Origin of the sequence: Bradyrhizobium sp. CCBAU 51627, from assembly GCF_028128765.1 — a bacterium.
Lineage (GTDB): Bacteria > Pseudomonadota > Alphaproteobacteria > Rhizobiales > Xanthobacteraceae > Bradyrhizobium.
Map to the genome: position 1 here is coordinate 55,475 of NZ_LBJG01000088.1, position 56,293 is coordinate 111,767.

Genomic DNA, 56,293 nt, shown 5'->3' on the forward strand with positions numbered 1-56,293 from the left:
CGGCTCGTTCATGGTCCGCAAGAAGGGCCAGCGCATCGGCCGTAACCCGAAGACCGGTACCGAAGTGCCGATCTCGCCGCGCCGGGTCATGGTGTTCAAGCCGTCGGCGATCCTGAAGCAGCGGATCAACGCCCAGCACCGCACCAATGGCGACGCCAGCAAGGCGCAACCCGAGGCGTAACCGCCCTCCGGAAAGGATTGGCATTTGGACAAGGCGCCGGATGCGTTCCGAACCATCAGCGAAGTAGCGCAGGAGCTCGACATTCCGCAGCACGTGCTGCGGTTCTGGGAGACCCGGTTCGCGCAGATCAAGCCGATGAAGCGCAGCGGCGGCCGCCGCTATTACCGCCCTGATGACGTCGACCTGCTGAAGGGCATCCGCCGGCTGCTCTACGGGGAGGGCTACACCATCCGCGGGGTGCAGCGGATCCTGAAGGAGCACGGCGTCAAATCGGTGCAGGGCCTTGCCGACAGTGCGGCTGCGGTCTCGTTCGGGGCGATCGAGGACGCCATCGGCGCGAGCCTGATGGAGCCCGAGGACGAAGCCCCCATCAAGGGCATCGCTGATACCGACGATGACGACTACCAGGGCGACGAAGAGGAAGGCATCGACTTCCGCTTCACGGAGGTCGATGACGAAGAGATCCTCACCACCTTCCGCAAGGGCGGCGCTGCCGCCGCGCCGGCCGGTCCCAGCGCGTTGGACCGGGAACGGCTGGAACGCGTGCTCGGCGACCTCGTCGCCTGCAAGGAGATGCTGGATCAGGCCCTGAAGGAGGGTTGAGGGGTCTTTTCGCCGCCTTTGCGGTCCGTTCCCCAAGGTTAGGCCGGGGACAGCAAAATGGTGCGGCTCGCCTTGCGCATCGCCCCGATCCTAGCTAATGGAACGACGTTCGGAGCGTGGCGCAGCCCGGTTAGCGCACTAGTCTGGGAGACTAGGGGTCGGAGGTTCAAATCCTCTCGCTCCGACCAAAATAAGCCCTTGGAAACAAGGGCTTTTTTGTTTTTTGGATAGCGAACAATCCGCGAACATAGAAGCCGCTGGAAGCCACCGGAGTGGTCCCGAGTGCTAAATCGCGTAAGGCATTGAACCTATATATGTTTTCGCCTTTTCCTTGACGAAAAAGGCCAAGGAACAACCACCGGAGTGACAAAAACCACCCGAGTGACCACCCGAGTTGTTCTTGCCTTGTTCAAACCACCGGAAAAACACCCGGAGAAACACCCGGATAAGCGCGGCGTGAGCGTTAGCGCACTAGTCCAGTACACTAGGGTGCTAAGGCTTGAATTTCGGGGAACTGGAAATCGGGCAGTGTAGATCAGACTGAAGCGGGTTTCCCCTTCTGCGGGCGGTCCTTTCGAGGAGGACTGCGGCGTCGGGGTGCGGACCTGTTTCCGAACGGTTCGTGATCGGTCAAGTAGCCGTGCGCCACGAGGTAGTCGCCGATAATTTGGCGAAGCAAGAATTGGATGCTCATCTCCGTCTCTGAGGAGAGCTTGCTCAACGCGGCTCGCATCGCATCAGGCATAGCCAATTCAAAGCGTTCAGCTTTGCCTCGATCAGTCCTGCGCATGGGACAAACACACGATAGTCAACAAAGCCGGTTCAGGATCGCTTTGTTCAGTATATCGAGGTGCAATATATCGAACAAGGCATTCCATTTCCCGGATGGACTTACGGGAAATCTTTGCGACCAACTTGCGTCGATTGCGCAACGCGAAAGGGATGTCCCAAGATGATCTGGCCTACACTGCCGATATTAGCCGCAGTTACCTCTCGCAGCTTGAGAAGGGCTCGTTTCACGTAAGCATCAAAGTGATTGGGAAGCTGGCTGAAACATTAGGTGCCGAGCCGGAGGAATTTTTAAAGCGCCCCGCAAAACGTCCTGCCCGAAAGTAACCGGGTCACGAGCGAGCTGTGGCGAGCGAGCGCAGGGCTCAGTCACGCGGCCACACCTTGTAACGCGTGGGAAATAGATTGAACTCCTGTAGCACCTTCGCATAGGCGTCGGCGAACCCGCCTTTCCTGCTGCCATACCCGTGCGACACCGTGTAGAGATAGATGTCAGCGAGCTGGATCATGCGGGAATGGTGCGACCTCGCGAAATGCACCGAATCCACGATGCTGTTGATTTTTATGCCCCAGTCCCACGGCGTGCCCTTGGTGCGATACCGGGCAAAATCCGAGATCATGTTTTTGAACTCTTGATTATCCAGATCACCAATTAGGATCGTTCGCTCGTTCTCGTCCATGGCCATTTCAACGCGTTCGCAAAAGTGAGCGAACGCGATCTCTGCAATCTTGTGTCTGGCCTTCAATAAATTGTGGTCGATTGCGACATAGACCCTCTTAACGGGAGCTTCGGCAAGGATTTCAGTTAGCCGCTTCAGCACTACGAGACGCGCTGGAAAATCCATCTTCCCGAATGGTCCTTTCTTGAAGTGGATCAAGCGGGCATGGAAGCAGGTCTCGGGCGTCAGGTCTGAGGTGCCAAACAGATCAGCGGCGAGCTTATTGAGATGGCTTTCGATCTCCATGATTTTATTCATGGGGACACAAATGCCGCCGACGAAATAGTAATTTTGCCCCTGTGTCGGCTGGCTCTTAACCTCATCGAAGTACGTGACGTACACGGTCAGCGCTCTCGCTTCTGTGTGCGAGCCAAACTTACGCAGCTCATTGGATTTAATGGACCTGTTGTTACTGCCAAAACGTCCTAAGCTATTGCGACTTCACGCACTGGTTCTACCCTTTGCGTGAAGGGAGAAGTTGTGGCTGTTGCATACTTGTAACGTTGTTCACCGCCTCATTTGGGGGTCTCTCTCATTGGCAGGTACATTCTGAACTGAACTGGATGGCGACCGTAGTGCTCGGCAACTCGATCCCGCAACTCTCTCATGTCTTTACAGGTCTTCGCCATCCCGATGACTTCGTAACATCGCGAAACCAATTGGCGAGCTCCCACATTCTCCGTTAATTGGCGATGCCAATGAACACCAATTGGAGGCTTGTGGGTTTTGATGTATTCGGCCACATCAGGATCGAGCGTGTCGTAGATCAACTCGATCACTAGCTTGCCCCACCATTTCGGTCTGCTGTGAAGGGTGCCTTTCCAACCCGTGAGGCGGCCAAACTCCATCCATAGTTCATCCGGGAAGGTCTTTTCCCAAGCACGAAGTTCTTCCGCGATAAAAGCGCGCAGTTTTACCTGGAGGGCATCTTCGGCTCTTTCATATTGATAGCCGGTCGCTTCATCGATGAGCGCCTCTAGTCCGACCTTAGCGCAGGCTGAGACAAACATGCCCGCCTTGATCGCCATCTGTTGTTGGCGCGGCGTCATTCGGGGAAATGTCGATTTAGGATCGTATGTGGCTTCCAACGCCCGCATGAAGCCTTGGCAAATCTCAATGAATAGATCGGCCGGTAAACCCTTTACCGCAGTTTTCAACCCTTCGACTTCTTGAAGCCTAAACGGCACAAATCGTTCGAGAACAGCGTCCTTGTCGATGAACGGCTCTAGGGACTTTGCCCCCAAATATATTTCGAGGGCGCCCCCACCCTTAATGCCAGACAAAACTTCCGTTGCTGAAGTGCGCCCAATTACACGAGAGCCGTTGTCCAGCACGTAGCAGGGCACTTCCATGCCGACGATGTTCAGCATGCCGCGCCACCGCGCAATCGGCATCGTCGGATCGGCCTCGATCTCTTCAGTTGGCGGCAAATCGATTTGTTCGATCTCTTCAACGGCCTCCGTCAGCTCTTCCGATCCCTTTGACCAGCGGGCCTGAGCGGCTTTCCTCGCAATTTCACTTCGCGCCTCGGGCGGCAGAGCTTCGCTCCGAGCGTAGCCGCCCTTAGCTCGCCCGGTTGCCTCGTCGTCATCTGTCATGGAAAGTTCCTTGATGCTTGCTTCGGAGATTGCAAGCATATGCTTGCACGTTCCAAATGCAAGCATAATGCTTGCGTTGACTGAAAGTCGTCCCCAACAAAAAAGCCGCCATCCTTTCGGTAGCGGCAAAACCTAAAGGCACTAAAATCACCCGAGTGAACCACCCGAGTTGTGTTGCGGCTGTGGATTTATCTAGTTAAAACAATTACTTAATGCGAAGGAGCAGTTGTCTGGGAGACTAGGGGTCGGAGGTTCAAATCCTCTCGCTCCGACCATTTTCTTCAGAGAAGGCCTGATGCTTGCGCGATCGCTGGTCGGCGAGCGATCTCCTGTGTTCCCCGCAATTCGTTGTCAATGACGGACGGTCAGCACCGGCTGCGCGGACACTGGGGCTCGGCGGCAGCCCTGCCGCGGGGCCCACGTCGGAACGGTGAAGGCAAGTTGATGTTGCTCCAGCGTATCCACGAAAGAGGCTTGTGCGCGCTCCAGGCGCTTGGTCATCCCACCGAAATTCAGGTCCACGACCGCGTCGATGGCCAAAAGAGACATCGACACGCATGCGATCGTCGCTGCGACCGCGATGGCCTTCCATTCTGGTGATTCAGTCATCTGATTATCTCAGGCATTTCACCTGGATAGGTAGGGCTCCCGCGCGGGATTCAACGCCTCGCACGGCTCGCGCACGCATTCTTGAAGTGCAACAATTCCGCGACGAGGTGGCGAGTGTCGCTCTGGTCGTCCCGAATTGATCGTGGGTTTGATGATCTTCAGGGCCGAGGCTTGGTCTAACAGCGACCGTTAGGCGGATGGCTTCAGGAACCCCACCACCATCCGTGTCGTCTCGTCCACCAGCGTCCGCACCGTCTTCTCCCGCAACACCTCGGCCTGGTTCAGCACCGTGTTGTGCGCGATGGCTTCGATCGTGCTGACGCAAATGAACGTTGCGATATCGAGTTCGATCTTGCGCATTTCCTTCCGGTGGTTCTCGAAATAGGCGCGCACCAGGGTGTGGACTTCGCGGATGAAGGCTTCAGTGTCGAGCTTTCCGGCGCGGGGGATCTGCTCGGCGAGGACGCGGTGCAGTTTTGGATTGATGCGGTGGGTTTCGATCGCGACCGTGACGAGGCGGCGCACGGCTTTCTCGATCGGCATGTCCGCGATTTCGCAAAGCGTGGTGCGGACGATGGCCATGACCTCCTCCTGGTGGCGGTCGATCACGGCGGCAACGAGCGCCTCCTTGCTGGGGAAATATTGATAGAGCGAGCCGACGCTGACGCCGGCGACCTCCGCGATCCGGTTGGTGCTGGTCTTCTCAAAACCCTCCCGGACCAGAATGCGAGCAGTTGCCTCGATCAGCGCGTCGACCGTGGCGCGGGACCGCTCCTGCGAGGCATTTTTCCGAGGTGTTGTGCGGGGTTTTCTGGCCACGGCCTTGTGATCTGAATGCGAGTTGGAAAAGCGAGTGAATGCTCGCATTATATCTGTAACCGCCGACCGGTCGGCAAGCCTCTTTGTCGCCGTGTCGAAAGAGCCAGATGGGGATGTGGCCATGAGCGTTGCAAGACTTGTGTCGGCCTTGCAGTTTTGTCCGGTCGGTTGCGTGTTCAGTCCGCCGGCCCGGCGCGATCCCGCGCCGAGCTTGCAGAGCCGCGTCTTCAACCTGCTGCTCGGGCTGCTTCCATACAAAGAACAGCTTGCCTCGGCCGAGGCCATGCAGGCGCAAGTGCAGAAGCTCGCATTGCAGCCGGCCTCGTTCGAGCCGGTGGGGCTCGGCCGCGGCGTCGATGCGATACTGACGAAGATGGGCGGCTGGCCGGTCTATTACACCGCGCCGTCGTCGGGCCATGAGGGCTGCAACCACGTCATGTTCCTGCATGGCGGCGGCTACATCAACGAGATCGCGCCGGCCCATTGGCGCTTTGTCGGTCAGATGACGCGCAAGGCCGGCGTCGTCTGCGTCGTGCCGGTCTATCCGCTGGCGCCGCGCGCGACTGCGAAGGACGTCGTGCCGGCGACGGCCGAGCTGCTGCGGATGCTGCTGGAGGACGCAGGGTCTGCAAAGGTCACCGTGGTCGGCAACTCGGCCGGCGCGGGCCTTGCGCTTGCCGCGTGTCAATGGCTGCGCGATCGCGGCCATCGACAACCAAATCTGATGGTGCTGATCTCGCCCGCGGCCGACGCCTCCGTGGGCCGCCCTGAGCAGGCGGAGATCGCAACGCGCGATCCGACCCAGGACATTCCGGGGATTGTCGAAGCGGGACGGCTCTATGCCGGCGAGCTCGATGTCGGCCATCCCTTCATCAGCCCGCTCAACGGCGCTTTCCGTTCGCTTGCACCGATGACGATCTTCTCCGGCACGCGCGATCTGCTCTACCCCGACAGCGTCGATCTCGCCGCGCGGGCGAGGGCGGCAGGCGTTTCGGTCGAGCTGCATCTGTGGCGGGACCAGCCGCACAATTACGCGATGATGCCAACGCCGGAGGGCCGGCGCGCGCGTGCGATGATATTGCGGGCGGTGGCTTAAAGAGAGAACGTGACTGAGATCACAATGCGCGGTCTCATGCGAGACTTTGGTGCCAGCACACCTGGCGCTGATCGTGCCGCGTGGAGGGACAAGAGCGGCCCCCGGGCGTCTCCTCGGTATCAGTAGTTTTGCGGGCCTTAGGCGCGGCCCTTGATTTCGTAATGACCTGGCACGCATTTGTACCGCTCGAGGCGCCAGTTCGCGTGATAGATCGGATGCTCGTCCATCCATTTCGCAAGCGGGGCCTGGGCGCCGACCGCGCACGCCATCATGGACATGTCGGGCGTCATATTGCTGTCGGTCACGATTTCCTCGACACAGCCGCCCGAGGCAGCAGCGCCAAGCCGGCAGAGCACGGCAACGACGGTTATGAACATGAAAGTCACCTCATTGGTAGTTTCGACCACGAGGAGGATGCAAGCGGAGTGCCACAGCCTGTGTCCAAAACGACACGCCGGCTGGGCCCGTCCGTCCAGCGTTCCCCATTTGACGATTCGGATTGTAAAAAAATTGCCCATAAACCGAAGCCGGGGAACTACGGGGAACCCACAGAGAAAAAAGCAGAGATGAGCGATTGTGGGGGCAGTGCCGCGTCGGCGGCCCCTTCACAGCAGCGGCCGAGCCGATAGGCTTTGAGGCGTGCGAAATACCCGTCAAAGAGCGGGACCGCGCCAGGATCACAGGAAACGCGAGAGCAGACCATGAAGGCACGACCGACAGGCGTGATTCCGCCGATGACGACCCCGTTCCGCAAAGACGGCGAGATCGACTACAGGCTCATAGCGCCGCAAGTCGATTGGATGATCGGCGCCGGCGCGCATGGCGTCGCCGCCGGTGGCTCGACCGGCGAAGGCCACACGCTCGACCATGAGGAATATCGCGACCTGATGGCGGCGACGGTGGAGGCAGTGAAGGGGCGCATTCCCGTCATCGCCGGCATCATCGTCGATTCCACGCGCGATGCGATTCGCCGCGGCAAGCTCGTGCGCGACATGGATGTCGCAGCCCTCCAGGTCACCCCGGTGCACTATCTGTTCAAGCCTGATGACGAGGCGATGGTCGCGCATTTCCGCGCCATGGCTGACGAGACCGGGATGCCCATCATCATCTACAACGTCGTGCCGTGGTCGTATTTGTCGCCGGCACTGCTGAGGCGGATCATGACGGAAGTGCCGCTGGTCATCGGCGTCAAGCAGAGCGCAGGTGATCTCAAGCTGTTCGCTGATCTCATGATGATGGCGCCGGACAAGCTGATCTTCAGCGCGGTCGATGCCCTGATGTATCCCTCCTACACGCTGGGGGCCCATGGATCGATCGCCGCGATCCTGACCGCCGCGCCGCATGCCTCCGTGGCGCTTTGGGATGCAGTGAAGGCGGGCAATCATCCGGCCGCGCTCGATCTGCACAAGAAGCTGCTGACGCTGTGGAACGCGATCATCGCCGACAATCTGCCGGCCTGTACGCGTTATGCGCAGACGCTCCAGGGCCTGCCCATGACCTATCCGCGCGCGCCGATGCCGGAGGCATCGAATGCGCAGCAGGCCGCGACCCGCAAGGCGCTGGAGGCGCTCGGCGTGCTGAAGGGCGCGCGGGTCGAAGCGGCCGAATAGTCCGCACGCCGAAATAAACAATGTCGAGACGCAGTGCCGATCCGCTTTTACCTGCGGATGCGGCGCTGCTAGATTTTGCACGTGTCGCGCGCGCGGCGCGCCAACGATGAAGAAACAGACCGATAAGAGGAAGGGCCGAAAGTCCCATGAAGGATTTTGCTGGAAAGATCGCCGTCATCACCGGTGGTGGCACGGGTATGGGGCGGGAGCTCGCCCGCCAGCTCGTTGCCGAGGGCTGCAACGTCGCGATGTGCGACGTCTCGGAAGCCGCCATGGCCGAGACCAAGCGGCTGTGCGAGGTCGAGAAGCTGCCGCAAGGCCTGCGCGTCACGACGCATGTCGCCGACGTCTCGATCGAGGATCATCTCAAGCGTTTTCGCGACGAGCTCGCCGAGCAGCAGAAGACGGACAAGATCCATCTGCTGTTCAACAACGCCGGCATCGGCGGTGGCGGCAGCCTGTTCACCAACACGCGCGAACAGTGGGAGCGCACGTTCAACATCTGCTGGGGCGGCGTCTATCTCGGCGTCCGCACCTTCCTGCCGATGCTGGTCAGGGCAGACGAAGCCCACATCATCAATACCGCCAGCGTCAACGGCTTCTGGGCTTCGATCGGCATGAACCAGGCGCACACTGCCTACAGCTCGGCGAAGTTCGCCGTGAAGGGCTTTACCGAAGCCCTGATCAACGACCTCCGTCTGCATGCGCCGCATGTCAAATGCTCGGTGGTGATGCCCGGCCATATCGGTACCTCGATCGTCTCCAATTCCCGCAAAGTGCAGAGCGCCGACGGATCAGAACGTCTCAACGCCGACGAGGTCGTGCTGACGCGCAAGCGGATGGTCGCGGCCGGTGTGCCAGATGCTGACAAAATGTCGGACGAGGACATTCAGGCGGCCTTTGCCGAGCGTGCCCGCAGCTTCCTGGAGGATGCACCGACGACCGCAGCGCAGGCCGCCAACATCATTCTCGATGGGGTGAAAGCGGAGCGCTGGCGTATCCTGGTCGGCGAGGATGCCAGGCGCCTCGATGAGCGCGTAAGGGCCAAGCCCGAACAGGCCTACGACCGCGCCTTCTACGAAAGCTTTGCCCAGGAGGTTGGCTGGAAACTTGGCTGAGCCGTCAACGATCGCGCGCCTAAATGGGTATGATGATCGTCATTGCAAGGGGTGCGCGCGCAGTTTTGCTCATGTTGTCTGCTTATCTGCGCGCCGCCTCTTGCGTATCGTTACCTTCTTGTGACGAAACGGAATGTCATGCATGCGGCGGTATTCCCGCGTTCAAGCGATGGTGATCTCAAACATGCCTCATTTGAAGCAAGCCAGCTTGGTTGGAGAACTGAAATAGTTTAGTCAACAAGGGGTAACGCCAAGATCGAGCGTAGCTCCGATGATACCCGCATGCCTCTCCGACGATTTCATCCTTTGCTCGGAGAGAGAGGACATCTCCGCTGAATTCACGCGGTTGCTCACCGCGGCTCAGGAGGGCGGCGCCACCATCGCGGAATGTCTGATGATCGCGCGGCAACTGAAGCGCGGCGACGAGCAGTCCTGGCATCGCGAGTGGAAGAAGCTGGCGCAGGCCAACCGGCATCGTGCCGAGGCGGCATTCGCGGAAGGGCACCTGGTGACCGCGCGGCGCAACTGGCTGCGCGCGATGAACTACTACGGTGCTGCCGCGATGCCGCTCGATCCGTCCGACGAGCGCCGCTGGGTTGCGGTGCTTGCGATGCAGGAATGCGCCCGCCGTTACCTCTCGGCGCGCACGCCGGCCGGCGAGGTCGTGACCATCCCCTGGCTCGAAGGACATGCGTTACAGGGCTATTTCCTGCCTGCGCCATCGGCGAACGGACGGTCGCCGACCGTGATCTGCATCGGCGAGCCAGGACATCGCAAAGAGGAGTTCTTGGTCAAGCTCGCGCCGCATGCGCGTGAGCGCGGCTTTGCCATGCTGGCGCTCGATCTGCTCGGCGAAAAGCGCGACGACTACGCCGACATGCTGTTGCGGCGTCGCGATCTCGAGAGCTCGATCGGTAGCGCGATGGACTATCTGGAGCTGCGCAGCGACGTCGATTTCGATCGCGTGGCGATCGTGGCGGACGGGTGGGGCTCTTCGTTCGTGGCGCGTGCCGTGTTGCAGGAGCCGCGCCTGGCCGCGGCAGTATGCGACGGCGGCCTGTGGGACCTGCACGAGCGGTCGTTCTTTGCCAGCCGTTTTGCGATGAGCGATCTCAGCATCGTCCCGGTGCCGCATGCGCCGCTGATGGCCTCCAGTGCCGAATGTCCGGTGCTGATCACCATCGGCGAGGATGGCTGGCTCAAGGCCGACCACGCGCAGCAGATCGTGCAGACGTCCCGGCTCGGCAGCTCGGACATTGTGTTGAAGGTGTTCACTGCCGAGGAGACCGGCGCGGCACAGGCCCACGCCGACAATCCGAGCCTTGCCAACGAGTACATTTTCGACTGGCTCGAATCGCGACTCGGCGCCGCCGGCCGGCGGACCTGAGCGCGGTCTCCCGGCCGGGAGACGGATTCGCGTCTCAGAAGTCGAGGGAGATGCGGACGCAGGCCTTTTCGAGTCGGTTCTTCAGCGTCGCGAGCTTGGCAGTGAACTCCGTCAGCTCGTTCTCGTCGAACTCCTGGAAGACGAATTCGCGAATCGTCTTGTACTGCTCGTTGAGGCTTGCGATGTGCTTTTGCGTCTTCTCGACCAGCGACAGCCGCACCACGCGCGCGTCGGTCGGCGAGGGGCGGCGGCGCAGCAAGCCCTTCTTCTCGAGCAGCTTGGACTGGGTGGTGACGAACGATGGATCGACGTGGAGGAGCTTCGAGACGACGTTGACGGGCACGCCGTCGTCCTTGTCGAGATCGGAGATCGCCATCAGGATCAGCCATTGCGGTCCACTGATGCCGAGGGTTCTGGCCCAGAACTGACGCAGCTCCTCCAGATACATGTTGATCGACGATATCTCCCAGGTGAAACGCCTGATGATATCGAGATTGCCGACGGAGCGGAGGCGCGCCCCTTCTTTCCTCGTCGCTGACACAGCGTCACTCCCGCAAGCTGATTTCTTTGGGCCGGTGTTCGCGGCGGCCATAGTCCACGCAAGTCTGCCCTGACGCAAGTGCAGAGCAGGATTATTTTGTCACGAGAATTACAAACATGAGCGGATCAGGATTCGCGCGAGTGCGGGGTGTTGCGCCGCAGACACAGGGTTAGCGAAACCACAAAGCTGATCTAATAAACTATTTTGATTAATGGAACGACGCAGTCATAGTGATCGTGACGGTGGGGGTTCTCGATCGTCCCGTTGCAGGTTGGTTCGCTCACGTCCCTCGCCTCGAATGCGGGTGTGTCCGGAGGCGCGAAGCGGCCGAGCGGATTTGATTAGACGGGGATCTGGGGGGCCTCACGGTCCGGTCTCCGCAAATGAGCAACTTGGAGGTATTAAATGAAAGTAGTGAAGAGCCTTTTGCTCGGCACTGCGGCGGGTCTGATCGTCGTCGGCGGAGCTCAGGCGGCTGATCTTCCGGTCAAGGCCAAGGCGGTCGAATACGTGAAGGTCTGCTCGCTCTACGGCGCCGGCTACTACTACATTCCGGGCAGCGACACCTGCATCAAGCTGGGCGGCTATCTGCGTGCGGAAGTCGCGCTCAATGCAGGCGGCAACTACAGTGGCCAGTACAACGGCGTGTCCGCGGCGAACAACCGCTTGACCAACTACTATTCAATGCGTGCTCGTGAAGATCTCAACATCGACACGCGAACCGCGACCGAATACGGCGTGGTCCGCACCTATTTCGATGCGGTCTTCACCTGGACGACGGGTAACTACAGCAGCACCGGCGCCGGCGCAACCGGCTATGACGTGATCGGCGGCGGCAGCACGGCGAGCGCTCCGGGCAACGCCAGCGGCGGCAACATCTCCGGCGGCGCCCTCGGCGTCTACTACGCCTTCATCCAGTTCGCCGGCTTCACCCTCGGTAAGGCGGTGTCGCAGTTCGACGCGCCCTGGATCAACTATCCCGGCAACAACTTCGACCAGCTGGTCGGCGGTAGCGGTACCACGAACGGCGCTCCGCAGGTGACCTACACCGCCGATTTCGGCCAGGGCGTGTCGGGGACGATCTCGGTCCAGGACCAGACGCAGAACTTCCAGACCAACCTCTGGAACACGGCCGGCATGTCCACTACAGGCGTGCTCGGCGGCGCCTATGGCTCCAGTGATTTCGGCGGTACGCGCGCGCCCGACATCGTCGGCAACATCCGCGTCGATCAGGCCTGGGGTATGTTCCAGGCGTCGGTCGCGGCGCATGACAACCATGTCGCCTATTACGGCGCGACCGAAGCAACGGGGCACCCCGAAGACAAGTGGGGTTGGGCGGTCCAGCTCGCTCTGTCGATCAAGAACATCCCGACCGGTGCCGGCGACGTGATCAACGTGTCGGGCGTCTATACCGATGGTGCGAGCCGCTACAACTTCCAGGAGCTGGCCGCGACCAGCTACTCGATGTTCGGCAGCTCGAACGCGGCCTATCAGAGCATCGGCTTCGCCGGCGTGTCTGACGCGGTGTTCGCGCCGGGCGGCAGCCTCGAGCTGACCAAGACCTACGGCTTCCGTGGTGCCTACACCCACAACTGGAACCCGTACTGGAACTCGGCGCTCTACGGTGCGTGGGCGGCTGTGAACTATGGCGGCACGGCCAAGGGCCTGATCTGCGGCAGCGCTGCATTCGCCACCCTGACCGGCACCTGCAACCCGGACTTCAACATCGGACAGGTCGGCGTTATCACCCGCTGGACGCCGGTCAAGAACCTGACCTTCTCGGCTGACTTCACCTACAGCCATCTCGACCAGAAGTACTCGGGCACGATCACGACGCCGGCGCTGGCGTCGGTTGCCAAGCCCGCGGCCACCTACGAGCTGAAGGACCAGGACACCTACAGCATGCTGCTGCGCGCCCAGCGCAACTGGTAAGCTCGGGTTTTCCGACGATGGGACCAAGCCCCGGCGGGACACCGCCGGGGCTTTTGTCTTGACGAGACGCTGATGTCGGAAACCAGAAAATCGCCTGCGCGAGTGACGAAGACGAGCCATGCGATTCAATCGCGGGCAAACTTATTTACTTACCTGAGTTGATCAACTATATGGCTGTCAGCCGGTTTCGAAAGTCACGGCTCTTAGCTTCACGCTAAGCCTCCAAGAACCTCCGGTAGTGCCCTGCCGGAGGTTTTTCGTTGCGGGTGTCAGGTGAGGTTCAGGCGCGCGCGCGAGTTCGGCCGGTAGGCGAGGCGGCTGTGGCCGGTGCAATAGGGCTGGCCATCATGCGCGGCGTTGCCGCAGAAGCAGAAATCCTCGGCCCCCGGCGTCGAAATCGGCCAGCGACAGCTGTATTCGCCGAGCTCCATCAGGGAGCAGCGATTGGCCTCGTCGATCGGCCCGGTGGCTGCAGGTGCGTCGGCTTCGCGATAGATCGTGGCGAGCATTTCGAATTGCAGCCGGGGCACGGCTTTCGGAGCGCGCGCGGTGCTCGTCCGGGCCGGAGTCCTGTCCTGGAGCCTGCGCTCGTCGACCGTCCGGCCGCGCGTCAGGTTCAATCGCGACAGCTTGCCGATCACGGCATTGCGGCTGACGCCGATGTCCGCGGCGATCTCGCGGCAGGATAGGCCGGCCTCGAAATGCCGCTTCAACAGTTCGATTCGTTCAACGGTCCAGGTTGGTGAGAGAACAGGCATTGTAACGGTCCCAGGTTGCGACATCTGGCCATCAGTCGGCCGAGATCCGTCCGCTTCGCGCCCGACGCGCGCTCACGTCCTGCCATTGTCGCGGATCGACAAGAGCCCGTCCTTGATGGCGAGACGGATGCCTTCCTCGATCAATGTCCGTGCGACGCCGGGAACGCTGGTGCCGTGGGTGCCCTGTCTCACCAATTTCTCCAGATAGGTGATGGTCGAGAGCGCCAGGGTTACGGGAATGCGGTCAGTCTCGGCTTTTTCGGTGGCCATGGCCGAACGCTAGCCTCTTACTCGGGTACATAAAAGTAACGATTAAGACTCTATTTAGGTTCAGGGGGACAAGTCAAATCCGGGCTGAGGTGGTGGTGCAGCGCCTTGGAATCGCTGAGGAAAAGTACGCGCTTGGGCGCGCCGCACGGAATCCCGGGCGGCGGTGTGCCGTCAGCAGGTCAGAAAATGTGGGCCGGGCTCAGCCGTGCACGATCGCTTTTTCGATCATGCAATGGATGCCCTTGGAGCCGTTGACGGTCTGGGTCACCCGCAGATCGGCCGCGAGACTGCACAGCGTGTAGGCGTCCTCCCGCGACAGGCCTCTGATCTCGCCGAGCAGCGCGATCATGTCACGCAACGCCCGTACCGCGCATTGGTCGAGGTCGGGGTCCATCGCCATCGTCATGTAGTGGGTCGGCGTTTCCGCGCGCGGATAGTCGAACCGCAAATCCTTGCGCAGCGTCAGCCGGAAGCGGCCCTGCAGCGCCGTCTCGATCGCGGTGACGCAGACCTCGCCGTCGCCCTGAACGCCATGGCCGTCGCCGCAGGAGAACATCGCGCCGGGAACGAACACCGGCAGGTACAATGTGGCGCCCGCGCCGAGCTCCTTGTTGTCGAGATTGCCGCCCATGGCGCGTGGCACCAGCGAGGAGATGCGGCCCCAGCTCGGGGGCGGCGACACACCCATCACGCCGAAAAACGGCTTCAAAGGCAGATCGAGGCCCCAGGGCATGCGGCCGACCATCCGCGACCGGTCGAGCGGGATGTTGAGAATGCGCATCTCATGGAAATCGTCGGGCAGGGTCCCCGACAATGGCTTGATCAGATTCCAGCCCCAATCCTGCCGCAGCTGAACGTCGAGGATTTCGACGGCGAGGACATCGCCGGGCTCGGCACCTTCGACCGCGACCGGGCCGGTCAGGATGTGGCCGGGGAGCATGCGTTCGTTCTTGGCATGAACCTCGAACATCTCCGGCGGGATGTGAAACTTGCTGCGGTCGGGCAGCATGTCGGGACCGCCGCTGATTGTATCGACGGTTACCTCGTCGCCGCTGGCGACGGTCAGAACGGGCTTGAGCGCGGCTTCAAAGAAGCCCCAATGGCAGGTTTCGGGACTTGAATGCAGGTGGTGATGGGTCATTGCCGCGTCCAGTCGGTTTGATGAGATCTTGCTTTGGCCGGGCTTGACCCGGCATTCGATCCTCTTCCAAGAAGCATTCTGAAGATGAGCCGGCGGGTCAAGCCTGCGTCTCACCGGCACGACCATTTCGGCGAGGTTCTCCTGTTCTTCGTTCTTTCCAAGACGCTCGGCGCGGCCGTGCTGCCGATCAATGTTCTGGTCGAGCTCGGGATCATCTCGGTCATGCTGATGGCAACGCGCTTTGCCGGGCTCGGCCGGAAACTGGCCGCGACCACGCTGGTCCTGCTCGCACTCGCCGCCTTTTCGCCGCTGGGCAATCTCTTGCTCTATCCGCTGGAGTCGCGCTTTGCCCCTTGGGATCCCTCGCGCGGTGCGCCTGATGGCATCATCGTGCTGGGTGGCTCCGTCGATACCGATCTATCCGCGGCGCATCACACGCCAGTGGTCTCGCACGGGGCCGATCGCTTGTTCGCACCGGCCGAGCTTGCACGCCGCTATCCGAATGCGCGTATCGTCTTCACCGGGGGGTCCGCGAACCTGGTCTCGACCGGCGCCAGGGAAGCCGATTATTCGGTCCCGATCCTGGAAAGCATCGGCATCCCGAGGGAGCGCCTGCTTGTGGAGCGGGACTCGCGAAACACGTACGAGAACGCGATCTTCACCAAGCGTCTGGTGGCGCCGAAGCCGGGCGAGCGCTGGCTGCTGGTCACTTCGGCCTATCACATGCCGCGTTCGATGGGCCTTTTCCGCAAGGCCGGATTTGATGTCGAAGCCTATCCGGTCGACTGGCGGATGGGCGGTCGCGGCGATTTGTTCTCGTTCACCAATATCGGCGCGGACGGGCTCGGTCGAACCGACGTGGCTGCGCGCGAATGGATCGGCCTCGTGGCCTACCGTCTCATGGGCAGAACCAGCGAGTTGCTTCCCGGGCCGGCCAAGGACTAGAACTGGCCTCAGAAGCAAAATGTCCGCGTCGGGAGGATGCCATGCAGCAGCAGGCCGCTGATACGATCGACCTTGCCGGCCTCGTCGCCGATCTCAACAACCTGTTGCGGCTGAAGACGACGGTAACAGGCATGAAGCTGTTCGCGCATGCTGCGGACATGGAGGCGATCCCGAAAATCCGGCGGCCGAATGCTGTTCACACCACCGATCAGATCGTCAGCATGGCTTCGCGCCTTGGCTGGACCGTCGGTATCACCGGCGAGGATCTCGTCGGCAGCCAGTGCCGCGCGGTGATTGGCCTGGCGCCGCAGGACGAGAAATGGCTCGCGGGAGAAAATTATGTCGGCGTCTGGCATGGCACGCCGGAAGATGCGCGCAAGCGCCAGGAAGCCCTGGACGTGGTGCCGTTCGGCCAGTACCAGGCGCTCGCGGTCAGTCCGCTCGCAAGCGGCCGGCTCAATCCGCCCGACATCTGCCTCGTCTACGCGACGCCCGGCCAGATGATCATCCTGATCAACGGCCTGCAATATACCGGCTACAAGAAGTTCGAATGGGGGGTGGTCGGCGAGACCGCCTGCGCGGATTCCTGGGGCCGGGCGCTCAAGACCGGCGAGCCGAGCCTGTCCTTGCCATGCTATGCCGAACGGCGCTATGGCGGCGTACCGGACGAGGAATTGCTGATGGCCTTGAAGCCTTCGCATCTCGCCAAGGCAATTGAGGGCATGAAGGCGCTGGCCAAGAACGGCCTGCGCTATCCGATCCCGCCCTATGGAATTCAAAGCGACGTCCGTGCCGGCATGGGCGTGAGTTACGCAAAGAAGTAAAGGCCGACCATGAGCTCTGCGAAGTTCGACATCGTTGTTTATGGCGCGACCGGTTTCACCGGCCAGCTCGTCGCCGAATATCTGGCGACGCATTACAGGGGCGATGCCTCGCTGAAATGGGCGATGGCGGGCCGCAGCCTCGAGAAGCTGAAATCCGTGCGCGACGCCATCGGTGCACCCGCCGATACGCCGCTGATCGTCGCCGATGCGTCCGATGCGGCTTCGCTGAAGGCGATGGTGGAGCAGACGAAGTCAGTGATCACGACGGTCGGTCCGTATCAGCTCTATGGTGAGGATTTGCTCGCCGCCTGCGTTGCGACGGGTACGGATTATTTCGATCTTTGCGGCGAGCCGATCTGGATGCGGCAGATGATCGACAAGTATGAGGCTGCCGCAAAGGACAGCGGCGCACGCATCGTGTTCTCCTGTGGCTTCGATTCCGTGCCGTTCGAGCTCGGCACGTTCTTCGTGCAGGAAGAGGCCAAGCGGGTGTTTGGCGCGCCCGCCGCGCGCGTGAAAGGTCGCGTACGCGACATGCGCGGCACGCTGTCGGGCGGCACCGCGGCGAGCGCAAAGGCGACCTTCGATGCCGTTGCCAAGGACATGAGCCTGGTCGCGATCCTGAACGATCCGTTCGCGCTGACGCCGGGCTTCACCGGCCCCAAGCAGCCGAGGGGGAACAAGCCGCTCGTCGAGGAAGATCTGCAATCCTGGGCGGCGCCCTTCATGATGGCGCTGATCAACACCCGCAACGTGCACCGCTCCAACATGCTGATGGGCTTTCCCTATGGCCGGGACTTCGTCTACGACGAGATGGTCCTGACCGGACCCGGCGAGAAAGGCGAGGCCAACGCCAGGCGCGTGATGGCGGCCAACGCCGAGAAGACCGGTCCGAGCGCGCCGAAGCCGGGCGAGGGACCGTCGAAGGAAGAGCGCGAGAACGGGCTGTTCAATTTGCTCTATGTCGCAATTGCGCCGGACGGCCGCATGGTCCGCGCCGGCGTCACCGGTGATCGCGATCCCGGCTACGGCTCGACCTCGAAGATGATTTCCGAATGCGCGATCTGCATGCTGCGCGATGCAACGGACGTTGCCGCCGGCTTCTGGACGCCAGGCGCAGCGATGCAGCACAAGCTGATCAAGCGGCTGCGGGACAATGCAGGCCTGACATTCGAGGTGGAAGCGTAAGGTCCGTGTCCGCAAAGTTCGACATCGTCGTCTGCGGCGCAACTGGATACACCGGCCAGCTCGTAGCCGAGTATCTCGCCGCGCATTACGTCGGTGACGGGGCGCCGGCATGGGCGATGGCCGGGCGGAGCAGAGACAAGCTCGCCTCGGTTCGCGATGCGATCGGCGCGCCCGCGGACACGCCGCTCATCGTGGCCGACGCGGCCGATCCTGCATCGCTGCGGGCGATGGTGGATCAGGCAAAGCTGGTGGTCACCACGGTCGGTCCCTACCAGCTTTACGGCTCCGATCTGCTGGCCGCCTGCGTCGCCGGTGGTACCGACTACATGGATCTCTGCGGCGAGCCGATCTGGCTGAAACAGATGATCGACAGGCATGAGGCGGCCGCCAAGGCGAGCGGCGCGCGCATCATGTTCTCCTGCGGCTTCGATTCCATCCCCTTCGAGCTCGGTACGTTCTTCGTGCAGGAGGAGGCGAGGCGCGTGTTCGGAGCACCAGCGCCCCGCGTCAAGGGACGCGTCCGCGACCTCAGCTGGAAGTTCTCCGGCGGCACGTCGGCGAGCGCAAGGGTCACCTTTGAAGCCGTCGCACAGGACCTCAGCCTGGTGCCGATCCTCAAGGACCCCTTTGCGTTCACGCCCGGATTCGAAGGACCCAAGCAGCCGCGCGGCAACAAGCCTGTTTTCGAGGAAGACCTGCAATCCTGGTCCGCCCCGTTCGCGATGGCGATGTTGAACACGCGCAACGTCCATCGCTCGAACATGCTGATGGGATTCCCCTATGGCAGGCATTTCGTCTACGACGAGATGGTGCTGACGGGGGCGGGCGACGAAGGACTGGCCAACGCCAAGCGCGTGATGGCCGCCAACAGCGAAAAGACCGGTCCCGAGGCGCTCAAGCCGGGCGAGGGGCCGTCGAAGGAAGAGCGCGACGCCGGTCATTATGACCTGCTCTATATCGCAATCGCACCTGACGGCCGCCAGGTTCGCGCGGCAGTGAAGGGCGATCTCGATCCGGGCTATGCATCAACGGCGAAGATGATTTCGGAATGCGCGGTGTGCCTGCTGCGCGACACCCCTGATGTTCCGGCTGGTCTGTGGACCCCAGGCGCGGCGATGCAGCACAAGCTGATCAGGCGGTTGGTCGATCATGCCGGGCTGAGGTTTGAGGTGGAGGCGTAGGTCGGCTCTCGTGGGGTGGGCAAAGGCGCACCGCGCCGTGCCCACCATCTCTCAATGATCGATAAAAGACGTGGGCACGCTTCGCTTTGCCCACCCTACGGCAGTGTCCGTGGAGCTACGCTGCCCGCGCATCGTAGGCGTACATGAACTCCATGCCCTTCGATCCCAGCGGCAACAGCAGTTTGATCATCTGATTGCGCATCCATGCACCGGTGGCGCTGAATTCGCGCTTGTTGTTGCCGTTGCGGCGGGCGATGGCGACGATCTTTTCGGCGCGGGGGCGCCGCTCGGCCTCGAAGGCCTGGAAGGTGGCGGTCAGCTCCTGGCCCTCCTGCATCAATCGGGCGAGCCGCATCGCATCTTCCAGTGCCAGCGAGGCGCCCTGGCCGGCGTGGGGGCTGGTCGCATGCGCGGCATCGCCGATCAGCAGCGAGCGCTTGCGCGACCAGGTCGGCAAGGTCGCGACGTCGAGCGTGTCGGTGACCACGATGTTCTCGGCCGCCTCGATGATGGCGGGGATCGGATCATGCCAGCCGTGATGGAAACCGCGCAGGTGCTGCTTCAGCGTCCGCTTGTCGAGGGCTCGGAACATCGCGGCATCCATGCCGTGCGCCGGCTGCGTGCTCCACCACATCGCGCCGTCCTTCGGATCCGGACTGCAATAGCCGTAACCAAAGAAGCCGCTCTGTCCGAACGTCGTCTCGACACGCCCGCCGATCGCTCTTCCGGTGAGGACAGCGTGCGGCACGAAACCGCCAAAGCCAATCAGGCCGGTGTTGAAGGGTTTTGGCCCATCAGGCACCACTTGGCGCCGCGTGACCGAGTGCACGCCGTCGGCGCCGATCAGGAAGTCGCCCTCGGCGGTGGTGCCATCGGCAAAATAGGCGATGATCGGCTGGTCGCCGCGATCTTCGATCTTGATCAGGCGCTTGTCGAAGTAGAGCGAGACACAGGCGCACCAAGCCTTGTCGATCAGGATCTCGTTCAGCGTCGCGCGGCACATATTAACGGCCGGCTGGCCAAACCGCCGTTCCATGTCGCGGTTGATCGAGCCGAGCCGTTGGCCTTCTTGCGAATAGAAATCGAAGGACTCCGCGATGGAGCCGCGGCTGATCAACTCGTCCGCGAGCCCGACCTCGTCCATGACATGCATGCCGTTCGGCGCGATCTGCAGCCCGCCGCCGATACCCTTCGAATAGGGCCAAGCTTCGTAGATCGCCGATTCGATGCCGGCGCGTCGCAGCAGGATCGCGGCGACGGGCCCGGCGATGCCGGCGCCGATGATCAGGGCTTTGCGGGGACGATGAGGCATTGGCTTGCTCCCGACGTTTCCGTGGTGCTAGGAGAAATTAAGGTCACTAAATCTCTTAGTGACTAAGATATATATCGACTAAGATATGAGGTGAGCCTTGTCAAGGACGAAGGCGCGCGCAGCGTTGCTGGGGGAATTGGAAGAGGCGATGCGACGTTCGTCCGCGCAGGGCGTGCTCTACGGGCAAACCGTTGCGAACGTGGCCGGTATTGCCAATTCCGACCTCGAATGCATGGACATTCTCTATCTTGAGGGACGCGTGACCGCCGGACGGCTCGCCGAGGTCACGGGATTGACGACCGGCGCCATCACCGGCGTGGTCGATCGGCTCGAGAAGGCGGGGCTGGTCCGCCGCGAGCGGGACGAAGCCGATCGCCGCAAGGTCTACATCGCGGTCGTGCCCGAGACCGCGATGAAGATCGGCCAGCTCTACGTGCCGATGCAGCAGGCGATGGAGAAGGTATTCAATGCCTATTCCGACGAGGAGTTGCGTCTGCTGCTACGTTTCGCCAATGAAGGCTACAAGGGCGTGGTCGCAGCGACCGCGGCGTTGAAGAGCCTGCTCGACACGCCGCCGGAGAAGCGCCCCGATCTCAAGCTGAAGAAGCGTCGTTAATCCTGTAGGCCTGCGCGGCCGCGATCATTCCCCACATCGCGCCCAGCATCATCCAGAAGTGCCGCCAGTGGTCGGTGTCGATCACGAAGCTTTCGCCGACGGTGCCGACGAAGGCCGAGAACACCGCCAGATACGCGCGCTGCCAGGGCACGCGGACGAAGATGTGGCGAAAGCCTGTGATCACGGTGGTGAAGACCAGCGCGGGATAGCAGACACCGGAGAGCCAGCCGCCGGACATGAAGGCGTTCAGGTAGGAATTGTGGGTGTCTTCGGGAAAGAAGCGGTGGAATTGCAAGGGACCGATGCCGAACGGCAGGTCCAGCGCCATTTCCGCACCAAGAATGTGCCGGCCGAACCGGCCGAAGCGGCCTTCATCATAGCTCTGGTCGAAGCTCGCGCGTTGCTTGAACATCTCGGCAATGGAATCGAATGATAGCAGGACCGCGATCAGCGCCAGGCCCAGCACCAGGGCGACGATGGCCATGACGATGATGCGCGAGCGTTGCGCATTGGTGCGGCTGGTCAAGACCATCAGCGCCAGCATGAACGCCGAGGTCAAGATCAAGCCGCCCCAAGCGGCGCGGGAGAAGGCGAGCAGGATCGCCAGCGACATGACGCCGAAGGCGACAACGTTGCGGAAAGCCCTGGCCAGCTTGTCCGAGACCACGCTCTGAAGCGCAAACAGCGCCGGCAGGATCAGGAAGGCGCCGAGCACGTTCGGGTCCTTGAACGTGCCGCGCGCGCGTCCATAGAGCGTGAGGAGGTCGTCGCCGCCGGGAACCAGGTGGAAGTAGCCGGCAATCGCCGAAAGCGAGGCGACCATCGCACCGACCACGAGGCCGCGGCGCAGCATGTCGAGCCGCGCCGTCGTGTCCTCGGACGTGACCATGGCAAAGAACACAACGGTTACCGCCATGTACCAGGAGGTCGCGATCCAGCTCGCGACCTCGGACTGGTCGAGCAGCGGGATCGCGCTGATGGTGTAGCCGACATTGAGCAGGACCAGGGCCAGCACCAGCGGCATCAGCACCAGCCGCAGGCGCAGCCCGGTGGCGAAGAAGGCCACGGTGGCGAGCAGCGTCACGATCTCGTAGGGGCTTGGCTCGATGAAGACGATCGCCCCTGAGGCCCCGACCAGCCACACCAGCGCGCGCTGGAGGGCCAGCACGCCGGGGCCAGCCGGCGCGGCTACAGTTATTTCCCGGGCGGTCGCCGCATAGGCCATCACACGCTCATACGCTTACGCAACTCGTACGCCACAAACACTGCTGTCATCGCCCGGCTTGACCGGGCGATCCAGTACTCAGCAGCGCGCATTGGAGAAGATGGCCGGCGCTGCGGGGTACTGGATGCCCCGCCTTCGCGGGGCATGACGAAAACTCAATACGCGTTCTCGTTCTTGGTCAGCAGCGAGAGCGGCGTCTTCAGGAGAATCACGAGGTCGAACAGCACCGACCAGTTCTCGATGTAATAGAGGTCGAACTCGACGCGCTTCTGAATTTTCTCTTCATTGTCGATCTCGCCGCGCCAGCCGTTGATCTGGGCCCAGCCGGTAATGCCGGGCTTGACGCGGTGGCGGGCGAAATAGCCGTCGACGGCCTCGTCGAACAGGCGGCTCTGGAGCTTGCCCTGCACAGCGTGGGGACGCGGACCGACCAGCGAGAGGTTGCCGGCGAAGACCACGTTGAAGAGCTGCGGCAGCTCGTCGAGGCTGGTCTTGCGGATGAAGCGGCCAACGCGGGTGACGCGTGGATCGTTCTTGGTCACAACTTTCGAGGCGGTCGGGTCGGCCTGATGATGGTACATCGAGCGGAACTTGTAGACGTCGATGCGCTCGTTGTTGAAGCCGAAGCGCTTCTGCCGGAACAGCACCGGGCCGGGACTGTCGAGCTTCACCGCAATCGCCACCAGTGCCATGATCGGTAATGCGGCGAGCAGCGCGAGGCCGCCGACAATGCGGTCGAACAGCCATTTCATCACCAAATCCCAGTCGGTGATCGGTGCCTCGAACACATCGAGCGTCGGCACCTCGCCGATATAGGAGTAGGAGCGGGGACGAAATCGAAGCTTGTTGGTGTGCGCGGACAGGCGGATGTCGACCGGCAGCACCCAGAGTTTCTTCAGCATCTCCAGGATTCGCGTCTCCGCCGAGATCGGCAGTGCGAACAGCACCAGATCGACGCGGGTGCGACGGGCGAACTCGACGATGTCGTCGACCTTGCCGAGCTTGCGTGCGCCGGCGCAGGTGTCGAGCGCGCGGCTGTCGTTGCGGTCGTCGAACACGCCGAGCACGTGGATGTCGGAATCCTCCTGCGCCTTCAGCGCCTCGACCAACTGCTCGCCGTTGTGATCGGAGCCGACGATGATGGTGCGGCGATCGAGCCGGCCCTGGCGCGCCCAGCTGCGCACCAGCGAACGCAGCACGAGACGCTCGGCAACCAGCGCGGCGAGGCCGAGGAAGTAAAAGGCGGCTAGCCATAGCCGCGAGATTTCGCTGCCGAACTTGGCGAAGAAAGAGATGCCGATGAACATCAGGAACACGAACGACCAGGACGAGATCATCCGCGTCATTTGCCGGAGCTGTCCGCGGAATAGCTGCACCTGGTAGATATCCGCGGCCTGGAAGCAGACCACGGCGGCGACCGCGACGGCGACGATCTCTGCAGGATAAGCCCAGCTGAAGCCGACAAGCGGCATCACGTAGCCGAGATACACCGCGATGCCGACCACGCTCAGCAGAACAAAGTCGATGGCGCGCGCGATGCCGGCGATGACGATCGGCGAATAGGCGCGGGCGACCTTCTGGTTGACGATTTCGAGTGCGGCGGGCGTGAGGCGGCGGCGGCGCTCGACAAAAGGTTGGTCAGCTGGCTTGGCCGCGGCGCTGGTCGCGGCATCGAGCATCGAGCGTGCGTTGAGCGGTTCCACGGGCGTCTACGTCCATTCCAAAGACCCGTGGGCGCGCGGCCTTGCGCCCCCGGCATGCATCCCCTGGCACGTCGATTATCGGACAAATCGGAAGATTCTCTAAAGCCCCCTCAAGGATAGTTAATGGTTTGCAAACGCGTCGCGGTACCCTGCAAGGACACCGTCAACCATCGCCTGCTGCGAGAAATGCGCCGAGATGCGTTCACGCAAGGCGGAGGCGCGTTGTGCCGTTGCCGGCACATCCGCCAGTGCAGCCGCAATCGCCTCTGCCATGGCCTCGGCATTGCTGGCCGCGAACAGGGCCGGGCTCTCGGGCCCGAAGATCTCGGGGATGCCGCCCACGCGCGCCGCAATCATGGGAATCCCGGCCGCCCCTGCCTCGATCACGACATAGGGCATCGAATCCCCGCGCGAGGGCACGACCAGCAGCCGGCCCTTGGAGAAGCCGTAGCGGGCCTTGACGTGGCCGATGAAGCGGATCGCGTCCGTCAGGCCGACCCTCTCGACCTGCGCCTTCAGCGCCGCCGTTTCCTCGCCATCGCCGCCGAGCGTCAGCGTGACCTTCTTGCCGTTCTGATGCAGCCGCGCGACCGCATCGACCAGCAGATCGGCACCCTTGATGTGCCTGAATTCGCCGACATAGGCGAGGTCGGTGGCGTCATCGGCGAGGACGACGGGCTCGAACTCCTCGGACGTTACGCCGTTGAAGACGCAATGCACCACGCCCTTGGGGGTGCCGACGATGCGCTGATAGGTATCGCGGGCGAAGGCGCTCTCGAACAGGAACAGATCCGTCGAGTCCATCAGCGTGCGCTCGAGCCGCGCGTAGAATTCGCCCTTCAGGGTGTTGAGTGGATAGTGGAGCGAGCCGCCATGCGGGGTGTAGATGCGGATGGCCCCGTCAGTACGCCGGCGCATGCGAACGAAGGCGCCGGCCTTGGCGCCGTGGCCGTGCATGATGTCGGGCTTGAGCGTGGCGATGAGGCGGCGCATGCGCAGCCAGACCAGAAAATCCTCCGGCGACGGTTCGCGGCGGATCGCGAGCCGATGCACCCCAAGCTTCAGCCGCGGCGCAATCTCGGCGAGGGCCTTGTTGGCGCGCTCACCGCCGGTGAGGCTGTCGGCGAGAATCCCGACATGATGGCCGCGATCGACCTGGCCATTGGCGAGGTCGAGGATATGGCGGATGATGCCGCCCACCGGCGCGCGCACGGCGTGCAGAATGCGAAGCGGCTGGTCGGGAGAGGGGGGCATGATCAAAACCAGCGCTCGACGGCGAGTGCCGAACATGTTCTCGAAATGTCGAGACGGATTAAGGACCTTCGTGGTTAACAAACGGTGACGAACGCGCATGCGCTGCCCGTGCGACGGCATGATTAACCCAGCGGCAACCTTAATGGAGTGTAATCGGCCGCATTGAGGCAGACGAGTGGCGTTGCCCTGCGGGAGTGTTCGATGCGTTTAGCGTTCTGGCGTGCCGGCAAGGACAAGGCCGTCATCGAGCGGGCCGTTTCGAAGGCCAAGCCCCGAGTTGAAGCCAAGACGGCGGCGTTTGCCGCAAAGGTGCCAGCCGAATCCGGCGATATCGACCTCCACGCGCTCGGTGGCGCGCTCGCGCGCAAGCGCAGCTGGATCATCGTGCCGACAGTGCTGGCCCTCGTCGCGTCCGTTGCTGTCGTCAATCTCATCACGCCACGGTACAAGTCCGAGGCGCGTATCCTCATCGACGGTCGTGAGAACGTCTTCCTGCGACCGAGCAGCGACCGCAGCACCGAGGAGCGGCAGGCGCTCGACCCCGAGGCGGTCACCAGCCAGGTTCAGCTCGTGCTGTCGCGCGACCTCGCACGCGAGATCATCAAGAAGAACAAGCTTGCGGAGCGCCCCGAATTCGATCCGGTGCTGAAAGGCATCTCGCCGCTGAAATCGCTTGCGGCGCTGGTCGGCATCGGCCGCGATCCGTTCTCGATGACGCCGGAAGAGCGCGTGCTCGACGCATACTACGATCGCCTTCAGGCCTACGCCGTCGACAAGTCGCGCGTGATCGTGGTCGAATTCCAGTCGCAGGACCCCGAGCTCGCCGCGCGAGTCGCCAATTCGATCGCCGATGGCTACCTCGTGCTTCAGCAGGCCGCGCGCCAGGACCAGGCGCGCAACGCCAGCCAGTGGCTGGCCGGCGAGATCGAGAATCTGCGCAAGAAGGTCTCCGAGGCCGAAGCCAAGGTCGAGGACTTCCGCTCCAAATCGTCGCTGTTCGTCGGCACCAACAATACGACGCTGTCGAACCAGCAGATGGGTGAGGTCAACACCCAACTCAACAATGCGCGCGCGCTGAAGGCGGATGCCGAATCCAAGGCCCGGCTGATCCGCGAGATGCTCCAGAGCGGCAAGCCGATCGAGGCCTCCGAGGTCGTGAACTCAGAGCTAATGCGGCGGCTAACAGAGCAGCGGGTGACGTTGCGTGCCCAGCTCGCCGAGCAGTCGTCCACGCTGCTCGGCAACCATCCGCGCATCAAGGAATTGAAGGCGCAGCTCAGCGACCTCGATGGCCAGATCCGGGACGAGGCAGCCAAGATCTCGCGCTCGCTCGAGAACGACGCGCGGATCGCGGGCGGGCGGGTCGACGGCCTGACCGCAAGCCTCGAGCAGCTCAAGAAACAGGCAACCTCGACCAACGGCCAGGACGTCCAGCTCCGGGCGCTCGAGCGAGAGGCCAAGGCGCAGCGCGATCTGCTCGAGACCTATCTCGCCAAATACCGCGAGGCCAACACCCGCGAGACCATCGACACCGCTCCGACGGAGGGGCGGATCATCTCGCGTGCCATCGTTTCCAACATGCCAGCCTATCCGAAGAAACTGCCGATCGTGTTGATCGCGACACTGGCGACGCTGTTGCTCTCGTCCGGTCTCGTGGTCACCGGTGAACTGCTGCGCCAGACCGCGCCGCGCGCCGCTGCCACCCTCACTCCGACGGTCGCTCGCCAGGAGCCGGTCGTCGACGCGATCGAGATCGAATCGGCGCCGCTTCAGCCAGAGATGAGTGCCGATATCAGCGAATTCGCCGAGATCGGGCAGCTGGCGAAAAGCCTGCTTGCAATAGGGGCGGGTGCGAAGAAGGTCACCGTGCTTGGCACCGCGCCGGGCGATGCCATCACGCTGTCGACGCTGACGCTGGCCCGGCATCTCGCGCGCGATGCCCGCGTGGTCGTGGTTGATCTCGCCGCTTCCTCGCCGACGATCGCTGCGGTATCCGTCGATCCGACCGCACCAGGCCTTGCCGAATTGATGCAGGGGCAGGCCTCATTTGCGCAAATCATCACGCGCGACAAGCTCTCGCGGATGCACCTGGTCATGGCCGGCCGTCCCGGTTTCGACCGCAGCCTGCTCCAGTCGCCGCGCGTGGCGCTGGCGATCGACGCCTTGCTGCGGGCCTACGATCATGTGCTGCTGGACGCCGGCAGCGCCTCCGATCTGCCGGCCGAACTGCTCACGGCGGATGCCCGCGCCGTTGTGGTGCCCGACACGTCGATGGATGCGGATGCACGTACCTTGATGTGCGAGCAGCTGAAGGCCGTCGGTTTCAGCGAGGTGACGATGCTGAGCAAGCCGGTGCAAGCGTCGGATGCCGGCGAGACGTCGCACGTGGTGGCTGCGTAGCTACCCGAACGCCTGCCGCAGTCTGCGGGCCAAGTCGAACAGAATCTGGTTCTGCTTCACCAGGCGCTTGCCGTGGTTGAGCGAGGACATCGCCATCGCCGCGAACTTGCCGCGTGATGTCAGCGGTACGAAGCTGTCGAAGATCTCATCGTCGTCCTTGCAGAACATCCGCTTGTACTCGTCCGTGCCGATGCCGAGGTCGAGCGACCGGTAGCCTCGCTCGCCGTAACGGTCGATGATGTAGCGCACCAGAATCAGGCCGGGGCTGTAGCGGGCATGCTCTGACATCGTGTAGGTGTTGAACATCATCGAGAAGCGCTGGCCGTCGGCGACGCCGGCGAAGATCGCGATGACTTCTTCGTCGCATTCGAGCGCGTGGATGTCGATGACTCGGCCTTCGCCGCGCGGCGCGAGGCAGGCGCTGCGGATGAAATGCTCGACGCCAGGCTCGGCAAAGACGTCAGGCAGCTTCTGCTCCGCCATCCGCGCCGGTTTGATGCGGAAGAACCAGTCGAGCAGGCGCGAGACGTCCGCGTCTGATGTCGCAAGGTGATAGCGATAGCCGGCGAGCGCCTGGAGCTTTTTCTCCTTGCTCTTGAGGCGGCGGCGCAAGGAGTTGCTGATCCGCGATGCGGGTGGACCGCCGGGCTCCATCACCAGCAGCGGGCAGCCATTGACGGCGCTTTGCTGCGGCAGGAGCGCGAATGGGTTTTGCTGGTCGTGCCAGCGTTTGGGCTGCTGCGTCAGAGCGAGCACGTCGACCTGGTCACGCAGCGGGGCGAAGAGCATGTCGAGATCGGCGGCGGAGGCCTGTGACGCGAAATCGGCGCGCCATAGCCCCATGTTGAAGCTCGGGTGCTTGCCTCCCATGAAGCAGGCCGTGCGCACGCCGTGGCCCAGGCGCAGTGCGAGCGGCAGCAACGCGAGCGGCCTGCGTTCGGCATCGCGGGCAATCACAACGAAGGGACGGGCGCCTTCGCGCTCCCCAACCGATCGTTGCCACGAACCCAGCAGATCGAACCGCTGATAAGGCGTGAACAGGTGCCCGGGCTCTTCAAAGGCGCGCCAGATCGGCTCGGCCTCGGTGAGATCGCGGACGATATCGACCTGCGCGATACGGCTCGCTTTGGACCGCGCTGGCGATTCTGCCGTCCGGCTTTGCATCGCCGCAGCCATGGTCATCCGCGAAACCTGTCGAGAAAGCAAAAAATACGTATTTCGGCCTGTGGCCGACCTTTGCATGCAAATGTCAACAAAGGGTAATGACAATGGCTGAGGGAACAGCCGCCAGCGAACGCGAAGGTGGGATATTGGCACCCGATGACGGATGGCTGAAGCGCTTGCGGCTCGAACTGGCCTGGTTCACCGGCCAACCTTTGCTGCGCAGCCGCGGGGCCGGGGCGATCCTGCGCTTCGAGCGCGTGCGGCCGCGGCGGAGCGGCGCGTTCCAGCCGCTGCGCCATAACGAGATCACGCCGGAATTTCTCGATCGTGCCATTCGCGCGCTGAAGCGCTGGAGCTATGACTTTGTCGGTATGGACGAGGTCTGCCGGCGCGCGGTGACGCTGCCCGAGAAGCGTCGCTTCGTGGCGCTCACCTTCGATGGCGCGAGCAAGGACCTGATCAGCTTTGCCTATCCAGTGCTGGCGCGCCACGCCGTGCCGTTCACGCTCTACGTTCCCACGGCCTTTCCCGACGGGGTCGGCGAGGCGTGGTGGCTCGGGCTCGAGCAGGTGATCGCGCGCGAGAGCCGCATCAGCCTGATGATGGGCGACAAGGAGCAGCGTTTCGCCGTCACGGAGAACGCTGCGAAGCAGGCGCTGTTCTCGTTCATCGAGACCTGGTTGCGCTCGTTACCGCCGGCGGATATGTCGGTCGCGATCGCCGATCTCTGCACGCGTTACCGGATCGATCTCGCGGCACTCTCGCGCGAGGCGTCGATGAATTGGGAGGATCTGGCCAAGTTGGCTGCCGATCCGCTCGTCACGATCGGCAGTGCGACCGTGAACTATCCGAGCCTCGCCAACCTGAAGGATGCGGCCGCGTTGCGCGAGATGACGATGGGCAAGGCAGTGGCGGAAGCCGCCTTTCGCCGCGAGGTCCGTCATCTGGCATTTCCGTTCGGCGATCGCTCTTCGTTTCGGCGGAGCCACGTCGTGATGGCGGAACAGGCCGGTTTTGTCAGTGCGGTGTCGACCATCCCGGGGATCGTGGATGCTGAAGGGCGAACCAATCTGCATGCGCTGCCGCGGATTGCCTGGGACGGGCGGATGCGCTCGTTGCGCATAATGCGGGTGCTGATGTCCGGTGTGGCCTTTGCGCCGGTGAAACCGACGGGCAGCACTGCGCGCTAGGAGCTACGAACCGGATCTGGCCCGGTCGGGCCGTTGCATCCAGCTCACGATCGGCATCGCCGGCAGCACCCAGCCCATGCCGACCACCACGTAATAGATCGCCTGTCGCCAGCCGGACTCGGCGATCCACGGCATCTGCGCCGCCGCCATTCCGAGCAGGGCCCAGACGGTGGCCAGCACCAGCAACAGGATGGCGCCGAGGAACTTGCGGGTGCGGATCGTCATGGCGGGATTTGCGGCTTTCGCGTAACTTGCACTGCAGGAGCGGCGGACTATAAGGGGCACGCAGTCCGGTTCAAGTCTCTTAGTCACAAGGCTTGGTTTGTCCCTGAAATGACGACGAATTTTGCTCCGACCAATCCCCATCGCGCGGTGCGCTGGTGGCTGATCTCCGTGGCCGCCCTGATCGCGCTGATGGTGCTGGTCGGCGGTGCGACGCGGCTGACGGAATCCGGTCTTTCGATCGTCGAGTGGAAGCCCGTGACAGGCAGTGTTCCGCCGCTCACGGAAGCGGCATGGACTGAGGCCTTCGAGGCCTACAAGAAGATTCCGCAATATCGCGAGCTCAACGCAGGCATGTCGCTCTCCGAGTTCAAGCAGATCTTCTGGTGGGAGTGGAGCCACCGCCTGCTCGGCCGGTTCATCGGCGTCGCCTATCTGCTGCCATTCCTGTTCTTCCTGTGGCGTGGCGGTCTGGCGAACGAGTTGAAGCGGCGGCTGTGGCTGCTGTTCGCGCTTGGCGGGCTTCAAGGTGCGGTCGGGTGGTGGATGGTGGCTTCGGGCCTCTCCGAGCGCGTCGAGGTGTCGCAATATCGCCTGGCGACCCACCTGGTGCTGGCACTGCTGATCTTCGCGGGCATCGTCTGGACGGTACGGCGGCTTGCCGATCGGCCGCAGATTGCGGTCCCGGCGCGGCTGCGGTTCACGAGCGCGGTGCTGGTGCTCCTCACCTTCATCCAGATCTATTTCGGTGCGCTGGTCGCGGGCCTGCGTGCGGGCCGTGCCTACAACACCTGGCCGCAGATCGACGGCGCGTTCATTCCGTCTGCGGACCGGCTGTGGTTCGAGACGCCGTGGTGGCGCAACATGTTCGACAATGTGCTGACGGTGCAGTTCGAGCACCGTATGATGGCCTATGCGCTGTTCGTGCTCGTAGCGATGCACGCGTTCGACGCGGTGCGCTCGCGCGTAGGCTCAGCCGTGAGCGGCGCACTCTGGCTGCTCGCGGCGGTGAGCCTGCAAGCCGTGCTCGGCATCCTCACGCTGCTGAACCAGGTGCCGATCGATCTGGCGCTGTCGCACCAGGCGGTCGCGATCGTCGTGCTGACATTGGCGGTGATGCAGGCGGAGCGGCTGGCGTCGCGGCAATTCGCTGAGACGCAGCCACGCGCGGTTCCGCTCGGTCAGGCCGGCTGATCACCATCAGCCCGGCTGATCAGCAATAGCCGTAGATGCCGCACGCGTAGGGCAGGCGCCAGAAGTAGTCGACCTGCTTCCCGCCGTAATACGAGCCCTGATAGTCGTAGTCCCAGGGGCGGCCGTAATAGCCCGGCAGCGTATGCGAACCCGGCAACAGCGGGGTGCCGGGCAGATTGCGGATGTAGCTGCCGATGCCATAGGCCGGCGAGATAAGCGCATCCGGATCGGTCTCGACATAGACCCTGGGCGGTTCCTGCGGCTGAGCCAGCACGCGTCGCTTCGGCGTCGCCGACAGATCGGCGCCGAGCGCACCCGAGACCGTCAGCATTGCCGCCAGGGCAGGCACCATCCAGCGCAGCATCGTCGGCTCCGAATCAAAGAGGCGATCCAAAGGCGAAGTATGGGGCAGATGTGGTTAATGACTGTTAACCGAGGACGTCATTCCGGGACGATGCGTAGCGCCGAGCCCGGAATCGAGAGCTGAACAGACGATATCGGGGTTCCGGGTTCGCGCGTTGCGCGCCCCGGAACGCCAGGAGACTATGCACCTAGCGCCTGCTCCAGGTCGGCGATCAGGTCTTCCTTGTCCTCGATGCCGATCGAGAGCCGCACCACGTCGGGGCCGGCGCCGGACTTGATCTTGGCGGCGTCATCGAGCTGGCTGTGCGTGGTCGAGGCCGGGTGTATGACGAGCGAGCGGGTGTCGCCGACATTGGCGAGGTGCGAGAACAGCTGCAGTTTCGAGACCAGGCTGACGCCTGCGTCGTAGCCGCCCTTGAGGCTGAAGGTGAACACGGCACCTGCACCCTTCGGCGCGTATTTGCGCGCAAGCTGGTTGTACTTGTCGCTGGCGAGACCGGCATAGTTGACCGAGGACACCGCGGGGTGGGCGGCGAGGAATTCGGCGACCGCCTTGGCGTTGTCGCAGTGCTTCTGCATCCGTAGCGGTAGCGTCTCGATGCCGGTGAGGATCATGAAGGCATTGAATGGCGACAGCGCCGGCCCGAGATCGCGGAGGCCGAGCACCCGGCAGGCGATCGCGAAAGCGAAATTGCCAAACGTCTCCTGCAGCCGGATACCGTGATATTCCGGCCGCGGCTCCGACAACATTGGATATTTTCCCGACGCGGACCAGTCGAATGTACCGGCATCGACAATGATACCGCCGAGCGAGTTGCCGTGACCACCGAGAAATTTCGTCAGCGAGTGCACGACGATGTCGGCGCCGTGGTCGATCGGGCGGATCAGATAGGGCGAAGCCAGTGTGTTGTCGACGATCAGCGGTACGCCCGCCTTTCGCGCCACGGTCGAGATCGCCTCGATGTCGGTGATGCTGCCGGCGGGATTGGCGATGGACTCGATGAAGATCGCCTTGGTGCGCGGCGTCACCGCGCGCTCGAAGCTCGCGATGTCGTCGGGATCGGCCCACACCACGTTCCAGCCGAAGCTCTTGAACGCATGCGTGAACTGATTGATCGAGCCGCCGTAGAGTTTTCGCGCGGCGATGAACTCGTCCCCGGGCTGCAGCAATTGCTGCAGCACCACGACCTGCGCGGCGTGCCCCGAGGCCACCGCAAGCGCGGCGGTGCCACCTTCCAGCGCGGCAACGCGCTCTTCCAGCACCGCGTTGGTCGGGTTGCCGATGCGGGTATAGATGTTGCCGAACGCCTGCAGGCCGAACAGGGAGGCCGCGTGGTCGGCATCGTTGAAGACGAAGGAGGTCGTTTGATAAATTGGCGTCGCGCGCGCGCCGGTGGTCGGGTCGGGTTGCGCACCGGCATGCACGGCGAGGGTGGAAAATCCCGGAAGGCGATCGCTCATTGAGGGCGTCCTGTTCTTGTGGCCTGAAATCGCGCGGCATGCTGATGGGCGCCGTGCTCCCCGTCAAGGCACCGCGTCACATCGGAACGATCGTGCTACGCATTGACGCGCTCACGAAACGAATCCTTCGCAATTTGCGTCAGCTTTGCTCGCTCTTGTTTTTGGCCGCGCGATCCGAGGCGGCGGTATCGCCACCGCCGACACTCATCCGATTGAGGGATAGACGCATACCCTGGGTCGGCGCCGGCGCGCGCTTGGAGCTCAGCGTGCGCGAGTTGACGCCCATCCAGGATATTTCCGAGGACAGCCGGCCATATTCGATCTTGGGGCAGCGGTTCATCACGACCTTGATGCCGGCGGCCTCGGCTTGTTCCGCCGCAGCATCGTCACGCGCGCCAAGCTGCATCCAGATGACCTTCGGCAGCGGATCGAGCGTGAGAGCTTCCTTGACCACCGGCATGATGTGGCTGGAGTTGCGGAAAATGTCGATCATGTCGACTGGACGGCCGATATCCTGCAGCGAGGCGACGAAGGGCTTGCCGAGCAGGTCCTTGCCGACATGGCCGGGATTGATGGGGATCATGTCGTAGCCGCGCTGGGCCAGATACTTGAACGCAAAATAGCTCGGTCGCACGTTGACCGGCGAGGCTCCGACCATCGCGATCGACTTCACGCTGTTGAGGATGCTGCGGATATAATTGTCGGGATAGGCGTCGTGGTTCATGTGATCCTTCATTCGTCATTCCGGGCGGCTCGAAGAGCCGCCCCGGAATCTCGAGATTTCGATGCTTCGCATCGCCCCGGAATAACGGCTAACAAACACGCTACTCATCCCGCCATGTCGGCGTGCGCTTCTCGATGAAGGCGTTGATGCCTTCTTCGGCATCGCGCGCCATCATGTTCTCGGTCATCACCTCTGCCGCATAGCGATAAGCGTCCGCAAGGCTCATCTCGGCCTGGCGGTAGAATGCCTCCTTGCCGAGCTTGATCGTGTAGGCGGATTTCAGTGCGACTTTTTCCGTCAGCGCAATCGCGGCGTCGCGCTCGGTGCCGGCGGCGACCACGCGATTGACGAGACCAATCTCGCGGGCGCGGTCGGCCGGGATCGGCTCACCCGTCAGGAGCATCTCCATCGCCTGCTTGCGCGGTACGTTACGCGACAGCGCCACCATCGGCGTTGAGCAGAACAGTCCGATGTCGACGCCGGGCGTGGCGAAGTGCGCGGCTTCCGATGCGATCGCTAGGTCGCAGCTGGCCACAAGCTGGCATCCGGCCGCGGTCGCAATGCCCTGGACGGCGGCGACCACGGGCTTCGGCAGATGAACGATCGCCTGCATCATCGCGCTGCAGGCATTCATCGTCTCGGCGAAGAAGGCGCGGCCGCGATCGGGGGCAGTGCGACGCGCGGTCAGCTCCTTCATGTCGTGACCGGCCGAGAAGGCTGGCCCGTTGGCCGCGAGCACCACGCCGCGGACGGCCTTGTCGTCGCCGATATCATTGAGCGCGGCGTGCAGGGTTGCGATCATCGCCGTCGACAGGCTGTTCCGCGCGGCCGGCCGGTTCAGGGTCAACACCGCGATGGACCCGATCATTTCGTGCAGCAGAATTGGCTGATGCGGCGAGGGGGCGCGGGCGGCCTGGGTGGACATTGCGGCGTTTCCGATTGGATTATTACAGTGAGATGATGCAGATAACCTAATGTAGCAGGCGGCGCGACGCGAGGGTGGGGAACAGCATGGCATTAGCGAAAATGAGCGTGGCGGAGCTCGAGCAGTTTCTCCGCGACGAGTTTCCCCAGGCCTTCAGCGGCGACGACATCACGATCGAGAGCGCGGACGGCCAGACCTCTCTTCTGCGCCAGCGCTACAGCGAACGGATGCTGCGGCCGGGTGGAACTGTGTCCGGCCCGACCCTGATGGCGCTGGCCGATTTCGCCATGTACGTGGTGCTGCTGTCCGCGATCGGTCCGATCGGGCTCGCCGTCACCACCAATCTCAACATCAATTTCCTGCGCAAAGGCCAGCCGGGGCAGGACGTGCTGGCGGAGGCCCGGCTGCTCAAGCTCGGCAAGCGCCTGGCGGTCGGGGAGGTGAACCTGTTATCGGGGACGTCGCCGGATCCGATCGCCCATGTCACATCGACCTATTCCATTCCAAATGTTTGACCTTTTTGCGGGTAATATGACACCATATTTCTAAGTAGCTGATTTATTTGATATAAATTCCGCTGTTGGGCATTGACCGTTGCGGGTCTCTTCTCTAGAAACCCGCGCAGTCCGGTGCGGTGTTCGCGCCGATATCTCCCGTCCACGGAAATTCTGACATGAAAACCTTTTCGGCAAAGCCGGCCGAGGTGACGAAGAAGTGGGTGCTGATCGACGCCAAGGGTCTGGTCGTCGGCCGTCTCGCCACCATCGTCGCCATGCGCCTGCGCGGCAAGCACCTCCCGACGTACACTCCGCACGTTGATTGCGGCGACAACGTCATCATCATCAACGCCCAGCATGCGGTCCTCACTGGCCGCAAGCGCGAGCAGAAGACCTATTACAAGCACACCGGTTATGTCGGTCACGTCAAGGAGCGCACCGCGCGCCAGATCCTCGAGGGCCGTCATCCCGAGCGCGTGCTCGAGAAGGCCGTCGAGCGCATGATCCCGCGGGGTCCGCTCGGCCGCGTGCAGATGGGCAATCTCCGTGTCTATGGCGGGGCCGACCATCCCCACGAGGCGCAGCAGCCCGAGAAGATCGACATCGCCAAGTTGAACCGCAAGAACACGAGGGCCGCATAATCATGGCCGAATCCATCCAGTCGCTCGACCAGCTCTCGCAGCTCAAGACGGCGGCGGCGCCCGAGGCGCCCAAGCACGAGAAGAAGGTCGACAAGTTCAACCGCGCCTATGCCACCGGCAAGCGCAAGGACGCGGTCGCCCGCGTGTGGATCAAGCCGGGCGCCGGCAAGGTCACCGTCAATTCGCGCGAGGTCGAGGTCTATTTCGCTCGTCCCGTGCTGCGCATGATGATCGAGCAGCCGTTCTCCGTGGCGCAGCGTTCGGGCCAGTACGACGTGATCTGCACCGTCGCCGGCGGCGGTCTGTCCGGTCAGGCTGGCGCCGTGCGTCACGGCATCTCCAAGGCTCTGACCTATTTCGAACCGGAGCTGCGCGGCGTGCTCAAGAAGGGCGGCTTCCTCACCCGCGACTCCCGCGTGGTCGAGCGTAAGAAGTACGGCAAGGCCAAGGCCCGCCGGTCCTTCCAGTTCTCGAAGCGTTAATCGTTTCGGTCACATTCGCCGCGAAAGCGGCTTCAATGAGATGCAAAAGGGCGCTGATTTCAGCGCCCTTTTTGTTGTTCGTTTGTACGCAAATTGACGACGTGTTTCCCGAAAACTTGGGCACGCGTGAAAACCTGAATGGAACTCGCGGGGCATAGCGTCGCATCTGGAAGGGCGCGCAAATCGGATGTGCCGATCGCGTAACTGCTATGTTCAAGAGGGGGCCGACATGATGTCGCTCGATAGCATCACGCTCTATATGGTCGCCACCATGGTCGCCGCATTGCTTGGCGCCATGATGGTGTTTTTCGGCAAGCAGGAGAACAGCCCCGCGCTGAAATGGTGGGGCACCGCCTATCTGCTCGGGGCGGCCTCCGTCGCGCTGTGGACGGCGACCGGCGACAAGCTCGGTCCGCATCTCTCACTTGCCTTGAACGCAGTCGGTTTCGTCGCTTGCGGCATGGTGTGGAATGCGGCGCGCGTTTTCCACGGTCGCAAGCCGAACTGGCCCGGTCTCGTGCTTGGTGCGTTCGCGTGGGTCGCTACGGCGATGCTGCTCGATCCCTCGGCGTCGATGCTGCGCATGATCATCGGCGCAGGCATCGTCTCGATCTATGCGGCCCTGACCGCAGGCGAGCTCTGGGTCGAACGGCGCAAGAGCCTGCAAAGGCGCTGGCCGGCCTTCGTCGTGCCTGTAATGCACGGTTGCGTGCTGATGCTGCCGATCCTGCTCGGCAGCTTCCTGCGCCCGTATGACGCCGCCTTCTCCGCCAGCGTCTGGGTCACCGTGTTCGCTGTCGAGCTTATCCTCTACGCCGTTGGCACCGTGTTCGTGATCTTCATGCTGGTGTCCGAGCGCACAGTCACCGCGCACCGCACCGCGGCGTCGACCGATCCACTCACCGGCATGCTCAACCGCCGCGGCTTCTCGGAAGCCTGTGCGCGGATGATCGATCGTGAGGCCAAGGGAGGCCGCCCGGTCACCGTGATGATCTTCGACATCGATCATTTCAAGTCGATCAACGATCGCTTCGGCCATCCCGCCGGCGACGAAATGCTGAAACTGTTCTCGACGGTCGTCGTCAACAATCTGCGCATCTCGGACCTGTCGGGCCGCATCGGCGGCGAGGAGTTCGCCGCGCTGCTGCCATGTGCGCTCGAGGAGGGCGTGCTGGTTGCCGAGCGCGTGCGCGAGGCATTCGAGACGTCGGGCGTCGTGGTTGACGAAGGCCCGGTCGACACCACCGTCAGCATCGGTGTGGCCGGCGGTCCGGCCGGCACCGAACTCGAGGTGCTGCTCGCCTCGGCCGACACCGCGCTGTACCAGGCCAAGCGTGGCGGCCGTAACCGTGTCGAGGCGGCGGAAGAGCTGCCGTTGTCGCTGGAGAACTGGCGTCGCCAGAGCGCCGCGCGCATCGGCGTCGCCAAGACACAGCCTGCTACGGCCTGAAACGACCCGGGGCCTTGCGGTAATCTTCTGTTTACCATTCGGTCCATACCATTGCGGTCATGGAATCGATCCGTCGACAGAATCCGCAGGCCGCCCTGATGTCGCTCGAAGCGCACGCCGCTTCGGCACGCGGTGGCTTCGCCTGCCTGTTCTCGACCTCAGACGAGTACGAGACGGCGCTCATTGCCGAGCGTCGCGCCCAGGGACGCTACATCAAGAGCCGCAGCTATTGGCCGTTGGCGCTGTTTGTTGGTTGCGCGCTCATCGTCGCCGGCACCGTGCTGCTGTTCGCCTGAGAGCGCCGCATTTTCAGCCGGGCAGGGCGCCGTTCCGGCGCCTTTTTCTTTGGGCCCGGCTGCTGTAGACACGGCCATCAAACAAAGGTGGAAACCAATGATCACCGAGATCGCGCAAATTGACGTCAAGCTGGGCAGCGAGAAGGACTTTGAGGCCGCCGTCGCCAAGGCCAAGGCTGCCTTCGGCCGCTCCAAGGGCTTTCACGGGTTCGAACTGCACAAGTCAATTGAGAAGCCGCAGCGCTACCGGTTGATGGTGAAATGGGCAACGCTGGAGAACCACACCGTCGATTTCCGCGGCTCCGAGAACTTCACCGAATGGCGCGGCCTTGTCGGCCAGTATTTTGCCGCTCCTCCGGAGGTCGAGCATACCGAGACCGTGCTGGCGACCTGATCGAAGTCAGGCCGGCTTTTCGAGAGGCGCCTCATGCGTCTTGAAATGGTCGATCATGACCTTGGCGATGGCGACGAGTGGCAGCGCGAGCGCCAGGCCCCAGATGCCAAAGACAACGCCAAGCAGGATCTGGAACGCGAACAGCGTAGCCGGGGGGATGTCCAGCGCCTGGCGCTGGAGCAGCGGCGTCAGCACGTAGCTCTCCATCGCGTGCACGCCGAGGAACAGGATCAGCGCCGATAGCGCCGAAATCCAGCCCGAGGCAAGGCTCGCCAGCACCACGACGACGCCGGCGATGATGGCGCCGACGGTCGGGATGAAGGCGAGCAGGCCGGCCTGGATTCCCAGGATGAACGAGCCGGGGATGCCGATAACGGCAAGCCCGATCCAGGTGACGACGCCGACCGCGAGCATGACGATGATCTGGGCGATCAACCAGCGCTCCAGCGTCTCGCCGATGCGGTCGACGATGATTGTCGCGCGGCTGCGATGTTTCGCTGGCGCAAGGAACAGCAGCCCGTCGTGGTAGACGCCGGGCTGAGCGGCGAAGGACAGGCCCAGAAACAGAACGATGAAGATGTTTCCCACGCCGTGGATGGCGCCGAACAGCAGCTTGAAGGTCTGGCTTACGATTGCTCCTCCGCTGGAGGCCAGCGCGCCGGCGCCGGGCAAGGGACCGCGCGGCGGCGTTGCGGGCGAAGGCGTCGAGGCCGACGGCGTATTGGCTGCGGCGTCAGATGCACCGTTGCCAAAACCGAAGAAGCTCGTGTCGATCCCATGGTTATCCAGGAAGGACGTCACATTGCCGATCTGCGACTTGATCGTGTCGCTGAGCAGCGAGGCCTGCTCGGCGATGGTCGCGCCGCCGAGATAGGCGACGCCGGACAGCATGGCGGCAAGCGCTGCGCAGACGATCGCGAGCCGCAGCGCATGCGGCAGGCGCACGCGGCGGCCGAGCGCATTGGTCAGGGCGTTGAGGCCGACCCCGAGCAGCATGCCCGTGAAGATCAGGAGCAGGGTGGCGGCAAAGTACCAGGTGAAGACCAGTGCCGCAGTGAAGAGCACGACGGCGATGCCCCCGACGGCAATGGCCCAAGCCATGTCCCGGGTCAGATCGGAGCGGGTTTGGGGCGGTTCATCTCTGGAGGCGGTCACATCTTGTCCTTCTCGGCGCGGCCGGACGCACTCTTTCGTGAAATCTGACCGGGGATCAAGCCGGGGCCATGCGTCGGATTGAGGCGCCCGTGGTCGCCTGAGGTCAAGGCTGCCGGCGCGCGGGGCCTTGGAAGTGGATTTGCGCAAAAATAGCATTGCCGTCCCGCGATCCGCTCTGTTGAATTTGTTCCATCCGAGGGGCATGTTTGGAGAATCTTCTTACGGGAGGTCGGAACGGGAGATGAGAAAGCCGGTCGTCGGTGTGATCGGGAACGCCCATCGCGTCGAAAATCGATTTCAGGTCCAGATGGTCGGCGAGCGCAATTTGCGCGCCGTGGCCGAGGTCTCCGGCGGCCTGCCGTTGATGTTCGCGGGCTCGCCCGACATCACCGATATCGGGGCATTGCTCGATACCGTCGACGGCATCGTGCTCACGGGGGCCCGCGCCAACGTCCACCCGACCCGGTTCAACGTCGACCCCTGCGAGAAGCATGAGCCTTACGACATCCACCGCGATGAGGTCGCGCTGGCACTTTCGGTTGCCTGCGTTTCCCGCGGTATTCCGCTGTTCGGCATCTGCCGGGGACTGCAGGAGATGAACGTCGCCTTCGGCGGCTCGCTGCATCCCGAGATCCGCGAAATCCCCGGCCGCATGAACCACCGCATGCCCAGACTCGAGAATGGCGAGATCCATCCCGATCCGACAGTTGTGTTCGCCGACCGTCATGATGTCGACCTCACGCCGGGCGGCGTGTTTGCCAAGCTCCTTGGCTGCGATAAGATCCGGGTCAATTCGCTGCACGGGCAGGGCATCCTCGATCCCGGCAAGCGTGTGCTGATCGAAGGCGTGGCCGAGGACGGTACCATCGAGGCGATCCGGATCGCGGAGGCTCCGTCCTTCGCGCTCGGCGTGCAATGGCATGCCGAATACGACCCGCAGCGCAATCCGATCAACCGCAAGCTGTTCGAGGCTTTCGGCGAAGCAATGGTAGCGAGGCAGAGGGTGGCGGCCTAGGCCGAGCGGCGTCGCTCTGACCTCATGGTCGGGAGTTGTGCCAAGCCGACGTCGCACGCTACGTTCGAGACTGGATCTTCCAGTTTGGACTCAATTCCCGATGGTACGCAACGTCGCCGTCACGGTTCTCATCGCGATCGTCTCCCCCGCATTTGCCCAGACGGCTCCGCCGCAAGAAGGACCGATCACCTGTGCTTCGCCAATTGCACGGGATGATACGGAAGCAAGCCTTAAGCAGCGCTACGGCCATGACGCCGTGGTGCAGGACCTCTCGGGCGCCGAAGGCGAGACGTACAAGGGCTTGGTGCTGTTTCCGAAGGCGACGGACCGCCGCATCGAGATTGCCTTCACCGATGACAAGGCGAGGCGCGCCGCCGGTTTCACCCTTCGCGACACCGCGAAGACCAGCCGCTGGACCGTGGGCGGCATCAGTATCGGATCAAGCCTCGCAGACGTGCAGAAGGCCAACGGCAAGCCGTTTTTCGTGGCCGGCTTCGAATGGGACTATGGCGGCTTCGTTACCGATTGGAAGGGCGGCACGCTCGGCCGTCCCATGCAGGGCGGCTGCACCGTGACGATCCGCTTCGACAGGAAGTCCGCGGCGCCGAAGTCGCTGCTGGGCGACGCGGTGAAGGTCGCTTCCGACAACGCGACGCTGGTGAAATGGGCCCCGGTAGTGGCGGAGATCGGGGTGAATTTCCCGGAGAAGTAACCTCGTGGCGAACTGCGCGCGCAGGATCTCCAGTGGAGTAAACCAATCAGTAGGAATTGCCGCGCTCCGATTTTTGCGATTCCGATTCGTTCTTTGAGAACGAAATGGAGTCGGACGCGGAACGTAACTGGACCGGCGGCGAAGCCTTAGTCGGCGAGGCCGACGCTTTCTGAAAGTGAAAGGCAATCCTTTCGGAGCGCCTTTGCCTGATGCGTCCTGTCAGGCCGCCTGGCCCGAACAGCACATGACCGGCTGCTGCAGTTTCGATTCCGCCCATTGCATCGCACAATCACAAGTGCGGTCGACGCGCCTCCACATTGAGCTTTGGGAAACGACCACCATATCTTCGGCAAGGGAGCCCTTGCCGTGCAAATCATTAAGGCGGCCCTCGTTGCGGCGATCGGTGTCGTCGCTCTTGCTCTCGGCCCGCTCGGCAGTGCGGCGGAGGAGAACGGCCGTCTTGCACTCATCGTCACGATCGATGGAGCCATCGGACCGGCGTCGGCGAGCTATGTGAAGGAGGCCTTGACCACGGCAGCCGCGCGGCGCGCCGAAGTCGTGATCCTGAAAATGAATACGCCCGGCGGTCTCAATTCGAGCATGCGAGAGATCATCGCGGATGTGCTTGGTTCGTCCGTTCCCGTCGTCGGATACGTTGCGCCCTCGGGCGCTCATGCGGCGAGCGCGGGGACCTACATTCTTTATGCAACCCATATCGCGGCGATGGCGCCCGGCACCAATATCGGTGCCGCGACACCGGTGCAGATTGGCGGACCGCTTCCGGGCCTCCCGGGCGGCGCCCCCGAGAAGGACGGCAAGGAGAAGAAGGATGAGCCGAAGGACGCGATGACGGCAAAGGTGACGAACGATGCCGTCGCCTTCATCCGCAGCCTCGCCGAATTGCGCAATCGCAATGCCGATTGGGCCGAGAAGGCGGTGCGTGAAGCCGCCACGCTTTCGGCCAACGGCGCGTTGCAGGAAAAGGTCATCGATCTCGTCGCGCGCGATCCGGCCGAATTGCTCAGGCAGATCGATGGTCGCGTGGTCGAGGTCGCAGGCGGCAAGACACAGCGGCTAGCGACGAAGAACCTCGTGGTCGAAGCCGTCGATCCCGGATGGATCTCCCAATTTCTTGCGGTCATCACCGATCCCAACGTTGCGTTCATTCTCCTGATGGTTGGCATTTACGGGCTGATCTTCGAGTTCGTGTCGCCGGGTGCGGTTGCCCCGGGGGTGGTCGGGACGATCTGCCTGTTGATCGGCCTCTATGCGCTCAACCTGCTGCCGATCAACTATGCCGGTCTCGGCTTGATGCTGGTTGGGATCGCGCTCCTCGCCGTCGAGGCCTTCAGCCCGACGGTGGTGGTCGGTCTTGGCGGCGTCGTCGCGTTCGTGCTGGGAGCGCTCATGCTGCTCCGGGTTGAGGCGCCGGGCTACCGGCTGTCGTGGTCGGTCATTGCCGTTGTCGCGGCGATGTTCGCCGGTTTTGTTCTCGTCGTGCTCGGTGCGCTTCGGCGCGCCCGCAACTCCCCGAGCCGGATCGGCGCCCAGGCCATGCGCGGCCTGCCCGCCGAGGTCCTCGACTGGAACGAGACCGAGGGGCACGTCTTTACGAATGGCGAACGCTGGCAGGCGCGTGGCGCCGACGCCTTCAGGCCCGGCGAACGGGTCGAGGTCGCCAATATTGTCGATTTGACGCTGGTGGTCCGGCGTCCGGACCGGCCAACGGCGAGGGAGGTCAACGCTGATGATTGAATATTCGATCTATGCGGTGCTTGCGCTGCTTGTCGTCATGTTTCTCACCCAGGCCGTTCGTATCCTCAGGGAATACGAGCGCGGTGTCGTTTTCACGCTCGGCCGTTTCACAGGGGTGAAGGGGCCGGGCCTCGTCATCCTCATTCCGGTCGTGCAGCAGCTCGTCAAGGTGGATCTCAGGGTGATGGTGCAGGTGGTGCCACCACAGGATGTGATCTCGCGCGACAACGTCTCGGTCAAGGTCAACGCCGTGCTGTACTTCCGTATCGTCGATCCCGAGCGTGCCATCATCAAGGTCGGCGACTACATGGCCGCGACCAGCCAGCTCGCCCAGACCACGCTGCGTTCGGTGCTCGGCAAGCACGATCTCGACGAGATGCTGGCCGAACGCGATAAGCTGAACGCCGACATCCAGGAGATCCTCGACAAGCAGACCGACGTCTGGGGCATCAAGGTTACGGGCATCGAGATCAAGGACGTCGACATCAACGAAACCATGGTGCGCGCGATCGCCAAGCAGGCCGAAGCGGAACGGTTGCGGCGCGCCAAGGTGATCAACGCGATGGGTGAGCAGCAGGCGGCCGAAAAACTCGTCGAGGCCGGCCATATCCTGGCGCAGGAGCCGCAGGCGATGCAGCTCCGCTATTTCGCAGCCCTGCACGACATCGCCGGCGAGCGGTCGTCGACCGTCGTCTTCCCGCTGCCGACCGGATTGCTCGAACATTTGATGCCGCGGCGTGAGCAACAATAGTGGAGCGTGATGAGATTGGATGAATCGTCACGCGCTCGGGCTGTTGCTGGGTGCATGTTCCTTTCGGAAGGTCGCCACACACTTTCAAGAGCATAGGCCAAAACGAAAAGGCGCCCCTTGCGGAGCGCCTTTTGCTTGTTGCCTACAATGCGGGCGGATTAGCCCGAATAATACATCTCGAACTCGACCGGGTGCGGGGTCATCTCGAAGCGGGCGACTTCGGTCATCTTCAGCTCGATGTAAGCGTCGATGAAGTCGTCGTCGAACACGCCACCGGCCTTGAGGAATCCGCGGTCCTTGTCGAGATTTTCCAGCGCCTCGCGGAGCGAACCGCAGACGGTCGGGATCTGCTTCAGCTCTTCCTTCGGCAGATCGTAGAGGTCCTTGTCCATCGCCGGACCCGGATCGATCTTGTTCTTGATGCCGTCGAGGCCGGCCATCAGCATCGCCGCGAAGCCGAGATACGGGTTGGCCATCGGATCGGGGAAGCGCACCTCGACACGCTTGGCCTTCGGCGAAGCGGTGTAGGGGATGCGGCAGGAGGCCGAGCGGTTGCGCGCGGAGTAGGCGAGCAGCACGGGAGCCTCATAGCCCGGGACCAGACGCTTGTATGAGTTGGTCGACGGATTGGTGAAGGCGTTGATCGCCCTGGCGTGCTTGATGATGCCGCCGATGTAGTGGAGGCAGGTCTCCGACAGGTCGGCGTATTTGTTGCCGGCGAACACCGGCTTGCCGTCCTTCCAGATCGACTGGTGCACGTGCATGCCCGAGCCGTTGTCGCCATAGACCGGCTTCGGCATGAAGGTGGCGGTCTTGCCGTAGATGTGCGCGACCTGGTGGATGCAGTACTTGTAGATCTGCATATGGTCGGCCATCAGCGTCAGCGTGTCGAACTTCATGCCCAGCTCGTGCTGGGCGGATGCGACCTCGTGGTGGTGCTTCTCGACCTTGACGCCCATCTTGGCCATGGCGCCGAGCATCTCGGAGCGCATGTCCTGCACCGAGTCCTGCGGAGGGACGGGGAAATAGCCGCTCTTGGTGCGGACGCGGTGGCCGAGATTGCCGCCTTCATATTCGGTGTCGGAGTTGATCGGCAGCTCCGAGGAGTCGAGCCGGAAACCGGTCTTGTAGGGGTCGGACGAATAGCGCACGTCGTCGAATACGAAGAACTCGGCTTCGGGACCGACGAACACGCTGTCACCCACGCCCATCGACTTCACCATGGCCTCGGCCTTCTTGGCGATGCCGCGGGGGTCGCGGTTATAGGGCTCGCCGGTGGTCGGCTCGAGCACGTCGCAGGTGATGACCATGGTGGTCTCGGCGAAGAACGGATCGATCGTCGCGGTCACCGGATCGGGCATCAGGCACATGTCGGACTCGTTGATCGCCTTCCAGCCGGCGATCGAGGAGCCGTCGAACATCGTTCCTTCGGCGAAAATGTCCTCATCGATCATACTGACGTCGAACGTGACGTGCTGCCACTTGCCGCGCGGATCGGTGAAGCGCAGGTCGACGTATTTGACGTCGTTGTCCTTGATCGATTTCAGGACGTCTTTGGCGGTCTTCATGCATACCCCTTTTGGCTCTGCGGGTCGGTTTCCAGATGAGCAGGTTTGTTCTCGCTTTCGGCGAGTTGGCGCAACCGCACAAACGAAATCAGGCCGCCGAAGCAGCCTTTTTTCTTTCAGAGTGTCGCAAAATGCGGGATAGCACCCGGCTCAGATAGCGTCCAGCCCGGATTCGCCGGTTCGGATGCGGATCGCCTCTTCGATGTTGGAGACGAAAATCTTGCCGTCGCCGATGCGCCCGGTCTGCGCGGCACGGCGGATCGCATCGATCGCGCGCTCCACCAGGTCGTCGCCGATCACGATCTCGATCTTCACCTTTGGCAGGAAGTCAACGATGTATTCGGCGCCGCGGTAAAGTTCGGCGTGGCCCTTCTGACGGCCAAAGCCCTTGGCCTCCGTGACAGTGATGCCCTGAAGGCCGACTTCCTGAAGCGCTTCCTTCACCTCGTCGAGCTTGAACGGCTTGATGATGGCTTCGATTTTCTTCACTGCGCGCCTCCCGGCCTTTCGATCAAATAGCAACGTCTTTGTCAGGATGCGCTTCTCTTAACGCACGATCTTGTCTTCGCTATGCCGGGACCTGACCAGCCCGGCAGCAACGGCCGGCCATACCCAGATATGCCAGTGAGCACGACAAACCGAAGCGGCTTCCTCGAAAGCAGGGTCTATGCCAAGTTGCAAATGCCCTGATTATTGGAGCGTTATCAGCCTTTTAACGAGCATCTCTGATAGGTTGAGCCGGTCGGCTCAAAATACCGCAGACTACGAAATAGGCAAACAGTTCAATATCTATGCAAACAGTTGTTCCGGGAGCTGGGTCGGCACGGAATGTGCCTGTTGAAAAGGCGTTTGGACCAGGGAAGTGGCATGGAAGTTCTAACGACCGCCGAGATGCAGCGGGCTGATCAACTCAGCATCACGGCTGGCACGCCTGGCTTCAAGCTGATGCTGAGCGCCGGCCAGGCGGTCGCTGAAGCCGCAGGCGCGCTGGTGGAGGAGGGGCCGATCCTGATCGTCGCCGGTCCCGGCAACAATGGTGGTGACGGTTTTGTCGCAGCCGCCGAGCTCGCCGCACAGGGGCGTGAGGTCTCGGTGATCTTGATGTGCGAGCGCGACCAACTGCAGGGCGATGCGGCTTCGGCTGCGCGCGGCTGGAAGCACCCCGTGCTGCCGTTCAATCCGCAGGCGATCGGAAAACCTGCGCTGATCATCGATGCGCTGTTCGGCGCGGGCCTCAGCCGCAGCGTCGATGGCGAGGCGCGCGAGATGATCGAGGCGATCAATGCCAACGGGGCGCCGGTGCTGGCCGTCGATTTGCCGAGCGGCATCAACGGCACCAGTGCGGCCATGATGGGGGTGGCGGTGAACGCCACCGAGACCGTCACCTTCTTCCGCAAGAAGCCCGCGCATTTGCTGCTGCCCGGGCGAATGCATTGCGGCCGTGTGCACGTCGCCGATATCGGCATTGACGCGCAGGTGCTCGATGAGATCGCGCCGCGCACCTTCGAGAACGATCCGGATTTCTGGGGCGCTGCATTCCCCGTGCCGCGTATCGATGGACACAAGTACGCGCGAGGTCACGTGCTGGCGGTGTCCGGCGATGCCGCTGCGACCGGGGCTGCGCGGCTCGCAGCCCGCGGGAGTCTGCGTGCCGGTGCCGGGCTCGTGACCCTCGCAACCCCCCGCGATGCGCTCGCGATCAATGCGGCCGCTCTCACGGCCGTGATGGTTCGCCCCGTGGACACCGCCGTCGAGTTCGGTGAACTGCTTGGCGACAAGCGCTACAACACCTGCATGATCGGCCCGGGCGCCGGCATCGGCGAACGCACCTGCGACATGGTCCAGACTGCGCTCACGGCGCAACGGCATCTGGTGCTGGATGCCGACGCGCTGACGAGCTTTGCCGCCAAGCCGGAGCGGCTGTTTGAATCGATCAAGGCCTCGCAAGATACCGCCGTGGTGCTGACGCCGCATGAGGGCGAGTTTCCGCGCCTGTTCTCCGATCTCAGCAACAAGACGCCGGGTCGTTCGAAGCTCGAGCGCGTGCGTGCCGCTGCCGAACGTTCCGGTGCAGTGGTCTTGCTGAAAGGACCCGATACGACAATCGCGGCGCCCGACGGCCGTGCCACCATCGCCGCCAATGCGCCACCCTGGCTTGCGACCGCCGGCGCCGGCGATGTGCTTGCCGGCATCATCGCGGGCCTTCTGGCGCAGGATGTTCCGGCATTCGAAGCCGCCAGCATTGGCGTCTGGATGCATGGCGAAGCGGCGAGCGAGGCGGGGCCGGGGCTGATCGCGGAGGATCTGACAGAGACGCTGCCGGCCGTGCACCGGCGGATCTATAACGGGCTCGGGATCGAGTACTGATGCTGAGGCCACTGGTGCTCGCCGACATGGGCGCGGCGGCGCAAGTTCACCGCCTTGCATTCGACCGGGCGATGCCGTGGCTCGTCGGGCTGCATACGCCGGACCGGGATCGCTGGTTCTACCGCGAGCGCATCTTTCCAATCTGTCGTGTCTGGGGACGCTTCGACGGCGATGAGCTCAGCGGGATCATCGCCTTCCGTGACGGCTGGATCGAGCAGCTCTACGTCCGCCCAGGCGCGCAGGGCCGCGGCATCGGTAGCGGACTTCTCGACATCGCCAAAGGCGCCAACGAGCGGCTCGAGCTCTGGACCTTCCAGCGCAACGCACCGGCGCGGCGCTTCTACGAGGCTCGCGGGTTCACGCTGGCTGAGCAGACCGACGGACCGCGGAACGAGGAGAAGGAGCCCCATGCGCGGTACGTTTGGACCCGCGGCGGCTGATACCTCATTCCACCCCGTACCAGCGCACCAGCCGCGGTGCGGCCCAGTCGGTCACGACGGATTCGATCAGCCATCGCCCCGGCGACGTCGCGGCGAAGGCGATGCGTTGGGTCTGGCCGGGCTCGATGGCGAGCGTATCGAGCCAGTACGGTTTCCAGCCATCGTCGAGGCGGTCGAGCAGGCGGAAATGGTGGCCGTGGAGATGAAAGACCGTGGTCGCAGGGGCGGGGTTCGTGACGGCCAGCACGACGGTCCGGCCCGCCTTGGCCCGGAACGCTGGGGCCGAGGCGGTGGAGAAATTGGCCGTCCGGGTCCAACCGACTTCAGTCGCGCCGAGCGTGACATCGGACCGCAGGGCGCCTTTCAGGTCGAGCTTCTCGGGAAGGTCGTTCGAAGGGAGTGGCTGCGGCGGGAATAGGGGTGCGCGCCGTTCCCGGTATCCGGAGATCGCGAGGCTTCCGATTCGACGCGCCTCCCTGCCATCATGCAGCATGATGGCGGCCGACTTGACCGTGTCGACAAACGCATCCGCGCGCGCGCCGGGGGCCAGCACCAGGGCGCCGTTGCGGGCCGGGAAGGGCTCGGCGGGCTGGCCGTCCAGCGCCATCACATGGACCTCGTGGCTTTCCAATTTGATTGCCAGAACAGAGCGTTGCGAGCCATTGATGAAGCGGAGCCGCAGCCGCTCGCTGGCTGCGGCTGAGAGTTCGAACGAAGTCCGTCCGTTGAGCGTATAGAGCGGCGTCGTGTCCTTGGGATCCCGGCCCGGCGGGAGTGCGGTGCCGTCCGGCCGGACGCGCCATTCCTCAATCAGCAGAACCTCGTCGCGATCGACGGCGATTGGCGTGGTCTCGTCGGCGATGATCGGAAGTGGGCGCGCGGGCTGTTTCAGGTGGTCTTCAAAGAGCCGGAAGTCGGTTGCCAGGGTTCCAGCGTTAGGTATTGAGATGATTGATATTTCGGTTGCATCCGGGGCGGCAGGGGCGAGCCCCCGCAAGGGATCGGCCGCGTCAGCGTCATTGAGGCCGTACCAGACTGGCGCAAGCGGCACAGGCAGGGCGTTCCGGAAGGTTACCTCGCAGCGGTCAAAGCGCTTGAGATGGACATCGCCGAGTTGACTTACGGCGGTCAGCTCCCAGATCGCTGCAGGAGGCTGTTCCGGCCTCAGAGCCAGCGTCGCAGGCCGGGCCCGGAGGGCGAGCCGGGTGGTTGTTACAGGGCTTGCGCCACCGCCAAAAAGGCCCGCTGTGGACACCGTCAGGCCGGCCAAAACCTCACGCCGGCTCGGAGCAAAAATCTGCGGTTTCATAGCCCGATCCGGACCACGCGGCGCTGGATAAGTCCAGCCATCATGCCTACTTGAAGCCTGCCTCCATCAGGCCATTTTTTTGCTGCGAACAGTCGGGCACATGCTATAAGCCCGGCCGCCCGCGGCATCGCGGCCGGTCTTGATGCAAATTCACGCGGGCGTGGCGGAACTGGTAGACGCGCTGGATTTAGGTTCCAGTGACGAAAGTTGTGGGGGTTCGAGTCCCTCCGCCCGCACCAAGCGCTTATCGCGTTTGCACGGATTACCGAAGGGCCACGCTCTGCGCGGATGCTTGTCCGTCCGGAGCAGGGCTCTGATGAACCACCGGCGCAGGGGTTAGCCTCGCGCGTCGGACCGATTGATGACAGCGTCCCGACGCCCATAGCGTGCCGGGACCGAACGAAAAGAAGATTGGACGCCATGCAGGTCACAGAAACCCTCTCGGAAGGCTTGAAGCACGAGTTCAAGATCAGCGTCCCCGCGTCTGATCTCGACGCAAAGGCTGGCGCCAAGCTCGTCGATCTCAAGGACAAGGTGCGCCTCAACGGCTTCCGTCCCGGCAAGGTGCCCGTCACTCACCTCAAGAAGGTCTATGGCCGCTCGGTGATGGCCGAGACCATCGACCAGACCATCCGCGACACCAACACCCAGCTGTTCTCCGAGCGCGGCTTCAAGCTCGCGACCGAGCCGAAGATCACGATGCCGACGGAAAAGGCCGAGGTCGAGGAGCTGCTCAGCGGCAAGTCTGACCTGACCTATACGGTGGCGATCGAGGTGGTGCCGGCGATTACGCTCGCCGATTTCAAGGCCTTCCAGGTCGAGAAGCCCGTTGCCGACGTGTCCGATTCCGACGTCGACGAGGCGATCAAGCGCATCGCCGACAGCAACCGGACCTACGCCGCCAAGGGCGAGGGTGCCAAGGCCGGATCCGGTGACCGCGTCACCATCAACTTCAAGGGTACCATCAACGGCGAAGCCTTCGAGGGCGGCGCCGGCGAAGGCATCCAGGTCGTGATCGGCTCCAACACTTTCATCCCGGGGTTCGAGGAGCAGCTCATCGGCATCGCCGCAAACGAAACGCGCACGCTGAAGGTTTCGTTTCCCAAGAACTACATGAGCGAGAAGCTCGCCGGCCAGCCGGCCGAGTTCGAGACCACCGCGACGCTGATCGAAGCGCCGCAGGATCTTGCGATCAACGACGAGTTCGCCAAGACGCTTGGCCTGGAATCGCTGGACAAGCTCAAGGAAGTCGCCCGCGAGCGGCTCACGGCCGAGTACGCCGGCGCGACGCGCCAGCGCGTCAAGCGTGCGCTGCTCGATCGTCTCGACGAGGCGCATCGCTTCGAGGCGCCGCCTTCGCTCGTCGACGAGGAGTTCAATCTGATGTGGAACTCGGTCAAGGCCGAGATGGATTCCGCCGGCAAGACCTTTGCCGACGAGGACACCACCGAGGAGAAGGCCAAGGAAGAGTACCGCAAGATCGCCGACCGCCGCGTGCGTCTTGGTCTCGTGCTCTCCGAGATCGGCGAGAAGAACAAGATCACCGTGACCGACGACGAGGTCGGCCGCGCGGTGATCGAGCGCGCGCGCCAGATGCCCGGCCGCGAGAAGGAGGTCTGGGACTATTATCGCAACAATGCCCAGGCGCTGGCCCAGCTTCGTGCACCGATCTACGAGGACAAGGTCGTCGATTTCATCCTCGAACTCGCCAACGTGACCGAGAAGAAGGTCTCGCGCGAGGACCTGTACAAGGACGACGAGGAAAAGACTGCGGCCTGAAGGCTTTGAGCAATCCCTTTCTTGAGAAAGCCTTCCGTTAAGGATGATCAGCGAACAGGCCCAGCTAGCCAGATGGCCGGCTGGGCCTTGTTGCAAGAATCGGCTTCAAGTGCCGGGTGGATTAAGCCTTAATTCGGTCCGCACTTGTCTGGCGCGAATTGGGCTATATCTCTCGGTACCTACGCGTTCTACCTCTACCCACTTCCTGCATCACGGGACGTCCATCGGCCTTCCGGCAAAACCCAGTCCGACTGGCAGCCAAGACTACAGCTAAGACTGGCGATGTTCGCCTCTAAAACCCTAGGTGACTCATGCGCGATCCGGTTGAAACCTACATGAACCTCGTGCCCATGGTGGTCGAGCAGACCAATCGTGGCGAGCGCGCCTACGATATTTTCTCGCGCCTCCTGAAGGAGCGCATCATCTTCGTGACCGGCCCGGTCGAGGACGGGATGTCGACGCTGATCGTCGCCCAGTTGTTGTTCCTTGAGGCGGAAAATCCGAAGAAGGAAATCTCGATGTACATCAACTCGCCGGGCGGCGTGGTGACGTCGGGCCTTGCGATCTACGACACCATGCAGTTCATCCGCCCGCCGGTCTCGACGCTGTGCACCGGCCAGGCTGCCTCGATGGGCTCGCTGCTGCTGACCGCCGGCGAGAAGGACATGCGCTTCTCGCTGCCGAACGCACGTATCATGGTGCATCAGCCCTCCGGCGGCTTCCAGGGCCAGGCCACCGACATCATGCTGCATGCGCAGGAAATCCTGAACCTGAAGAAGCGGCTCAACGAGATCTACGTGAAGCACACCGGCCAGACCTACAAGACGATCGAGGACGCGCTGGAACGCGACAAGTTCCTGACCGCCAACGACGCCAAGGAGTTCGGCCTGGTCGACAAGGTCATCGACAAGCGCGCGGAAGAGGTTGCGCCCGCGAAGGCCCCTTAGCGTTCGCGGGAGCTGCATTTCCCCGGGGATAGTGGGGATCGTCAGCATCGGCCTTCAGTCAGGGACGCGTTTGCAAGGGCGCAAAAAGCCGGTTTTGCGCCCTGCGGCAGGCAGAAAGTTCCGCTTTCGTGCTTGTTTTTCGTGGTAATCCAGCAACGCTGGGGCGATTTTGGTCACTTCGCCCGTGCCAAGACGTGAAATCACGGTATTGTCACGGGTTGCCGGCGACCCCCCGATTAGCGAATTCTTGATAGTCGGGTGACAGCATGGTTGGCTACGAATGATCGGCTATGATCGCGGAGAATCGAGTGACCGTGATTCGCACGGGATGTAACGCGTAGGGTCTTTTTTGGTACGGAATTTGCTCTACTTAAGCTTCATGGCGGCCATCGTGCCGGAATGGAGCGATCGAGCGGAACGGGATCGAACCGCGGACGGAGACATGAATGAGTAAGGTCGGCACGAGCGACTCCAAGAACACGCTATATTGCTCGTTCTGCGGCAAGAGCCAGCACGAAGTCCGCAAACTGATCGCGGGTCCCACGGTCTTCATCTGCGACGAGTGCGTCGAGCTCTGCATGGACATCATCCGCGAGGAGAACAAGTCCTCGCTGGTCAAGTCGCGCGACGGCATTCCGACGCCGAAGGAAATCTGCAAGGTCCTGGACGATTACGTGATCGGCCAGAGCCATGCGAAGAAGGTCCTGTCGGTCGCGGTGCACAACCACTACAAGCGCCTCAACCATCAGACCAAGCACAACGACGTCGAACTCGCGAAGTCGAACATCCTGCTGATCGGTCCGACCGGTTCGGGTAAGACGCTGCTCGCGCAGACGCTCGCCCGCATCCTGGATGTGCCGTTCACGATGGCGGATGCGACCACGCTGACCGAAGCCGGCTATGTCGGCGAGGACGTCGAGAACATCATCCTGAAGCTGCTCCAGGCCGCCGACTACAATGTCGAGCGCGCCCAGCGCGGCATCGTCTACATCGACGAAATCGACAAGATCAGCCGCAAGTCCGACAATCCCTCGATCACGCGCGACGTGTCGGGTGAGGGCGTGCAGCAGGCGCTGCTCAAGATCATGGAAGGCACGGTGGCTTCGGTCCCGCCGCAGGGTGGCCGCAAGCATCCGCAGCAGGAATTCCTGCAGGTGGATACCACCAACATCCTGTTCATCTGCGGCGGTGCGTTCGCCGGCCTCGAGAAGATCATCTCGGCGCGCGGCCGGTCCACCTCGATCGGATTCGCAGCCCAGGTGATGGCGCCGGAAGACCGCCGCACCGGCGAGATCTTCCGTCACGTCGAGCCTGAGGATTTGCTGAAGTACGGCCTCATTCCCGAGTTCGTCGGTCGTCTGCCGGTCGTGGCGACGCTCGAGGATCTGGACGAGACTTCGCTGAAGAAGATCCTGACCGAGCCGAAGAATGCGCTGGTCAAACAGTACCAGCGGCTGTTCGAGATGGAGAACATCGAGCTGACCTTCGCCGACGAGGCGCTCGGCGCGGTCGCCCGCAAGGCGATCGAGCGCAAGACCGGCGCGCGCGGGTTGCGTTCGATCCTCGAGGCGATCCTGCTCGAGACCATGTTCGACCTCCCGGGCCTGGAAGGTGTGGAAGAAGTCGTGATTTCCCGCGAAGTCGTCGAAGGCACGGCCCGTCCGCTCTACATCTATGCCGATCGGACCGATCGCGCCGTCGAGAACGCCAGCGCCTGATTTCGCGGCGCTGGACGCTCCAATCGTCTTTCATAGTGGCGGCTGCGGATAGGTGTTCCGCAGCCGGTCTTGCGTCGCTTACCCACGTGCGTAAGCGCCTGATGGTGCGTGTTTTTCAATGACTTGACACCCCCCGGGTCGATAGCCACCTAATATCGGCGGCGAGCGAGAATCCCCTTCAAGATTCGCCTCAGTTCGATCCGGCAAGCCCGGTCCAACCTTCGAACGGTTGGCCGGTTTTGTGGATCACCTCGGCACCTTGTGGCGGTTGCGCACCAGATGCGGGCTGCGTGCAAGGGGGCAAAGCAAAAGGAAAAGGCCATGACTAACCCAAAACCCCGGCCAACCATCGTCCATGGCGAGACGCACGCGTATCCCGTGTTGCCGCTGCGCGATATCGTCGTCTTCCCGCACATGATCGTTCCGCTGTTCGTCGGCCGCGAGAAGTCGATCCGCGCGCTCGAAGAGGTGATGAAGAACGACGCGCTGATCATGCTGGCGACGCAGAAGAACGCGTCCGACGATGATCCGGCGCCCGATGCCATTTACGAGACCGGGACGCTTGCCAGCGTGCTGCAGCTCTTGAAGCTCCCTGACGGCACCGTGAAGGTGCTGGTCGAAGGGCTCGAGCGTGCGCGCGTGGCAAAATATACTGATCGCGCCGACTACTACGAAGCCACCGCCGTTGCGCTCGCCGATACCGATGCGAAGTCGGTCGAGGCGGAAGCCTTGGCGCGCTCGGTCGTGTCGGACTTTGAAAGCTATGTGAAGCTCAACAAGAAGATCTCGGCCGAGGTCGTCGGCGTGGTGCAGGCGATCACCGATTTCGCCAAGCTCGCTGACACCGTCGCCTCGCATCTTGCAGTCAAGATCGCGGACCGGCAGGGCATCCTGGAGACGCTGTCCGTCACCACGCGCCTGGAGAAGGTGCTGGGCCTGATGGAGAGCGAGATCTCGGTGCTGCAGGTCGAGAAGCGCATCCGCTCGCGCGTCAAGCGCCAGATGGAGAAGACCCAGCGCGAGTATTATCTCAACGAGCAGATGAAGGCGATCCAGAAAGAACTCGGCGACGACGACGGTCGCGACGAGCTCGCCGATCTCGAAGAGAAGATCTCCAAGACCAAGCTTTCCAAGGAAGCGCGCGACAAGGCGCAGCATGAATTGAAGAAGCTGCGCCAGATGTCGCCGATGTCCGCGGAAGCGACCGTCGTGCGCAACTATCTGGATTGGCTGCTGTCGATTCCGTGGAACAAGAAGTCCAAGGTGAAGAAGGACCTGGAGCAGGCGCAGGCCATCCTGGATTCCGATCACTACGGGCTCGAGAAGGTCAAGGAACGCATCGTCGAGTATCTCGCGGTGCAGTCGCGCGCCAACAAGCTGACGGGTCCGATCCTGTGCCTCGTCGGTCCTCCCGGCGTCGGCAAGACCTCGCTCGGGAAGTCGATCGCGAAGGCGACGGGCCGCGAGTTCGTGCGCGTGTCGCTCGGCGGCGTGCGCGACGAGGCCGAGATCCGCGGTCACCGCCGCACCTATATCGGCTCGATGCCCGGCAAGATCATCCAGTCGATGCGGAAGGCGAAGTCGTCCAATCCGCTGTTCCTGCTTGACGAGATCGACAAGATGGGCGCCGATTTCCGCGGCGATCCGTCCTCGGCCTTGCTCGAGGTCCTCGACCCCGAGCAGAACGGGACGTTTGCCGACCACTATCTGGAGGTCGACTACGATCTGTCGAACGTCATGTTCATCACGACCGCGAATACGCTCAACATTCCCGGACCGCTGATGGACCGCATGGAGATCATCCGGATCGCGGGTTACACTGAGAACGAGAAGGTCGAGATCGCACGCAAGCACCTGATCCCGAACGCGGTGTCCAAGCACGGCCTGGACTCCAAGGAGTTCTCGATCGATGACGACGCGCTGCTGCTTCTGATCCGCCGCTACACGCGTGAGGC

At 62.8% G+C, this 56,293-nt stretch carries 55 protein-coding genes and 2 tRNA genes (2 of these 57 cut by a window edge); 34 read left to right on the plus strand and 23 right to left on the minus strand.

The features are described from left to right. The 4 genes from XH88_RS32585 to XH88_RS32600 form a co-directional block, all read left to right on the plus strand. A protein-coding gene (locus XH88_RS32585) for an integration host factor subunit alpha (RefSeq protein ID WP_271672310.1) crosses the window boundary here: on the plus strand, positions 1–181 show its 3' portion. It extends 161 nt beyond the left edge of the window; 181 of the gene's 342 nt are visible here — the last part of the coding sequence; its start codon lies off the left edge, out of view; its stop codon occupies positions 179–181. A 24-nt stretch (positions 182–205) separates the two neighbouring features. Beyond that, positions 206–784: a MerR family transcriptional regulator gene (locus tag XH88_RS32590; RefSeq protein ID WP_271672311.1), complete on the plus strand. Its 579-nt coding sequence runs from the start codon at positions 206–208 to the stop codon at positions 782–784. 110 nt (positions 785–894) lie between these two features. Beyond that, positions 895–972, plus strand: a tRNA-Pro gene (locus tag XH88_RS32595). 697 nt (positions 973–1,669) lie between these two features. Next, positions 1,670–1,900: a helix-turn-helix domain-containing protein gene (locus XH88_RS32600; RefSeq protein WP_271672312.1), complete on the plus strand. Its 231-nt coding sequence runs from the start codon at positions 1,670–1,672 to the stop codon at positions 1,898–1,900. A 38-nt stretch (positions 1,901–1,938) separates the two neighbouring features. Here the strand turns inward: XH88_RS32600 and XH88_RS32605 are convergent, their stop codons facing one another. The 4 genes from XH88_RS32605 to XH88_RS32620 form a co-directional block, all read right to left on the minus strand. Then, entirely contained in the window at positions 1,939–2,634 is a 696-nt protein-coding gene (locus tag XH88_RS32605) for a DUF3800 domain-containing protein (protein WP_271672313.1), read from the minus strand. Positions 2,635–2,807: 173 nt separating this feature from the next. Then, on the minus strand, positions 2,808–3,929 hold the full coding sequence (locus tag XH88_RS32610; protein WP_271672314.1) for a P63C domain-containing protein: 1,122 nt from the start codon (positions 3,927–3,929) through the stop codon (positions 2,808–2,810). Between the two features lie 312 nt (positions 3,930–4,241). Beyond that, positions 4,242–4,499: a hypothetical protein gene (locus XH88_RS32615; protein ID WP_271672315.1), complete on the minus strand. Its 258-nt coding sequence runs from the start codon at positions 4,497–4,499 to the stop codon at positions 4,242–4,244. A gap of 189 nt (positions 4,500–4,688) precedes the next feature. After that, positions 4,689–5,318, minus strand: coding sequence for a TetR/AcrR family transcriptional regulator (locus tag XH88_RS32620; RefSeq protein ID WP_271672316.1), 630 nt, complete (start codon positions 5,316–5,318; stop codon positions 4,689–4,691). 121 nt (positions 5,319–5,439) lie between these two features. Here XH88_RS32620 and XH88_RS32625 point away from each other — a divergent pair, with 121 nt between their 5' ends. Next, complete coding sequence (locus tag XH88_RS32625) at positions 5,440–6,414, plus strand: alpha/beta fold hydrolase (RefSeq protein ID WP_271672317.1); 975 nt, start codon at positions 5,440–5,442, stop codon at positions 6,412–6,414. A 137-nt stretch (positions 6,415–6,551) separates the two neighbouring features. Here the strand turns inward: XH88_RS32625 and XH88_RS32630 are convergent, their stop codons facing one another. Beyond that, positions 6,552–6,791: a hypothetical protein gene (locus tag XH88_RS32630; RefSeq protein WP_271672318.1), complete on the minus strand. Its 240-nt coding sequence runs from the start codon at positions 6,789–6,791 to the stop codon at positions 6,552–6,554. A 324-nt stretch (positions 6,792–7,115) separates the two neighbouring features. Between XH88_RS32630 and XH88_RS32635 the strand changes: the two genes are divergently transcribed. From XH88_RS32635 to XH88_RS32645, 3 genes are all read left to right on the plus strand, one after another. Next, complete coding sequence (locus XH88_RS32635) at positions 7,116–8,024, plus strand: dihydrodipicolinate synthase family protein (protein WP_271672319.1); 909 nt, start codon at positions 7,116–7,118, stop codon at positions 8,022–8,024. Between the two features lie 146 nt (positions 8,025–8,170). Continuing rightward, on the plus strand, positions 8,171–9,142 hold the full coding sequence (locus XH88_RS32640) for an SDR family NAD(P)-dependent oxidoreductase (RefSeq protein ID WP_271672320.1): 972 nt from the start codon (positions 8,171–8,173) through the stop codon (positions 9,140–9,142). 271 nt (positions 9,143–9,413) lie between these two features. Beyond that, the gene (locus XH88_RS32645; RefSeq protein ID WP_271672321.1) at positions 9,414–10,529 is read left to right on the plus strand and encodes an alpha/beta hydrolase family protein; all 1,116 of its coding nucleotides are present in this window, start codon (positions 9,414–9,416) and stop codon (positions 10,527–10,529) included. Positions 10,530–10,563: 34 nt separating this feature from the next. Here XH88_RS32645 and XH88_RS32650 read toward each other — a convergent pair whose 3' ends face one another. After that, positions 10,564–11,070 carry a MarR family winged helix-turn-helix transcriptional regulator gene (locus XH88_RS32650; RefSeq protein ID WP_271672322.1) on the minus strand — a complete coding sequence of 169 codons (507 nt, stop codon included), beginning with the start codon at positions 11,068–11,070 and terminating at the stop codon, positions 10,564–10,566. 405 nt (positions 11,071–11,475) lie between these two features. Between XH88_RS32650 and XH88_RS32655 the strand changes: the two genes are divergently transcribed. Next, positions 11,476–13,002: a porin gene (locus tag XH88_RS32655; RefSeq protein ID WP_271672323.1), complete on the plus strand. Its 1,527-nt coding sequence runs from the start codon at positions 11,476–11,478 to the stop codon at positions 13,000–13,002. Positions 13,003–13,271: 269 nt separating this feature from the next. Here the strand turns inward: XH88_RS32655 and XH88_RS32660 are convergent, their stop codons facing one another. The 3 genes from XH88_RS32660 to XH88_RS32670 form a co-directional block, all read right to left on the minus strand. Continuing rightward, the gene (locus tag XH88_RS32660) at positions 13,272–13,760 is read right to left on the minus strand and encodes a GcrA family cell cycle regulator (protein WP_271672324.1); all 489 of its coding nucleotides are present in this window, start codon (positions 13,758–13,760) and stop codon (positions 13,272–13,274) included. 72 nt (positions 13,761–13,832) lie between these two features. After that, on the minus strand, positions 13,833–14,030 hold the full coding sequence (locus XH88_RS32665) for a hypothetical protein (protein WP_007603456.1): 198 nt from the start codon (positions 14,028–14,030) through the stop codon (positions 13,833–13,835). A gap of 199 nt (positions 14,031–14,229) precedes the next feature. Continuing rightward, positions 14,230–15,171, minus strand: coding sequence for an acetamidase/formamidase family protein (locus XH88_RS32670; protein ID WP_271672325.1), 942 nt, complete (start codon positions 15,169–15,171; stop codon positions 14,230–14,232). Between the two features lie 141 nt (positions 15,172–15,312). Here XH88_RS32670 and XH88_RS32675 point away from each other — a divergent pair, with 141 nt between their 5' ends. From XH88_RS32675 to XH88_RS32690, 4 genes are read left to right on the plus strand one after another with little or no spacing between them, the layout of a single operon-like run. Then, positions 15,313–16,116 (plus strand): YdcF family protein, encoded by an 804-nt coding sequence (locus tag XH88_RS32675; protein WP_271672433.1) that lies wholly within the window; start codon positions 15,313–15,315, stop codon positions 16,114–16,116. Between the two features lie 41 nt (positions 16,117–16,157). After that, complete coding sequence (locus XH88_RS32680) at positions 16,158–16,940, plus strand: DUF169 domain-containing protein (protein WP_271672326.1); 783 nt, start codon at positions 16,158–16,160, stop codon at positions 16,938–16,940. Positions 16,941–16,949: 9 nt separating this feature from the next. Continuing rightward, positions 16,950–18,128, plus strand: coding sequence for a saccharopine dehydrogenase family protein (locus tag XH88_RS32685; protein WP_271672327.1), 1,179 nt, complete (start codon positions 16,950–16,952; stop codon positions 18,126–18,128). Positions 18,129–18,133: 5 nt separating this feature from the next. Beyond that, positions 18,134–19,309, plus strand: coding sequence for a saccharopine dehydrogenase family protein (locus XH88_RS32690; RefSeq protein ID WP_271672328.1), 1,176 nt, complete (start codon positions 18,134–18,136; stop codon positions 19,307–19,309). 115 nt (positions 19,310–19,424) lie between these two features. On the opposite strand, the gene XH88_RS32695 is transcribed toward XH88_RS32690, so the two are convergent. Then, positions 19,425–20,621, minus strand: coding sequence for an FAD-dependent monooxygenase (locus XH88_RS32695; RefSeq protein ID WP_271672329.1), 1,197 nt, complete (start codon positions 20,619–20,621; stop codon positions 19,425–19,427). A 148-nt stretch (positions 20,622–20,769) separates the two neighbouring features. Between XH88_RS32695 and XH88_RS32700 the strand changes: the two genes are divergently transcribed. Further along, positions 20,770–21,237, plus strand: a complete 468-nt coding sequence (locus tag XH88_RS32700) for a MarR family transcriptional regulator (RefSeq protein WP_271672330.1) — start codon at positions 20,770–20,772, stop codon at positions 21,235–21,237. Here the strand turns inward: XH88_RS32700 and XH88_RS32705 are convergent. From XH88_RS32705 to XH88_RS32715, 3 genes are all read right to left on the minus strand, one after another. Further along, positions 21,215–22,462, minus strand: a complete 1,248-nt coding sequence (locus XH88_RS32705) for an O-antigen ligase family protein (RefSeq protein ID WP_271672331.1) — start codon at positions 22,460–22,462, stop codon at positions 21,215–21,217. The two genes, XH88_RS32700 and XH88_RS32705, sit on opposite strands and share 23 nt — an antisense overlap. 155 nt (positions 22,463–22,617) lie before the next feature. After that, a complete protein-coding gene (locus XH88_RS32710) occupies positions 22,618–24,165 on the minus strand; it encodes an undecaprenyl-phosphate glucose phosphotransferase (protein ID WP_271672332.1) in 1,548 nt (515 codons plus the stop codon). A 120-nt stretch (positions 24,166–24,285) separates the two neighbouring features. Beyond that, positions 24,286–25,419: a glycosyltransferase family 4 protein gene (locus tag XH88_RS32715; RefSeq protein WP_271672333.1), complete on the minus strand. Its 1,134-nt coding sequence runs from the start codon at positions 25,417–25,419 to the stop codon at positions 24,286–24,288. 201 nt (positions 25,420–25,620) lie between these two features. On the opposite strand from XH88_RS32715, the gene XH88_RS32720 reads away from it, so the two are divergent. Further along, positions 25,621–27,819: a GumC family protein gene (locus XH88_RS32720; protein WP_271672334.1), complete on the plus strand. Its 2,199-nt coding sequence runs from the start codon at positions 25,621–25,623 to the stop codon at positions 27,817–27,819. On the opposite strand, the gene XH88_RS32725 is transcribed toward XH88_RS32720, so the two are convergent. Next, positions 27,820–29,001, minus strand: a complete 1,182-nt coding sequence (locus XH88_RS32725; RefSeq protein ID WP_271672335.1) for a GNAT family N-acetyltransferase — start codon at positions 28,999–29,001, stop codon at positions 27,820–27,822. It abuts the gene before it with no gap. A 128-nt stretch (positions 29,002–29,129) separates the two neighbouring features. Here XH88_RS32725 and XH88_RS32730 point away from each other — a divergent pair, with 128 nt between their 5' ends. Next, the gene (locus tag XH88_RS32730; protein WP_271672434.1) at positions 29,130–30,173 is read left to right on the plus strand and encodes a polysaccharide deacetylase family protein; all 1,044 of its coding nucleotides are present in this window, start codon (positions 29,130–29,132) and stop codon (positions 30,171–30,173) included. 3 nt (positions 30,174–30,176) lie between these two features. Here the strand turns inward: XH88_RS32730 and XH88_RS32735 are convergent, their stop codons facing one another. Next, positions 30,177–30,398, minus strand: coding sequence for a DUF2842 domain-containing protein (locus XH88_RS32735; protein WP_271672336.1), 222 nt, complete (start codon positions 30,396–30,398; stop codon positions 30,177–30,179). 108 nt (positions 30,399–30,506) lie between these two features. On the opposite strand from XH88_RS32735, the gene XH88_RS32740 reads away from it, so the two are divergent. Then, positions 30,507–31,589, plus strand: a complete 1,083-nt coding sequence (locus tag XH88_RS32740; RefSeq protein ID WP_271672337.1) for a COX15/CtaA family protein — start codon at positions 30,507–30,509, stop codon at positions 31,587–31,589. A gap of 19 nt (positions 31,590–31,608) precedes the next feature. On the opposite strand, the gene XH88_RS32745 is transcribed toward XH88_RS32740, so the two are convergent. From XH88_RS32745 to XH88_RS32760, 4 genes are all read right to left on the minus strand, one after another. Continuing rightward, entirely contained in the window at positions 31,609–31,953 is a 345-nt protein-coding gene (locus tag XH88_RS32745; protein WP_271672338.1) for a hypothetical protein, read from the minus strand. 179 nt (positions 31,954–32,132) lie between these two features. Beyond that, positions 32,133–33,413 carry an O-acetylhomoserine aminocarboxypropyltransferase gene (locus XH88_RS32750; protein ID WP_271672339.1) on the minus strand — a complete coding sequence of 427 codons (1,281 nt, stop codon included), beginning with the start codon at positions 33,411–33,413 and terminating at the stop codon, positions 32,133–32,135. Between the two features lie 139 nt (positions 33,414–33,552). Then, positions 33,553–34,137, minus strand: coding sequence for a CoA-binding protein (locus XH88_RS32755; RefSeq protein ID WP_271672435.1), 585 nt, complete (start codon positions 34,135–34,137; stop codon positions 33,553–33,555). Positions 34,138–34,237: 100 nt separating this feature from the next. Then, entirely contained in the window at positions 34,238–35,062 is an 825-nt protein-coding gene (locus tag XH88_RS32760; protein ID WP_271672340.1) for an enoyl-CoA hydratase, read from the minus strand. 86 nt (positions 35,063–35,148) lie between these two features. Between XH88_RS32760 and XH88_RS32765 the strand changes: the two genes are divergently transcribed. The 6 genes from XH88_RS32765 (at position 35,149) to XH88_RS32790 (ending at position 38,822) form a co-directional block, all read left to right on the plus strand. Beyond that, positions 35,149–35,577, plus strand: a complete 429-nt coding sequence (locus tag XH88_RS32765) for a PaaI family thioesterase (protein WP_025036650.1) — start codon at positions 35,149–35,151, stop codon at positions 35,575–35,577. Positions 35,578–35,735: 158 nt separating this feature from the next. After that, a complete protein-coding gene (rplM, locus tag XH88_RS32770; RefSeq protein ID WP_018642440.1) occupies positions 35,736–36,200 on the plus strand; it encodes a 50S ribosomal protein L13 in 465 nt (154 codons plus the stop codon). A gap of 2 nt (positions 36,201–36,202) precedes the next feature. Beyond that, a complete protein-coding gene (gene rpsI, locus XH88_RS32775) occupies positions 36,203–36,682 on the plus strand; it encodes a 30S ribosomal protein S9 (RefSeq protein ID WP_028178828.1) in 480 nt (159 codons plus the stop codon). A 229-nt stretch (positions 36,683–36,911) separates the two neighbouring features. Continuing rightward, positions 36,912–38,132, plus strand: coding sequence for a GGDEF domain-containing protein (locus XH88_RS32780; RefSeq protein WP_271672341.1), 1,221 nt, complete (start codon positions 36,912–36,914; stop codon positions 38,130–38,132). Positions 38,133–38,191: 59 nt separating this feature from the next. Then, complete coding sequence (locus XH88_RS32785) at positions 38,192–38,428, plus strand: hypothetical protein (protein WP_271672342.1); 237 nt, start codon at positions 38,192–38,194, stop codon at positions 38,426–38,428. A 97-nt stretch (positions 38,429–38,525) separates the two neighbouring features. Next, positions 38,526–38,822: an antibiotic biosynthesis monooxygenase family protein gene (locus XH88_RS32790; RefSeq protein ID WP_271672343.1), complete on the plus strand. Its 297-nt coding sequence runs from the start codon at positions 38,526–38,528 to the stop codon at positions 38,820–38,822. A gap of 6 nt (positions 38,823–38,828) precedes the next feature. Here the strand turns inward: XH88_RS32790 and XH88_RS32795 are convergent, their stop codons facing one another. Further along, positions 38,829–39,977: an AI-2E family transporter gene (locus XH88_RS32795; RefSeq protein WP_271672344.1), complete on the minus strand. Its 1,149-nt coding sequence runs from the start codon at positions 39,975–39,977 to the stop codon at positions 38,829–38,831. A gap of 241 nt (positions 39,978–40,218) precedes the next feature. On the opposite strand from XH88_RS32795, the gene XH88_RS32800 reads away from it, so the two are divergent. The 4 genes from XH88_RS32800 to XH88_RS32815 all read left to right on the plus strand — a co-directional run bounded on the left by XH88_RS32800 (position 40,219) and on the right by XH88_RS32815 (position 44,210). Beyond that, positions 40,219–40,992: a gamma-glutamyl-gamma-aminobutyrate hydrolase family protein gene (locus XH88_RS32800; protein WP_271672345.1), complete on the plus strand. Its 774-nt coding sequence runs from the start codon at positions 40,219–40,221 to the stop codon at positions 40,990–40,992. 100 nt (positions 40,993–41,092) lie between these two features. Next, positions 41,093–41,704 (plus strand): hypothetical protein, encoded by a 612-nt coding sequence (locus tag XH88_RS32805; RefSeq protein WP_271672346.1) that lies wholly within the window; start codon positions 41,093–41,095, stop codon positions 41,702–41,704. A gap of 366 nt (positions 41,705–42,070) precedes the next feature. Further along, entirely contained in the window at positions 42,071–43,459 is a 1,389-nt protein-coding gene (locus XH88_RS32810) for an NfeD family protein (RefSeq protein WP_271672347.1), read from the plus strand. Continuing rightward, positions 43,449–44,210 carry a slipin family protein gene (locus XH88_RS32815; protein ID WP_271672436.1) on the plus strand — a complete coding sequence of 254 codons (762 nt, stop codon included), beginning with the start codon at positions 43,449–43,451 and terminating at the stop codon, positions 44,208–44,210. The genes XH88_RS32810 and XH88_RS32815 overlap by 11 nt, the downstream gene beginning before the upstream one ends. Before the next feature lie 158 nt (positions 44,211–44,368). Here the strand turns inward: XH88_RS32815 and glnA are convergent, their stop codons facing one another. Continuing rightward, positions 44,369–45,778, minus strand: a complete 1,410-nt coding sequence (glnA, locus tag XH88_RS32820; protein WP_271672348.1) for a type I glutamate--ammonia ligase — start codon at positions 45,776–45,778, stop codon at positions 44,369–44,371. Between the two features lie 150 nt (positions 45,779–45,928). Next, on the minus strand, positions 45,929–46,267 hold the full coding sequence (locus XH88_RS32825) for a P-II family nitrogen regulator (RefSeq protein WP_007603495.1): 339 nt from the start codon (positions 46,265–46,267) through the stop codon (positions 45,929–45,931). Between the two features lie 378 nt (positions 46,268–46,645). Here XH88_RS32825 and XH88_RS32830 point away from each other — a divergent pair, with 378 nt between their 5' ends. Beyond that, on the plus strand, positions 46,646–48,145 hold the full coding sequence (locus XH88_RS32830) for an NAD(P)H-hydrate dehydratase (RefSeq protein ID WP_271672349.1): 1,500 nt from the start codon (positions 46,646–46,648) through the stop codon (positions 48,143–48,145). Then, on the plus strand, positions 48,145–48,585 hold the full coding sequence (locus XH88_RS32835; protein WP_271672350.1) for a GNAT family N-acetyltransferase: 441 nt from the start codon (positions 48,145–48,147) through the stop codon (positions 48,583–48,585). The genes XH88_RS32830 and XH88_RS32835 overlap by 1 nt, the downstream gene beginning before the upstream one ends. Before the next feature lie 4 nt (positions 48,586–48,589). On the opposite strand, the gene XH88_RS32840 is transcribed toward XH88_RS32835, so the two are convergent. Beyond that, complete coding sequence (locus tag XH88_RS32840; RefSeq protein ID WP_271672351.1) at positions 48,590–49,894, minus strand: multicopper oxidase family protein; 1,305 nt, start codon at positions 49,892–49,894, stop codon at positions 48,590–48,592. Between the two features lie 154 nt (positions 49,895–50,048). On the opposite strand from XH88_RS32840, the gene XH88_RS32845 reads away from it, so the two are divergent. From XH88_RS32845 to lon, 5 genes are all read left to right on the plus strand, one after another. Then, a tRNA-Leu gene (locus tag XH88_RS32845) sits at positions 50,049–50,133 on the plus strand. A gap of 181 nt (positions 50,134–50,314) precedes the next feature. After that, positions 50,315–51,673, plus strand: a complete 1,359-nt coding sequence (gene tig, locus XH88_RS32850) for a trigger factor (protein WP_271672352.1) — start codon at positions 50,315–50,317, stop codon at positions 51,671–51,673. 311 nt (positions 51,674–51,984) lie between these two features. Beyond that, positions 51,985–52,620, plus strand: coding sequence for an ATP-dependent Clp protease proteolytic subunit (locus XH88_RS32855; protein ID WP_271672353.1), 636 nt, complete (start codon positions 51,985–51,987; stop codon positions 52,618–52,620). A 446-nt stretch (positions 52,621–53,066) separates the two neighbouring features. Then, positions 53,067–54,338, plus strand: coding sequence for an ATP-dependent Clp protease ATP-binding subunit ClpX (gene clpX, locus XH88_RS32860; protein WP_018642420.1), 1,272 nt, complete (start codon positions 53,067–53,069; stop codon positions 54,336–54,338). Between the two features lie 321 nt (positions 54,339–54,659). Next, a protein-coding gene (gene lon / locus XH88_RS32865) for an endopeptidase La (protein WP_271672354.1) crosses the window boundary here: on the plus strand, positions 54,660–56,293 show its 5' portion. Its footprint extends 790 nt past the window's final position; the window shows 1,634 of its 2,424 coding nt (coding positions 1–1,634); it begins with the start codon at positions 54,660–54,662; its stop codon lies beyond the right edge, outside the window.

What these genes read in the sequence shown, in the direction of transcription:
- XH88_RS32600 (WP_271672312.1), top strand. Translation starts at nt 1,670, where the DNA reads ATGGACTTACGGGAAATCTTTGCGACCAACTTGCGTCGATTGCGCAAC.
- XH88_RS32610 (WP_271672314.1), bottom strand. Translation starts at nt 3,929, where the DNA reads ATGCTTGCAATCTCCGAAGCAAGCATCAAGGAACTTTCCATGACAGAT.
- XH88_RS32615 (WP_271672315.1), bottom strand. Translation starts at nt 4,499, where the DNA reads ATGACTGAATCACCAGAATGGAAGGCCATCGCGGTCGCAGCGACGATC.
- XH88_RS32625 (WP_271672317.1), top strand. Translation starts at nt 5,440, where the DNA reads ATGAGCGTTGCAAGACTTGTGTCGGCCTTGCAGTTTTGTCCGGTCGGT.
- XH88_RS32630 (WP_271672318.1), bottom strand. Translation starts at nt 6,791, where the DNA reads ATGTTCATAACCGTCGTTGCCGTGCTCTGCCGGCTTGGCGCTGCTGCC.
- XH88_RS32635 (WP_271672319.1), top strand. Translation starts at nt 7,116, where the DNA reads ATGAAGGCACGACCGACAGGCGTGATTCCGCCGATGACGACCCCGTTC.
- XH88_RS32640 (WP_271672320.1), top strand. Translation starts at nt 8,171, where the DNA reads ATGAAGGATTTTGCTGGAAAGATCGCCGTCATCACCGGTGGTGGCACG.
- XH88_RS32645 (WP_271672321.1), top strand. Translation starts at nt 9,414, where the DNA reads ATGATACCCGCATGCCTCTCCGACGATTTCATCCTTTGCTCGGAGAGA.
- XH88_RS32655 (WP_271672323.1), top strand. Translation starts at nt 11,476, where the DNA reads ATGAAAGTAGTGAAGAGCCTTTTGCTCGGCACTGCGGCGGGTCTGATC.
- XH88_RS32660 (WP_271672324.1), bottom strand. Translation starts at nt 13,760, where the DNA reads ATGCCTGTTCTCTCACCAACCTGGACCGTTGAACGAATCGAACTGTTG.
- XH88_RS32665 (WP_007603456.1), bottom strand. Translation starts at nt 14,030, where the DNA reads ATGGCCACCGAAAAAGCCGAGACTGACCGCATTCCCGTAACCCTGGCG.
- XH88_RS32670 (WP_271672325.1), bottom strand. Translation starts at nt 15,171, where the DNA reads ATGACCCATCACCACCTGCATTCAAGTCCCGAAACCTGCCATTGGGGC.
- XH88_RS32680 (WP_271672326.1), top strand. Translation starts at nt 16,158, where the DNA reads ATGCAGCAGCAGGCCGCTGATACGATCGACCTTGCCGGCCTCGTCGCC.
- XH88_RS32685 (WP_271672327.1), top strand. Translation starts at nt 16,950, where the DNA reads ATGAGCTCTGCGAAGTTCGACATCGTTGTTTATGGCGCGACCGGTTTC.
- XH88_RS32695 (WP_271672329.1), bottom strand. Translation starts at nt 20,621, where the DNA reads ATGCCTCATCGTCCCCGCAAAGCCCTGATCATCGGCGCCGGCATCGCC.
- XH88_RS32700 (WP_271672330.1), top strand. Translation starts at nt 20,770, where the DNA reads ATGCGACGTTCGTCCGCGCAGGGCGTGCTCTACGGGCAAACCGTTGCG.
- XH88_RS32705 (WP_271672331.1), bottom strand. Translation starts at nt 22,462, where the DNA reads ATGGCCTATGCGGCGACCGCCCGGGAAATAACTGTAGCCGCGCCGGCT.
- XH88_RS32715 (WP_271672333.1), bottom strand. Translation starts at nt 25,419, where the DNA reads ATGCCCCCCTCTCCCGACCAGCCGCTTCGCATTCTGCACGCCGTGCGC.
- XH88_RS32720 (WP_271672334.1), top strand. Translation starts at nt 25,621, where the DNA reads ATGCGTTTAGCGTTCTGGCGTGCCGGCAAGGACAAGGCCGTCATCGAG.
- XH88_RS32725 (WP_271672335.1), bottom strand. Translation starts at nt 29,001, where the DNA reads ATGACCATGGCTGCGGCGATGCAAAGCCGGACGGCAGAATCGCCAGCG.
- XH88_RS32735 (WP_271672336.1), bottom strand. Translation starts at nt 30,398, where the DNA reads ATGACGATCCGCACCCGCAAGTTCCTCGGCGCCATCCTGTTGCTGGTG.
- XH88_RS32740 (WP_271672337.1), top strand. Translation starts at nt 30,507, where the DNA reads ATGACGACGAATTTTGCTCCGACCAATCCCCATCGCGCGGTGCGCTGG.
- XH88_RS32745 (WP_271672338.1), bottom strand. Translation starts at nt 31,953, where the DNA reads ATGCTGCGCTGGATGGTGCCTGCCCTGGCGGCAATGCTGACGGTCTCG.
- XH88_RS32750 (WP_271672339.1), bottom strand. Translation starts at nt 33,413, where the DNA reads ATGAGCGATCGCCTTCCGGGATTTTCCACCCTCGCCGTGCATGCCGGT.
- XH88_RS32755 (WP_271672435.1), bottom strand. Translation starts at nt 34,137, where the DNA reads ATGAACCACGACGCCTATCCCGACAATTATATCCGCAGCATCCTCAAC.
- XH88_RS32760 (WP_271672340.1), bottom strand. Translation starts at nt 35,062, where the DNA reads ATGTCCACCCAGGCCGCCCGCGCCCCCTCGCCGCATCAGCCAATTCTG.
- XH88_RS32765 (WP_025036650.1), top strand. Translation starts at nt 35,149, where the DNA reads ATGGCATTAGCGAAAATGAGCGTGGCGGAGCTCGAGCAGTTTCTCCGC.
- rplM (WP_018642440.1), top strand. Translation starts at nt 35,736, where the DNA reads ATGAAAACCTTTTCGGCAAAGCCGGCCGAGGTGACGAAGAAGTGGGTG.
- rpsI (WP_028178828.1), top strand. Translation starts at nt 36,203, where the DNA reads ATGGCCGAATCCATCCAGTCGCTCGACCAGCTCTCGCAGCTCAAGACG.
- XH88_RS32780 (WP_271672341.1), top strand. Translation starts at nt 36,912, where the DNA reads ATGATGTCGCTCGATAGCATCACGCTCTATATGGTCGCCACCATGGTC.
- XH88_RS32785 (WP_271672342.1), top strand. Translation starts at nt 38,192, where the DNA reads ATGGAATCGATCCGTCGACAGAATCCGCAGGCCGCCCTGATGTCGCTC.
- XH88_RS32790 (WP_271672343.1), top strand. Translation starts at nt 38,526, where the DNA reads ATGATCACCGAGATCGCGCAAATTGACGTCAAGCTGGGCAGCGAGAAG.
- XH88_RS32800 (WP_271672345.1), top strand. Translation starts at nt 40,219, where the DNA reads ATGAGAAAGCCGGTCGTCGGTGTGATCGGGAACGCCCATCGCGTCGAA.
- XH88_RS32805 (WP_271672346.1), top strand. Translation starts at nt 41,093, where the DNA reads ATGGTACGCAACGTCGCCGTCACGGTTCTCATCGCGATCGTCTCCCCC.
- glnA (WP_271672348.1), bottom strand. Translation starts at nt 45,778, where the DNA reads ATGAAGACCGCCAAAGACGTCCTGAAATCGATCAAGGACAACGACGTC.
- XH88_RS32830 (WP_271672349.1), top strand. Translation starts at nt 46,646, where the DNA reads ATGGAAGTTCTAACGACCGCCGAGATGCAGCGGGCTGATCAACTCAGC.
- XH88_RS32835 (WP_271672350.1), top strand. Translation starts at nt 48,145, where the DNA reads ATGCTGAGGCCACTGGTGCTCGCCGACATGGGCGCGGCGGCGCAAGTT.
- XH88_RS32840 (WP_271672351.1), bottom strand. Translation starts at nt 49,894, where the DNA reads ATGAAACCGCAGATTTTTGCTCCGAGCCGGCGTGAGGTTTTGGCCGGC.
- tig (WP_271672352.1), top strand. Translation starts at nt 50,315, where the DNA reads ATGCAGGTCACAGAAACCCTCTCGGAAGGCTTGAAGCACGAGTTCAAG.
- XH88_RS32855 (WP_271672353.1), top strand. Translation starts at nt 51,985, where the DNA reads ATGCGCGATCCGGTTGAAACCTACATGAACCTCGTGCCCATGGTGGTC.
- clpX (WP_018642420.1), top strand. Translation starts at nt 53,067, where the DNA reads ATGAGTAAGGTCGGCACGAGCGACTCCAAGAACACGCTATATTGCTCG.